This window comes from Providencia sp. PROV076, from assembly GCF_028483405.1.
GTDB classification, from domain to species: domain Bacteria; phylum Pseudomonadota; class Gammaproteobacteria; order Enterobacterales; family Enterobacteriaceae; genus Providencia; species Providencia huaxiensis.
Map to the genome: position 1 here is coordinate 1 of NZ_JAMPRR010000027.1, position 57,671 is coordinate 57,671.

General features: G+C 42.6%; 50 protein-coding genes and 6 tRNA genes (1 of these 56 running past the window's edge). 26 read left to right on the forward strand and 30 right to left on the reverse strand.

From position 1 onward, the window contains the following. Positions 1–188 precede the first annotated feature (188 nt). The 19 genes from cpoB to sdhC form a co-directional block, all read right to left on the reverse strand. The gene (cpoB, locus tag PSF67_RS16410) at positions 189–980 is read right to left on the reverse strand and encodes a cell division protein CpoB (RefSeq protein ID WP_102138338.1); all 792 of its coding nucleotides are present in this window, start codon (positions 978–980) and stop codon (positions 189–191) included. 22 nt (positions 981–1,002) lie between these two features. Next, positions 1,003–1,500 (reverse strand): peptidoglycan-associated lipoprotein Pal, encoded by a 498-nt coding sequence (gene pal, locus PSF67_RS16415; protein ID WP_004909091.1) that lies wholly within the window; start codon positions 1,498–1,500, stop codon positions 1,003–1,005. Positions 1,501–1,544: 44 nt separating this feature from the next. After that, a complete protein-coding gene (tolB, locus tag PSF67_RS16420) occupies positions 1,545–2,837 on the reverse strand; it encodes a Tol-Pal system beta propeller repeat protein TolB (RefSeq protein ID WP_206275910.1) in 1,293 nt (430 codons plus the stop codon). 146 nt (positions 2,838–2,983) lie between these two features. Continuing rightward, positions 2,984–4,078: a cell envelope integrity protein TolA gene (gene tolA / locus PSF67_RS16425; RefSeq protein WP_195698339.1), complete on the reverse strand. Its 1,095-nt coding sequence runs from the start codon at positions 4,076–4,078 to the stop codon at positions 2,984–2,986. 51 nt (positions 4,079–4,129) lie between these two features. Continuing rightward, positions 4,130–4,552 (reverse strand): colicin uptake protein TolR, encoded by a 423-nt coding sequence (gene tolR / locus PSF67_RS16430; protein ID WP_102138335.1) that lies wholly within the window; start codon positions 4,550–4,552, stop codon positions 4,130–4,132. A 17-nt stretch (positions 4,553–4,569) separates the two neighbouring features. Then, positions 4,570–5,253: a Tol-Pal system protein TolQ gene (gene tolQ, locus PSF67_RS16435; protein ID WP_004256787.1), complete on the reverse strand. Its 684-nt coding sequence runs from the start codon at positions 5,251–5,253 to the stop codon at positions 4,570–4,572. Continuing rightward, positions 5,250–5,645, reverse strand: a complete 396-nt coding sequence (gene ybgC, locus PSF67_RS16440) for a tol-pal system-associated acyl-CoA thioesterase (protein WP_004256789.1) — start codon at positions 5,643–5,645, stop codon at positions 5,250–5,252. The genes tolQ and ybgC overlap by 4 nt, the downstream gene beginning before the upstream one ends. Positions 5,646–5,779: 134 nt before the next feature. After that, positions 5,780–6,067, reverse strand: coding sequence for a cyd operon protein YbgE (gene ybgE, locus PSF67_RS16445; RefSeq protein ID WP_102138334.1), 288 nt, complete (start codon positions 6,065–6,067; stop codon positions 5,780–5,782). A 5-nt stretch (positions 6,068–6,072) separates the two neighbouring features. After that, the gene (gene cydX / locus PSF67_RS16450) at positions 6,073–6,186 is read right to left on the reverse strand and encodes a cytochrome bd-I oxidase subunit CydX (RefSeq protein ID WP_004909083.1); all 114 of its coding nucleotides are present in this window, start codon (positions 6,184–6,186) and stop codon (positions 6,073–6,075) included. Positions 6,187–6,197: 11 nt separating this feature from the next. Beyond that, positions 6,198–7,337, reverse strand: coding sequence for a cytochrome d ubiquinol oxidase subunit II (gene cydB, locus PSF67_RS16455; RefSeq protein ID WP_102138333.1), 1,140 nt, complete (start codon positions 7,335–7,337; stop codon positions 6,198–6,200). A gap of 13 nt (positions 7,338–7,350) precedes the next feature. Further along, the gene (cydA, locus tag PSF67_RS16460) at positions 7,351–8,919 is read right to left on the reverse strand and encodes a cytochrome ubiquinol oxidase subunit I (protein WP_102138332.1); all 1,569 of its coding nucleotides are present in this window, start codon (positions 8,917–8,919) and stop codon (positions 7,351–7,353) included. 829 nt (positions 8,920–9,748) lie between these two features. Further along, the gene (gene sucD / locus PSF67_RS16465) at positions 9,749–10,621 is read right to left on the reverse strand and encodes a succinate--CoA ligase subunit alpha (protein WP_102138331.1); all 873 of its coding nucleotides are present in this window, start codon (positions 10,619–10,621) and stop codon (positions 9,749–9,751) included. Beyond that, a complete protein-coding gene (sucC, locus tag PSF67_RS16470; protein ID WP_004909077.1) occupies positions 10,621–11,787 on the reverse strand; it encodes an ADP-forming succinate--CoA ligase subunit beta in 1,167 nt (388 codons plus the stop codon). Before sucC ends, sucD begins: the two co-directional genes overlap by 1 nt. Positions 11,788–11,919: 132 nt before the next feature. Further along, positions 11,920–13,131 carry a 2-oxoglutarate dehydrogenase complex dihydrolipoyllysine-residue succinyltransferase gene (odhB, locus tag PSF67_RS16475; protein ID WP_102138330.1) on the reverse strand — a complete coding sequence of 404 codons (1,212 nt, stop codon included), beginning with the start codon at positions 13,129–13,131 and terminating at the stop codon, positions 11,920–11,922. 14 nt (positions 13,132–13,145) lie between these two features. After that, positions 13,146–15,959: a 2-oxoglutarate dehydrogenase E1 component gene (gene sucA / locus PSF67_RS16480; protein ID WP_102138329.1), complete on the reverse strand. Its 2,814-nt coding sequence runs from the start codon at positions 15,957–15,959 to the stop codon at positions 13,146–13,148. Between the two features lie 496 nt (positions 15,960–16,455). After that, the gene (locus PSF67_RS16485) at positions 16,456–17,172 is read right to left on the reverse strand and encodes a succinate dehydrogenase iron-sulfur subunit (protein ID WP_004256824.1); all 717 of its coding nucleotides are present in this window, start codon (positions 17,170–17,172) and stop codon (positions 16,456–16,458) included. A 35-nt stretch (positions 17,173–17,207) separates the two neighbouring features. After that, positions 17,208–18,974, reverse strand: a complete 1,767-nt coding sequence (gene sdhA / locus PSF67_RS16490) for a succinate dehydrogenase flavoprotein subunit (RefSeq protein WP_102138328.1) — start codon at positions 18,972–18,974, stop codon at positions 17,208–17,210. Next, entirely contained in the window at positions 18,975–19,319 is a 345-nt protein-coding gene (gene sdhD / locus PSF67_RS16495) for a succinate dehydrogenase membrane anchor subunit (RefSeq protein WP_004256832.1), read from the reverse strand. Beyond that, positions 19,313–19,702 carry a succinate dehydrogenase cytochrome b556 subunit gene (gene sdhC / locus PSF67_RS16500; RefSeq protein WP_004909059.1) on the reverse strand — a complete coding sequence of 130 codons (390 nt, stop codon included), beginning with the start codon at positions 19,700–19,702 and terminating at the stop codon, positions 19,313–19,315. Before sdhC ends, sdhD begins: the two co-directional genes overlap by 7 nt. Positions 19,703–20,374: 672 nt before the next feature. Here sdhC and PSF67_RS16505 point away from each other — a divergent pair. After that, complete coding sequence (locus tag PSF67_RS16505) at positions 20,375–21,661, forward strand: citrate synthase (RefSeq protein WP_004909058.1); 1,287 nt, start codon at positions 20,375–20,377, stop codon at positions 21,659–21,661. An 81-nt stretch (positions 21,662–21,742) separates the two neighbouring features. On the opposite strand, the gene PSF67_RS16510 is transcribed toward PSF67_RS16505, so the two are convergent. Continuing rightward, positions 21,743–22,504: an AraC family transcriptional regulator gene (locus PSF67_RS16510; protein ID WP_102138327.1), complete on the reverse strand. Its 762-nt coding sequence runs from the start codon at positions 22,502–22,504 to the stop codon at positions 21,743–21,745. A 130-nt stretch (positions 22,505–22,634) separates the two neighbouring features. On the opposite strand from PSF67_RS16510, the gene PSF67_RS16515 reads away from it, so the two are divergent. Further along, a complete protein-coding gene (locus PSF67_RS16515) occupies positions 22,635–23,762 on the forward strand; it encodes a multidrug effflux MFS transporter (RefSeq protein ID WP_166266328.1) in 1,128 nt (375 codons plus the stop codon). 168 nt (positions 23,763–23,930) lie between these two features. On the opposite strand, the gene PSF67_RS16520 is transcribed toward PSF67_RS16515, so the two are convergent. Together PSF67_RS16520 and PSF67_RS16525 are read right to left on the reverse strand one after the other, a co-directional pair. Then, on the reverse strand, positions 23,931–24,674 hold the full coding sequence (locus tag PSF67_RS16520; protein WP_102138325.1) for a type 2 GTP cyclohydrolase I: 744 nt from the start codon (positions 24,672–24,674) through the stop codon (positions 23,931–23,933). A 232-nt stretch (positions 24,675–24,906) separates the two neighbouring features. Continuing rightward, a complete protein-coding gene (locus tag PSF67_RS16525) occupies positions 24,907–25,113 on the reverse strand; it encodes a YbfA family protein (RefSeq protein ID WP_036957942.1) in 207 nt (68 codons plus the stop codon). A gap of 440 nt (positions 25,114–25,553) precedes the next feature. On the opposite strand from PSF67_RS16525, the gene kdpF reads away from it, so the two are divergent. The 7 genes from kdpF to PSF67_RS16555 all read left to right on the forward strand — a co-directional run bounded on the left by kdpF (position 25,554) and on the right by PSF67_RS16555 (position 33,920). Then, positions 25,554–25,643, forward strand: a complete 90-nt coding sequence (gene kdpF / locus PSF67_RS22110; RefSeq protein WP_102138324.1) for a K(+)-transporting ATPase subunit F — start codon at positions 25,554–25,556, stop codon at positions 25,641–25,643. 1 nt (position 25,644) lies between these two features. Beyond that, complete coding sequence (kdpA, locus tag PSF67_RS16530; protein ID WP_210848884.1) at positions 25,645–27,348, forward strand: potassium-transporting ATPase subunit KdpA; 1,704 nt, start codon at positions 25,645–25,647, stop codon at positions 27,346–27,348. A gap of 13 nt (positions 27,349–27,361) precedes the next feature. Next, positions 27,362–29,425, forward strand: a complete 2,064-nt coding sequence (gene kdpB / locus PSF67_RS16535) for a potassium-transporting ATPase subunit KdpB (RefSeq protein ID WP_272677276.1) — start codon at positions 27,362–27,364, stop codon at positions 29,423–29,425. 10 nt (positions 29,426–29,435) lie between these two features. Then, on the forward strand, positions 29,436–30,029 hold the full coding sequence (gene kdpC / locus PSF67_RS16540) for a potassium-transporting ATPase subunit KdpC (protein ID WP_166266319.1): 594 nt from the start codon (positions 29,436–29,438) through the stop codon (positions 30,027–30,029). 8 nt (positions 30,030–30,037) lie between these two features. Then, entirely contained in the window at positions 30,038–32,725 is a 2,688-nt protein-coding gene (gene kdpD / locus PSF67_RS16545; RefSeq protein WP_272677295.1) for a two-component system sensor histidine kinase KdpD, read from the forward strand. Between the two features lie 15 nt (positions 32,726–32,740). Beyond that, positions 32,741–33,427 carry a two-component system response regulator KdpE gene (kdpE, locus tag PSF67_RS16550; RefSeq protein WP_272677278.1) on the forward strand — a complete coding sequence of 229 codons (687 nt, stop codon included), beginning with the start codon at positions 32,741–32,743 and terminating at the stop codon, positions 33,425–33,427. Between the two features lie 103 nt (positions 33,428–33,530). Next, positions 33,531–33,920, forward strand: a complete 390-nt coding sequence (locus PSF67_RS16555) for a DUF5329 family protein (protein ID WP_102138530.1) — start codon at positions 33,531–33,533, stop codon at positions 33,918–33,920. A 232-nt stretch (positions 33,921–34,152) separates the two neighbouring features. Here PSF67_RS16555 and glnS read toward each other — a convergent pair whose 3' ends face one another. Both glnS and PSF67_RS16565 read right to left on the reverse strand, forming a co-directional pair. Next, the gene (gene glnS, locus PSF67_RS16560; protein WP_148241592.1) at positions 34,153–35,820 is read right to left on the reverse strand and encodes a glutamine--tRNA ligase; all 1,668 of its coding nucleotides are present in this window, start codon (positions 35,818–35,820) and stop codon (positions 34,153–34,155) included. A 169-nt stretch (positions 35,821–35,989) separates the two neighbouring features. After that, complete coding sequence (locus PSF67_RS16565; RefSeq protein WP_102138317.1) at positions 35,990–36,805, reverse strand: sulfite exporter TauE/SafE family protein; 816 nt, start codon at positions 36,803–36,805, stop codon at positions 35,990–35,992. Between the two features lie 167 nt (positions 36,806–36,972). Here PSF67_RS16565 and PSF67_RS16570 point away from each other — a divergent pair, with 167 nt between their 5' ends. Then, on the forward strand, positions 36,973–37,467 hold the full coding sequence (locus PSF67_RS16570; RefSeq protein WP_102138316.1) for a DUF2569 domain-containing protein: 495 nt from the start codon (positions 36,973–36,975) through the stop codon (positions 37,465–37,467). A gap of 59 nt (positions 37,468–37,526) precedes the next feature. Here the strand turns inward: PSF67_RS16570 and nagE are convergent, their stop codons facing one another. After that, positions 37,527–39,554, reverse strand: coding sequence for an N-acetylglucosamine-specific PTS transporter subunit IIBC (gene nagE, locus PSF67_RS16575; RefSeq protein WP_102138315.1), 2,028 nt, complete (start codon positions 39,552–39,554; stop codon positions 37,527–37,529). A 417-nt stretch (positions 39,555–39,971) separates the two neighbouring features. Between nagE and nagB the strand changes: the two genes are divergently transcribed. The 10 genes from nagB to PSF67_RS16625 all read left to right on the forward strand — a co-directional run bounded on the left by nagB (position 39,972) and on the right by PSF67_RS16625 (position 46,141). Then, entirely contained in the window at positions 39,972–40,775 is an 804-nt protein-coding gene (gene nagB / locus PSF67_RS16580) for a glucosamine-6-phosphate deaminase (protein ID WP_102138314.1), read from the forward strand. Positions 40,776–40,849: 74 nt separating this feature from the next. Further along, positions 40,850–42,013, forward strand: coding sequence for an N-acetylglucosamine-6-phosphate deacetylase (gene nagA / locus PSF67_RS16585; RefSeq protein ID WP_206277019.1), 1,164 nt, complete (start codon positions 40,850–40,852; stop codon positions 42,011–42,013). Positions 42,014–42,024: 11 nt separating this feature from the next. After that, on the forward strand, positions 42,025–43,248 hold the full coding sequence (gene nagC, locus PSF67_RS16590; RefSeq protein ID WP_102138312.1) for a DNA-binding transcriptional regulator NagC: 1,224 nt from the start codon (positions 42,025–42,027) through the stop codon (positions 43,246–43,248). A 370-nt stretch (positions 43,249–43,618) separates the two neighbouring features. Beyond that, positions 43,619–43,695, forward strand: a tRNA-Met gene (locus tag PSF67_RS16595). Between the two features lie 7 nt (positions 43,696–43,702). After that, a tRNA-Leu gene (locus PSF67_RS16600) sits at positions 43,703–43,787 on the forward strand. A 30-nt stretch (positions 43,788–43,817) separates the two neighbouring features. After that, a tRNA-Gln gene (locus PSF67_RS16605) sits at positions 43,818–43,892 on the forward strand. A 32-nt stretch (positions 43,893–43,924) separates the two neighbouring features. Beyond that, positions 43,925–43,999, forward strand: a tRNA-Gln gene (locus PSF67_RS16610). 48 nt (positions 44,000–44,047) lie between these two features. After that, positions 44,048–44,124: transfer RNA gene (locus tag PSF67_RS16615), tRNA-Met, on the forward strand. A gap of 11 nt (positions 44,125–44,135) precedes the next feature. Continuing rightward, positions 44,136–44,210, forward strand: a tRNA-Gln gene (locus PSF67_RS16620). A 587-nt stretch (positions 44,211–44,797) separates the two neighbouring features. Next, positions 44,798–46,141 (forward strand): dicarboxylate/amino acid:cation symporter, encoded by a 1,344-nt coding sequence (locus PSF67_RS16625; RefSeq protein WP_242685803.1) that lies wholly within the window; start codon positions 44,798–44,800, stop codon positions 46,139–46,141. Positions 46,142–46,210: 69 nt separating this feature from the next. Here the strand turns inward: PSF67_RS16625 and ubiF are convergent, their stop codons facing one another. Continuing rightward, positions 46,211–47,398, reverse strand: coding sequence for a 3-demethoxyubiquinol 3-hydroxylase (gene ubiF, locus PSF67_RS16630; protein WP_102138310.1), 1,188 nt, complete (start codon positions 47,396–47,398; stop codon positions 46,211–46,213). 478 nt (positions 47,399–47,876) lie between these two features. On the opposite strand from ubiF, the gene miaB reads away from it, so the two are divergent. The 5 genes from miaB (at position 47,877) to lnt (ending at position 53,653) form a co-directional block, all read left to right on the forward strand. Continuing rightward, positions 47,877–49,307: a tRNA (N6-isopentenyl adenosine(37)-C2)-methylthiotransferase MiaB gene (gene miaB / locus PSF67_RS16635; RefSeq protein ID WP_094961811.1), complete on the forward strand. Its 1,431-nt coding sequence runs from the start codon at positions 47,877–47,879 to the stop codon at positions 49,305–49,307. A gap of 39 nt (positions 49,308–49,346) precedes the next feature. Continuing rightward, complete coding sequence (locus PSF67_RS16640; RefSeq protein ID WP_094961837.1) at positions 49,347–50,399, forward strand: PhoH family protein; 1,053 nt, start codon at positions 49,347–49,349, stop codon at positions 50,397–50,399. Further along, the gene (gene ybeY, locus PSF67_RS16645; RefSeq protein WP_094961810.1) at positions 50,400–50,873 is read left to right on the forward strand and encodes an rRNA maturation RNase YbeY; all 474 of its coding nucleotides are present in this window, start codon (positions 50,400–50,402) and stop codon (positions 50,871–50,873) included. Between the two features lie 366 nt (positions 50,874–51,239). After that, positions 51,240–52,124: a CNNM family magnesium/cobalt transport protein CorC gene (gene corC, locus PSF67_RS16650; protein ID WP_206276534.1), complete on the forward strand. Its 885-nt coding sequence runs from the start codon at positions 51,240–51,242 to the stop codon at positions 52,122–52,124. Next, on the forward strand, positions 52,124–53,653 hold the full coding sequence (lnt, locus tag PSF67_RS16655; protein WP_206276531.1) for an apolipoprotein N-acyltransferase: 1,530 nt from the start codon (positions 52,124–52,126) through the stop codon (positions 53,651–53,653). The genes corC and lnt overlap by 1 nt, the downstream gene beginning before the upstream one ends. Before the next feature lie 47 nt (positions 53,654–53,700). Here lnt and PSF67_RS16660 read toward each other — a convergent pair whose 3' ends face one another. Both PSF67_RS16660 and PSF67_RS16665 read right to left on the reverse strand, forming a co-directional pair. Next, a complete protein-coding gene (locus PSF67_RS16660) occupies positions 53,701–54,624 on the reverse strand; it encodes a sugar kinase (RefSeq protein ID WP_102138307.1) in 924 nt (307 codons plus the stop codon). Beyond that, positions 54,624–55,643: an SPFH domain-containing protein gene (locus tag PSF67_RS16665; protein ID WP_166266301.1), complete on the reverse strand. Its 1,020-nt coding sequence runs from the start codon at positions 55,641–55,643 to the stop codon at positions 54,624–54,626. Before PSF67_RS16665 ends, PSF67_RS16660 begins: the two co-directional genes overlap by 1 nt. A 150-nt stretch (positions 55,644–55,793) precedes the next feature. Between PSF67_RS16665 and PSF67_RS16670 the strand changes: the two genes are divergently transcribed. After that, positions 55,794–56,507 carry an NUDIX hydrolase gene (locus tag PSF67_RS16670; RefSeq protein ID WP_102138305.1) on the forward strand — a complete coding sequence of 238 codons (714 nt, stop codon included), beginning with the start codon at positions 55,794–55,796 and terminating at the stop codon, positions 56,505–56,507. Between the two features lie 48 nt (positions 56,508–56,555). Here PSF67_RS16670 and PSF67_RS16675 read toward each other — a convergent pair whose 3' ends face one another. Together PSF67_RS16675 and PSF67_RS16680 are read right to left on the reverse strand one after the other, a co-directional pair. Continuing rightward, positions 56,556–57,083 carry a protein K gene (locus tag PSF67_RS16675; protein WP_210844630.1) on the reverse strand — a complete coding sequence of 176 codons (528 nt, stop codon included), beginning with the start codon at positions 57,081–57,083 and terminating at the stop codon, positions 56,556–56,558. Positions 57,084–57,193: 110 nt separating this feature from the next. Beyond that, positions 57,194–57,671: the 3' portion of a protein disulfide oxidoreductase gene (locus tag PSF67_RS16680; RefSeq protein WP_166266292.1), read on the reverse strand. Its footprint extends 23 nt past the window's final position; only the last 478 of its 501 coding nucleotides appear in the window; its start codon lies beyond the right edge, outside the window — the gene reads right to left on this strand; the stop codon is at positions 57,194–57,196.

Sequence of the window (57,671 nt, forward strand, 5' to 3'; positions counted from 1 at the left end):
CAACATTTCTAACTAAATTTCTTTTTGTATCTCGAGATTTTTGGCTAACCACATTCTCGTCTCAACGGCGGCCTATATTACTGATTTCTGACGAGGGTGCAACGATTTTTTTTAAAAAAAAGTTTAAATGCACACTTATCATACTGATAACCCCGAAATATTCGGTAATATTGCTTCGGGGCTATAAATTAAAGTGTACTCAGCTTTTTTTCGGCTAATTTTGAACCAGCACTGTTTGGATATTGTTTCAATACCTGTTGGTAAACAGCTTTTGCTTTATCTTTTTGTCCCTTATCTTGCATGATCAGCCCAACTTTATATAAGGCTTCGCTGCTTTTTTGGGATTTAGGATACTGCTTAACTACAGTGGCAAAATAAAAAGCAGCATCGTCTTTGCTACCTTTGTTGTAGTTTAACTGCCCCAACCAATAGTTGGCATTAGATTGATACCCAGACTTAGGGTAGGCTTTAATAAAACCTTGTAATGCACCGATTGCTTGGTCAATTTGAGCTTTGGATTTGCTTTCCATTGCTAATTTGACTGCCGCATTGTAATCATCTTTCTCATTTCCACCCGTATTGGCCGCTGCCGTAGGTGTCGTAGAGGAAGATGTTCCATTTGATGCGCTAGTGTCAGGTGTTGCTGTATCGCCTGAGGTTGCTGAATTACCACCGCCTGCATTGTCTAATTGCATGTATAAATCTTTCTGACGCTCAATGACTTGATTCAATTTGTATTCACTTTCTTGAATCTGGCCACGTAACATATCGATGTCGCGTTGGTTGTCAGCGAGTTGCTGTTGGATTTGATACATAATTTGACCTTGAGAGCTAACTGCTGTCTCAAGTTGGGTGAGGCGGTCTGTTGTTGAACCAGATCCGACATTGTTGATTGGCGCTTGGGCAATAGCGGCCCAAGGGGCCGCTACGCCAACCAATAACGACAGACCGACTAGTAATTGTCTGAAGTTACTGTTCATAATAGATAATTTCGCTTATCTATTAGTATGCAATGACTGCACGACGGTTTTTCGCGTAGTCTGCTTCAGTGTGACCTAACACAGCTGGTTTTTCTTTACCGTAAGAAACCAGTGAAACTTGGTCACCAGAAACACCTTTGCTTTGCAGGTACATTTTAACTGCATTAGCACGACGCTCGCCCAGCGCGATGTTGTATTCTGGAGTACCACGCTCATCCGCATGACCTTCAACAACAACACGTACAGATGGGTTGCTACGCAGGAATGCTGCGTGTGCATCTAACATTTCAGCGTACTCTGGAGATACGTTGTATTTGTCAAAGCCAAAGTAAACAGTGTTGTTTTGTTGCAGCTGTTCCATTTGCTGACGTGCCAGCTCTTCCGCAGACAGACCAGTGTTAGTTTGGTTAGTAGAAGTATCTACGCCATCTTGGTCATTGTTTTTGTTAGAGCTACAAGCTGCGACTGCCATGATTGGTAACGCGATCATCAGCCCTTTAAGCACTTTATTCAGTTGCATCGTTTTGATCCTTAATATTTTTTGCCACACATTATTATTATGCATCACAGATACGGCGACCAGGCAGGGAATTTAACCTGTCCATCGGTAGCCGGAAGACGCGCTTTGAAACGCCCGTCGGTCGAAACTAGCTGCAATATAGTCCCCAAGCCTTGAGAGGAGCTATAAATTACCATAGTGCCGTTAGGTGCGATACTCGGCGTTTCATCTAGGAACGTTTTCGTTAAAAACTCAACGTTGTTCGTTGCCAGATCTTGTTTGGCGACATGTTGCTGACCGCCGCCGGAGCTGACCATCACTAAGAAAGTACCATCCGGGCTAACATCAGCGTCCTGATTTTGTGTTCCTTCCCAAGAAACACGTTCAGGACTGCCACCATTAATATTGATTTTATAAATCTGCGGACGTCCCGCCTGATCTGAAGTATAGACTAAAGTTTGGCTATCTGGCATCCAACTTGGCTCGGTATTGTTACTACGACCATCGGTTACCTGACGAATTTGCCCACTCGCTAAGTCCATTATATATAAGTTCAAGCTGCCTGTTTTAGACAATGCAAATGCCAGTTTAGTCCCGTCAGGAGAGAATGCAGGTGCCCCATTGTGACGTGGGAATGATGCTACCTGACGAACTGCTCCTGTCGATAAGGTTTGAATGACAAGTGCTGAACTACCGCTTTCAAATGTAACGTAAGCCAGTTTTTCACCATCTGGTGACCAAGCTGGCGACATCAAAGGTTCTGGTGAACGGTGAACCGTAAATTGGTTAAAACCGTCATAGTCAGAAACACGTAATTCATATGGATACTGAGCGCCTTTGTTGACAACAATATAAGCAATACGTGTACGGAATGCGCCACGAATACCCGTCAATTTTTCAAAGACTTCATCACTTGCAGTATGCGCTGCATAGCGTAACCATTCTTTTGTTACTTTATATTGGTTCTGAGATAAAACAGCACCTGGGTTAGCCGCGACATCAACTAACTGATAGCTAACGACAAAGCTGCCATCAGCAGCAGGCTGCACCTGGCCCACAACCACTGCGTTAATACCTAACGCTGTCCACGCTTCAGGGATCACTTCAGAAGCGGTACCCGGTTGTTGAGGCATACGGCTTGGCTCAATAGGGTTAAATTTTCCGCTATTGCGTAAATCAGCGCCTACTATTTGGCCAACTTCTTGTGGTGGAGCACCCGCACCTGACCATTTAAACGGCACAACACCAATAGGTTGAGCTGAGTTAACACCTTCAGTGATCTCAATACGTATTTCAGCCTGAGCCACTGTCGCCCATAGCATTAGGAACCCTAAAACTACTTTAAAAGCCTGCTTCATTCTTATCTCCCTTACTGCGGATTATTTACTACCGCAATAATTCGCTGAATTTTAACAAAGGTATAATAACAAAACTAGATACCACACAAACTATTTATTCTATTGCCTTAATAATATCAATACAGACTGGTCTGAGTTATTGAAAATTAAGGTTTAAACACAACTGTGCTACCTGCTTTATTAAACGTATCATAGACTTCTCTGCTAGGTGGTTTAGGCATCGTTGCAAGTTTTGCTGCTCGGATTGCTGCATCACAGAGTGCCGCGTCATTGGCCGGGCTATTTTTTGGTGTAATACTCACCAATAACCCATCTGGCGCGAGCTTCAATTGAAGTTCACAAGTACGCCCACGGAAAGTATCTGAATCATAAAACTTACTTTGGATAGCCGCTTTGACTTTACCAGCATAGCTGTCCACATCAGCATTCGATGCGCCCGATTTTTTACCGCCGCCTTTTCCAGCTGCAGCTTCGCCACCTTGCTTGCTAGGGCCTGATGCCGTTAAATCGCCGAGTAAATCGTCAACAGAAGCGGCATTTTTTGCTGCCTCAGCTTTGGCTTTTGCTGCTTTTGCTTTCGCTTCTTTGTCAGCCTTTTCTTTGGCTTCTTTATCGGCTTTAGCTTTAGCTTCTTTTTCAGCTTTTACTTTCGCGTCCTTTTCTGCTTTTTCTTTAGCTTCTTTTTCTGCTTTGGCTTTCGCTGCTTCCGCTTCTTTCTGAGCTTGCGCCTCAGCTTTCGCCTTTTCAGCAGCCTGCTCTTTAATTAATTTCTCTTTTTCTGCTTTCGCTTTCGCGGCAGCTTCTTCGGCTATTTTTTGCTCTTCCTTCGCTTTTTTAGCCGCTTCTAATGCTATTTTCTGTTGTTCTTCGGCTTGCTTTTGTTGTTCTGCCGTTGCACGTTCAGTCTTTATACGCTCTTCTTCAAGTTGCTGAAGACGCTTTTGTTCCTTTTCTTGCTGCTCTCTGAGCTCAGCCTCTTGCTTTTGTTCTTGCTCTTTGCGCTCTTTCGCCGCTTGTCTGACGTTATTTTGCTGCCTTTGCATTTCTTCATACTGCTCAACAACCACGCCCGGGTCAACCATCACCGCATCGATGACAGTTCCCTCTTCCCCGCCACCACCAAGTTTGACGACGGAAACTAAAGAGCCTATAACAATCAACCCAATCAATAGGATGTGCAATACGATTGACATCACTAACGAGCGATTTAAGTTATCTTTTTTCTCTTTTGTCTTTCCCACTCTGGTATCCAAAAAAAGAATTGTGACTTATTCAAACGACAATAACCCAGCCTATATAGGCTGAGTCATCAAGCCAACTGATTTTATCCCTGCGCTGTGTAATATGTTCAGCGCTTTAATCACTTCTTCATAAGGGACTTCTTTTGCTCCACCAATCAAGAAAACTGCTTTGGGGTTTTTCTCTAATTGAGATTTTGCCTCTGCAGCAATTTGCTCTGGTGGTAGCAATTCTAAAACCTCACCATCAAGGCGCATGTTATATTGGCCAACCCCCGACACTTCTAAAATAATCGGTGGGTTATCACTTGATGATACGGTTTGTGTATCTGTTGCATCCGGCAGCTCAACTTCCACACTTTGAGAAATAATCGGTGCTGTTGCCATAAATATCAGCAACAGTACCAACAATACGTCCAGTAATGGAACTATGTTGATTTCGGATTTCAGCTCACGTCTGCGACTTGTGCGCGCCATTCGCTTATCTCCCCGTCTTATTTCTTATCAGCAGAGAAGGCTTGACGATGCAAGATGGCCAAAAACTCTTCCATAAAGTTATCGTAATTTTGCTCTAATTTGCTAACACGTAAGTTCAAACGGTTGAATGCCATAACGGCAGGGATCGCTGCAAATAAGCCAATTGCGGTTGCAATAAGTGCTTCGGCAATACCCGGTGCAACCATTTGTAATGTTGCTTGTTTTACCGCTCCCAATGCAATAAACGCATGCATAATCCCCCAAACGGTACCAAATAAACCAATATATGGGCTAATTGAACCAACAGTACCTAAAAATGGGATATGCGCTTCAACTGATTCAAGCTCACGATTCATTGAAATACGCATTGCTCGAGAAGCACCTGTCACGACCGCATCTGGTGCATGAATATTCGCTTGGTGTAAACGAACAAACTCTTTAAAACCAGAATGGAAAATTTGTTCGGCACCACTCAATTCATCACGGCGAGCTTGGCTTTCTTTATATAAGCGCGATAGCTCGATACCTGACCAGAACTTATCTTCAAATGCTTCCGCCTCACGCGTTGCCGCATTTAAAATTTTCGTTCTTTGAATAATGATCGCCCATGATGCGATAGAAAAACCGATCAAAACGAACATAATGAGCTGAACCAAAAGGCTCGCTTTAAGGAATAAATCCAGGATATTCATGTCAGTCACTGTTTAAACTCCGCGACAATAGACTTAGGAAGCGCAATCGGCTTCATTTTTGATGTGTCCACACAAGCAATAAGGGCATTTGCCCCACAAAGCAGGTTACCTTGCGAATCAACTAACCTTTGCTGAAAAGTGAGTGAAGCACGTTTCATTTCAATAATTTGTGTTTCAACTTCCAGCAGGTCATCCAGCTTCGCCCCTTTGACAAAATCAATTGTCATGCTTCGCACAACGAAGCCAAGGTTCTCAGCAAGCATACTTTGTTGATTGATACCTTTATTTCGCAGCATTTCGGTTCTTGCTCGCTCAAAAAAGGCTAAATAGCGTGCATGATAAACAACACCGCCCGCATCTGTATCTTCATAATACACGCGAACAGGCCAGCGAAATAACATAACAATCACTCCGTCTTAGGTTAAATTAATTAACGGTGCCACTATACGCAAGACAGTGCCAGTTTGGAATCACTTTGAAAGTAAAGATATCAAAAATAATTATGGGTCCATTGACCCATAATTAGCAATTAGAATTATCTAAAGACCTGAAAAAGTCCCCAAATAAGAATGATGGCAGCAGGTAATGGGTGAAAAATTGCACGAAAGATAACTTTTTGGGGTTTAAAACCAACACCAAAAATCATCGCGGTACACGTTGCCCATATTAATAATAACCCTTGCCATATTTGAAATGAGCTGGTCTTCGCAGCAAATAGGGTTGGATCCCACATGACTGCACCTGCTGTGACTAAAGCTAAAATAAGGATAAGGGCCCTTATCGGCCCCTTATCCAATAGCTGATAGGTTTTATCCACCAGCATTTTTATTACTCACCATCTTTAGCGGCTTTAGAGTCTTCAGAGTGCTCTAACGCTAATGCTGCAATCACTGCAAAACTACAAGCTAACAGCGTGCCGAGGATCCAGGCGAAATACCACATAGTTATGCTCCTTAATACAGTGAGTGCTTGTTGCCTTCGATGAAGTTTTTGTCCAAACGACCGAACATTTTGTAGTAACACCATGCGGTGTATGCCAGTACGATTGGTACAAAGATAATAGCAACAACAGTCATCACTTGCAGAGTAAACAGGCTAGATGTTGCATCCCACATGGTCAAACTTGCGTTTGGCATGATGCTTGAAGGCATGATGAATGGGAACATTGCTACACCACAGGTTAAAATGATACAAGCGATAGTTAATGAAGAACTCACAAACGCCCAACCATTTTTGTCTGCTTTACTAAACAGCATTGTGATTAACGGCAATCCTACACCCAGAGCAGGCAATGCCCACAGGATTGGGTAAGTATTGAAATTAGTCAACCAAGCACCTGATTCAACTGCAACTGTTTTGTTCAGTGGGTTTGACACCGCCAGAGTATCAATAGTTGAAGTGATAACATAACCATCAATGCCCATGACTAACCAAACACCTGCACCCGCAAACGCTAACAATGTAACTAACGCACAGATATAGGTTGCTTTACGCACACGTAAGTACAGTTCGCCAGTGGTACGCATTTGCAGATAAGTTGCACCTTGGGTAACAATCATCATTAAGCCAACGACACCCGCCAACAGACCATATGGGTTTAGCAGACCAAACAGGTTACCCGTGTAGGTCAAATACTGTTGGTTATCAATTTGCAGTGGAACACCTAATAACAGGTTACCAAACGCAACACCGATAACTAATGGTGGAACGAAACCACCGATGAACAGACCCCAGTCCCACATATTGCGCCATTTTTGGTTCTCCAGTTTTGAACGGTAGTCGAAACCAACCGGACGGAAGAACAATGCTGCTAGCACTAAAATCATCGCGATATAGAAACCGGAGAATGATGCAGCATAGACCTGTGGCCAGGCAGCAAACATCGCACCACCAGCTGTGATTAACCAAACTTGGTTACCATCCCAGTGAGGTGCAACAGCGTTAATCATGATACGGCGTTCAGTATCCGTTTTACCTAAAATAGGTAATAAGAAGCCAACGCCCATGTCAAAGCCATCTGTGACAGCAAATCCAATCAGTAATACACCGATAAGGATCCACCACACAAACCGAAGAACTTCATAATCAAACATAAGTGGCTCCTATTTACTGAACGTCGTGTGCAGAAGGGTTTTTCTGTTCAAAGTGATAGCGGCCAGTTTTCAGGCTGCTTGGCCCTTTACGAGCGAATTTGAACATTAAGAACATTTCAGCAATTAAGAACAGTGTATACAGACCACAGATCAATACCATAGAGAAGATCAGGTCATGAGTCGTCAAGTTGGAGTGTGCAACCGAAACAGGTAACACTTCACCGATTGCCCATGGCTGACGACCATACTCCGCAACGAACCAACCTGATTCAATTGCAATCCATGGTAGTGGAATACCGAATAGTGCAATACGCAGCAATAGTTTATTTTGACCAATACGGTTACGAACTACTGACAGGAATGCCCAGCCAATAATCAACAGTAATAGGAAGCCAACACCAACCATGATACGGAATGCCCAGAACAGCGGCCCAACGTTAGGAATACTATCTTTCACTGCTTTTTGGATTTGAGCTTCAGTTGCATCAACAACATTTGGTGCATATTGTTTTAACAGAAGGCCATATCCGAGATCTTTTTTGTTTACTTCAAATGCCGAACGCAGTTCAGGATCTTTATTACCTGCAAGAAGCTCTTGTAACTGACCGTATGCAATCATACCGTTACGAATACGAACTTCGTGCTGTTTCATTAAGTCTTTCAGACCTAATACAGGCGTATCGATTGAACGGGTTGCAATAATACCCATCGCCCAAGGAATCGAGATAGCAAATTTATTTTCTTGCTTTTCAGTATCCGGCCAAGCGATTAAGTTAAACGCAGCTGGTGGAGCATGGGTTTCCCACTCTGCTTCAACAGCAGCCAGTTTGGTTTTCTGAACGTCACCCATTTCGTAACCTGATTCATCACCAAGAACGATAACAGACAGAACAGCAGCAATACCAAAGCTTGCAGCAATAGCAAAAGAACGTTTAGCAAAAGCAACATCACGACCTTTAAGCAGGTAGTAAGAGCTAATACCAAGGACAAACATTGCACCGGTACAATAACCCGCAGCAACTGTGTGGACGAACTTAACCTGCGCAACTGGGTTTAAGACTAGCTCAGAGAAGCTAACCATTTCCATACGCATTGTTTCGAAGTTGAAATCAGCAGCGATTGGGTTTTGCATCCAACCGTTCGCAACCAAGATCCACAAAGCAGAGAAGTTAGAACCTAAAGCAACTAACCATGTTACAGCTAGGTGTTGTTTTTTGCTTAAACGATCCCAACCAAAGAAGAATAAACCGACAAACGTTGATTCTAAGAAGAACGCCATCAGACCCTCGATTGCAAGAGGTGCACCGAAGATATCTCCAACATAGTGCGCGTAGTAAGACCAGTTAGTACCGAATTGGAACTCCATGGTCAGACCCGTTGCAACACCCAGAGCAAAGTTAATACCAAATAACTTACCCCAGAACTTAGTCATATCTTTATAAATTTGCTTGCCTGACAGTACATATACCGTTTCCATGATCGCAAGCAAAAACGCCATACCTAGCGTTAATGGTACGAACAGGAAGTGATACATCGCAGTTAAGGCAAACTGTAATCGTGACAGTTCGACAATATCAAACATCTTGACTCCTTGCTCCTAGCAGGAAGACACCGACTTGCGGCAACCCAGCTTCCAGTTTTAAATACTTAGAAAGCCTCTTAACTACCAGCAAAAAATGCCTCAAAACAACAAAAAATTAACAAAATTAAAAGAACAAACGTTACCATAATAATAGTACGCTTATCTTCACACACAATAAACTTCTTTTACGTGACTCAGATTTGAATTCTGAATTTACATCAATAATTATACCCTTTAATAGAAAATCGAGTATTTGATCGAGCACCAATTTAAGCAATTTGAACAAATAAAGCCAGAGGCAATGAATTGATTTGCGTCAATTTTTTTCCTGTTGTTAATTGCTATACCTGTCAGTCAATTAATGGTTATTTACTTGTTAAATTGCTGTTATTGATAATGATATAAATGTTCTTAATTTTTCCAAAGATTAACAAAAAATATAATCATTGAATTAACGACTCGAAAAAAGAATATTTAATTTGTAATAGTATCTTATTTTAAACTTATTATGAATTTTATTAATATAGCCGTTTTCTCAACTAAACTGTTATATTGGCTTAATTGAATTACCGTCAATATTATAAAATTGATATGCCGCAATTTCGCTTTTTTTTGCATAAAGTGCTATTAGCACTACCCTGCTCACCTAAATTGCCTTTTTATTATCAATTTTCCTTCATATAAGCCTATAGAACGCACTTTTAAGTATAGACACACATTTCAAAAAACCGCATAACCCTATAAAAATATTTAAAAGGCATAAAAAAACCCGTGCTCACATGAGCACGGGCTTTCGTCTCTTACTCTTGCTAGTTGCCTAGCGAATTACTTATTTATTCAGCAGAGATTTGACTGCATCACCGATGTCTGCAAGGCTACGAACGGTTTTCACGCCAGCAGCTTCTAGTGCAGCAAATTTCTCATCAGCAGTCCCTTTACCGCCTGCGATGATTGCACCTGCGTGGCCCATACGTTTGCCTTTTGGTGCAGTTACACCTGCGATATAGCCTACAACAGGCTTAGTAACATGCTTTTTAATATATTCAGCTGCTTCTTCTTCTGCGTTACCACCGATTTCACCGATCATCACGATAGCTTCAGTTTGTGGATCTGCTTGGAATAACTTCAGGATATCAATGAAGTTTGAACCTGGAATTGGGTCACCACCGATACCTACACAAGTCGATTGGCCTAAGCCTGCATCTGTTGTTTGTTTAACTGCTTCATAAGTCAACGTACCTGAACGTGAAACGATACCGACTTTACCTGGCATATGGATATGGCCAGGTTGGATACCAATCTTACATTCACCCGGCGTGATAACACCAGGGCAGTTAGGGCCAATCATACGAACGCCTGCTTCGTCTAATTTCACTTTAACTGTCAGCATATCCAGAGTTGGAATACCTTCAGTGATAGTGATGATCAGCTTAATGCCAGCATCGATAGCTTCTAAAATAGAATCTTTACAAAATGGTGCTGGAACATAGATAACAGAGGCTGTTGCGCCCGTTGCTTCTACAGCTTCACGAACAGTGTTAAATACAGGCAGACCTAAGTGAACAGTGCCACCTTTACCTGGCGTCACACCACCGACCATTTGCGTGCCATAAGCAATCGCTTGTTCTGAGTGGAATGTACCTTGGCCACCAGTGAAACCTTGGCAAATTACTTTGGTGTTTTTATCGATTAAAATAGACATTATTTAGCCTCCGCTGCTGCTACTGCTTTCTTAGCTGCATCAGTCAGGCTGTTTGCAGCGATAATATTCAAGCCGCTATCTGCCAGTTTTTTAGCACCTAACTCTGCATTGTTACCTTCTAAACGCACAACGACTGGTACATTTACGCCAACTTCTTCTACTGCACCAATGATGCCGTCTGCAATCAGGTCGCAGCGAACGATACCACCAAAGATGTTAACAAAAACGGCTTTCACGTTTTCATCAGAAAGAATGATTTTAAATGCTTCAGTTACACGCTCTTTTGTCGCGCCGCCGCCAACATCTAAGAAGTTAGCCGGTGCACCACCGTGCAGTTTAACGATATCCATAGTACCCATTGCAAGGCCCGCACCGTTAACCATACAGCCGATGTTGCCGTCTAACGCAACGTAGTTCAGTTCCCACTGAGCGGCTTGTGCTTCACGTGCATCTTCTTGTGATTCATCACGTAGTTCACGGATCTCTGGTTGACGATATAACGCGTTGCTATCGATACCTAATTTACCATCTAAGCAAACTAAATCACCCGCAGTGCTGATAACCAGTGGGTTGATTTCCGCTAATGCTAAATCGCGTTCTAGGAATAATGTAGCCAGCCCCATGAAAATTTTCGCGAATTGACTAACTTGTTTGCCAGTTAAGCCTAATTTAAATGCTAACTCACGGCCTTGGAAAGGCATTGGGCCAGTCAGTGGGTCGATAATCGCTTTGTGAATTAACTCTGGAGTCTCTTCTGCGACTTTCTCGATTTCCACGCCACCTTCGGTAGATGCCATGAATACAACGCGGCGAGTACTACGGTCTACAACCGCACCTAAATAGAGTTCTTTAGCAATATCAGTTGCCGTTTCAACCAGAATTTGGTTAACAGGCTGGCCGTTTGCATCTGTTTGATAGGTAACTAAGTTTTTACCTAACCAGTGTTCTGCAAATGCTTTCACTTCGTTGATATCACTAGTGACTTTTACGCCGCCAGCTTTACCACGTCCACCTGCGTGAACTTGGCATTTAATTACCCAAGGGCCGTCACCAATTTTTTTAGCAGCATCGACGGTTTCAGCGACTGATGAACAGGCATAACCTGTCGGTGCAGGCATCCCATAACGTGCAAACAACTGTTTTGCCTGGTACTCGTGTAAATTCATGATGTTCTATCCATAATTGAGTCTGAAGAGGCGTTTATTCGCCTCCTGCAATTGTTACTGATTTAGCAACCCGCGAACGGGTTGCATCGGTTACTTCAGACCGGGCAAGTTGTACCCTGCCCTGTTATGTTGCTATACGTCCAGCAGTAAACGAGTTGGATCTTCCAGCATATCTTTGATAGCGACTAAGAAGCCAACTGACTCACTACCATCGATTAAACGGTGGTCGTAAGACAGTGCTAAATACATCATAGGAAGAATCTCTACCTTACCATTTACAGCCATAGGGCGGTCTTTAATGGCATGCATGCCTAAAATCGCGCTCTGTGGTGGGTTAATGATAGGTGTAGACATCAGAGAACCAAATACGCCACCGTTAGTGATAGTGAAGTTACCACCACTTAAGTCTTCGACAGTTAATTTACCGTCACGACCTTTAACAGCCAGTTCTTTAATTTTCTTCTCGATATCTGCCATGCTCATTGCATCGACATCACGCAGAACTGGTGTTACCAAACCACGTGGTGTTGAAACCGCAATACTGATATCGAAATAGTTATGGTAAACCACATCATCGCCATCAATAGAAGCATTCACTTCTGGGTAGCGCTTCAGTGCTTCAACCGCAGCTTTCACATAGAAAGACATAAAACCTAAACGAACACCATGACGTTTTTCGAATACTTCGCCATATTGTTTACGTAAGTCTTTGATTGGTTGCATATTGACTTCGTTAAAGGTCGTCAACATGGCGGTCGTGTTTTTCGCTTCTAACAGGCGCTCAGCAATACGTTTACGTAAACGCGTCATTGGAACACGTTTTTCGCTACGGTGTGCTAAAGGCGCTTGTGGAGCCGCTGGGGCTTTCGCCGCAGGTGCCGCAGATTTATTTGCAGCTAAATGTTTTTCAACATCTTCACGCGTTAAACGACCACCAACACCCGTACCTTTGATGTCAGCTGGATTTAAGTCGTGCTCTGCAATCAAACGACGGATCGCAGGGGTCAGAGCATCATTGCTTTCAGTTTCTAAACTTGCCGTTTGACGCTGTGCAGGTGTTGACTCTTGTGCTTCTTTCACTTCAGCAGGAATACCTGTGCTATCGCCTAAACGAATGCGACCCAGTAATTGCTTAGACAATACCGTTGCACCTTCATCTTCAACGATAGCTTCTAATACACCAGCTTCACTTGCAGGAACTTCTAATACGACTTTATCTGTTTCGATCTCAACCAGTACTTCGTCACGCTGAACACTGTCACCTGGTTTTTTATGCCATGTGGCAACCGTAGCATCTGCAACGGACTCAGGAAGATCGGGAACAAGAATTTCTACGCTACTCATTTTCTATCCTTTAATTATTCAATGTTCAAAGCGTCATTAACCAGGGCTTTCTGTTGTTCCTGGTGTACGGACGTATAGCCAACTGCTGGAGATGAAGAAGCAGCTCGACCTGCATAACGTAAAGTTGCCCCTGTTGGGATAGCTTCACGGAAGTTATGTTGACTGCAATACCAAGCACCTTGGTTTAATGGCTCTTCTTGACACCATACAAAGTCTTTTACATCAGTAAATTGCGCCAACGCTTTTTGGATATCTTCGTGTGGGAACGGATATAACTGTTCGATACGCACGATAGCCACGTCAGTTTGTTCATTTTTACGACGTTGTTCTAACAGATCGTAATAGACTTTACCTGAACACATAACGACGCGTTTCACATTTTTCGGATTGATATCATCTATTTCACCGATAACTGGCTCGAATGTACCGTTTGCCAATTCTTCCATGCTAGAGACCGCTAATGGGTGACGTAGCAGAGATTTTGGTGACATCACAATCAGAGGACGGCGCATGCCACGTAAGGCTTGGCGACGCAACATGTGATAAACCTGAGCAGGTGTTGACGGCACACACACTTGCATGTTTTGGTCAGCACACAGTTGCAGGTAACGTTCTAAACGTGCAGATGAGTGCTCTGGCCCCTGACCTTCATAACCATGAGGCAGTAGCATTACCAGACCACACATACGACCCCATTTTTGCTCACCAGAGCTAATAAATTGGTCGATAACCACTTGAGCACAGTTAGCGAAGTCACCAAATTGGGCTTCCCAAATAGTCAGTGCACGAGGCTCAGTAGTGGCATAGCCATATTCGAATGCTAATACCGCGTTTTCAGTCAGAACAGAGTCCCAAACATTAAAGACGCCTTGGCCGTTATGGATATTTTGCAGTGGAACGTAAACTGAACCATTTGTTTGGTTGTGAATAACTGCATGACGGTGGAAGAATGTACCACGGCCTGCGTCTTCACCGGACAAACGCACAGGAATACCTTCATCAACTAACGTTGCGTACGCTAAAGTTTCAGCCGCGCCCCAGTCGAGTAATTTCTCACCTTTTGCCATTTCGGCACGGTCGGTATAAATTTTCTCAACACGAGATTGCGCAACCACGCCTTCTGGGATAGTGCTGACTTTAACAGCCAGATCCGTTAAGCGTTTAATATCAACTGTTGATTTATAGGATGCATCCCATTCATGGTTTAAATATGGAGCCCATGTGTATGAGTTCAGCCCCATTTCACGGTACTCTTCAACCACACAGTTACCCGCATCTAACGCATCGCGATACAGATTAACCATTTCAGTGACATCATTAGCACTTAATACGTTTTCTGCAATTAAACGATCTGCATAAATTTTACGTGGTGTTGGGTGCTGTTTGATTTTTTGATACATCACAGGCTGAGTTGCACTTGGCTCATCCGCTTCGTTATGGCCATGGCGGCGATAACAGACTAAATCAATCATAACATCGCGTTTGAACGTGTTACGGAAATCAAGCGCTAAACGAGTCACGAAAGACACTGCTTCTGGGTCATCCGCATTCACGTGGAAAATTGGTGCCTGCACCATCTTCACGATATCTGTGCAGTATTCTGTTGAACGTGTATCTTTTGGATTTGAAGTCGTGAAACCAATTTGGTTGTTAATCACGATACGCATCGTACCGCCAACTTCATAACCACGAGCTTGAGACATGTTCAGTGTTTCTTGTACAACACCTTGGCCAGTTACTGCTGAGTCACCATGAATGGTAATTGGCAGAACCATGTTGCTGCGGCCTTCATCCAGACGGTCACGACGTGCGCGCACTGAGCCGATAACCACTGGACTAACAATCTCAAGGTGAGACGGGTTAAATGCTAACGCTAAGTGAACACGAGAGCCTGCGGTTTCAAAGTCAGAGGAGAAACCTTGGTGATATTTAACATCACCCGCGCTTGAGTGGTCTTTATGTTTACCCGCAAACTCATCAAATAATTCGCCCGGTTTTTTACCTAAGATATTAACTAGAACGTTTAAACGACCACGGTGAGCCATACCCAAAACAACTTCACGGGTATCTTGCTTGCCTGCGTGGTGGATTAAATCTTTCAGCATTGGGATCAGTGAATCACCACCTTCCAATGAGAAACGTTTTGCACCTGGGAATTTAGCCCCGATGTAACGCTCAAGCCCTTCAGCTGCCGTTAATTCAGCTAAGAAGCGTTTTTTCTCTTCTACTGAGAAAATTTTAGAAACATCAACAGACTCAAGACGCTGTTGGATCCAACGTTTTTCTTCTGTATTCGTGATATGCATATATTCTGCACCAATAGAACCGCAATAAATACGTTTCAGGTGGTCATATAGCTCACTCAGCTTCATGGTTTCTTTGCCAATCGCAAATGAACCCACGTTGAAGGTTTCGTTGAAGTCTTCTTTCGTCAGGTTGTGGAATGCTGGGTCTAAATCTGGAACAGATTCACGTTTCCAAAGACCTAACGGATCAAGATTCGCATTTTGGTGCCCGCGGAAGCGGAACGCATTGATTAATTGCAAAACTTTAACTTGTTTTGCGTCGATAGCTGGATCGCTAACAGAGGTGTGATAACGTGTAGAGTCTTTTGCTAAGCGGCGGAAGTAATCGCGCGCTTGGGAGTGGAATTGTTCACCGCTAGTGCCTAGTGCTGCACCAGGAAGTTGCTCAAAAATTGCTTTCCACTCGGCATCGACAGAGTTAGGGTCAGTCAGATAATCTTCATAGAGCTGTTCTATATAAGTCTGGTTCGCGCCTGCCAGAAAGCTTGAATCCAGCCAGTCCTTCATTACGCCGTTCTGCATTGTGATCCCTTAAGCTTTTAAAGCTTTAGTTTTCGCCGTGGTTAACTAATTGCCGCATTTAAGCGACCTCGATAAAGGTTCTCTTGGACGTGCTTTATGCATGTTCTCTCTTTGGGAGGCCCTTTATCAGTAAGGGTTTCCCTTTTAAGGAACCTTTAAAAACTGGCTGCGGTTTTTAAAGGCCCCTATGCTTGGGCTGTCGTCTTCATCTTTTGCAGTTGGCTATTTTTTCTACTTTTTACTGTTACTTTCTTTGCTTTCACTTTTTTACGCTTTTGTAATGACAACGTTTTAATAAGTACTACTTTTTATGGGTGACAATGTTACTTTCTGACGCCCTTTGTTGGTATTTCGTTTTCGTGCTTTTGTGAGCTTCCGCGCATTAAAAACCTATTATTGCTTTTACTTTACGCGTTTCTTTTTACTTATGTTTTTATTTTGTGCTATTTCTCTTTTAACCCACAGCACCTGAGCACTGTGGGTTAAATATGCATAATTAAGCGCTATGTTTTAGTAACATAGATTTAATATGACCGATAGCTTTCGTTGGATTTAGCCCTTTAGGGCATACATTGACACAATTCATGATGCTATGACAGCGGAAGACACTAAAAGCGTCGTTCAGATCATCTAATCGTGAATCGGTTTCAGTATCACGGCTATCAATTAAGAAGCGATACGCTGCCAACAAGCCTGCAGGCCCGATAAACTTGTCTGGATTCCACCAAAACGATGGGCAAGAAGTCGAACAACAAGCACACAAAATACACTCATATAAACCATCGAGTTTTTCACGTTGTGCAGGAGTTTGTAAATTCTCACGCGCTGGTGGGTTCTTGTTATCATTAATCAGATATGGACGAATTTTTTCGTATTGGGTATAGAACTGAGTCATATCGATAATCAGGTCACGCACAACAGGCAGACCCGGTAATGGACGAATGACAATTTTCTTCCCACCACGGATTAAAGCAGATAATGGCGTAATACACGCCAACCCGTTTTTACCGTTCATGTTCAGGCCATCGGAACCACATACCCCTTCACGACAAGAACGACGGAAAGAGAGTGTTGGGTCTTGCTCTTTGATTTGGATTAACGCATCCAGCAACATCATGTCACGCCCTTCAGGAACTTCTAGCGTGTAATCTTGCATACGTGGTGCGTTGTCCACATCAGGATTGTAGCGATAAATCGAAAATTGTAATTTCATAGTTTATTTCTCCGCAACTGGATTAACACCACGCATTAGTAGGTACGAATTTTCGGTGGGAAGGCTTCACGCAGTTTTGGCTGCATGTTGACTTCACGACGCGTCATCGTTTCAGATTGCGGTAAATATAATGAGTGACATAACCAATTCGCATCATCTCGTTCTGGGTAGTCAAAGCGGCTATGCGCACCACGACTTTCTGTACGGAAGTTTGCAGCTTGTGCCGTTGCATAAGCCGTTTCCATCAGGTTATCCAGTTCTAAACATTCGATACGCTGAGTATTAAATTCAGTCGAAGTATCATCAAGGCGTGCATTTTGCAGACGCTCACGGATCACTTTCAGCTCTTCTAAACCTTTCGCCATTGCATCACCCTCACGGAATACCGAGAAGTTATGCTGCATACAGGTTTGCAGTGCTTTACGGATTTCAGTTGGGTCTTCACCCGTACGCGCACCTTCCCAACGGTTAAAACGTGTCATCGCTGCATCAATATCAGATTCAGATGCATCACGCATTGAACCTTGCTCCATGATGGATTCTTTCAAGTGCAGACCCGCTGAGCGACCAAATACCACTAAGTCGAGAAGTGAGTTACCCCCTAAGCGGTTAGCACCATGTACTGATACACAGGCAATTTCACCGACCGCAAACAGACCAGGAATGACTTCATCTTCGCCTTTTTCGTTATAACGCAGAGCTTGACCCGTCACTTTCGTTGGAATACCGCCCATCATGTAATGACAGGTAGGAATAACAGGGATTGGCTCTTTGATTGGGTCAACGTGAGCAAAGGTACGAGATAATTCAAGGATACCCGGTAAACGAGATTCCAGAACGTCTTTTCCTAAGTGATCCAGTTTCAGCTTGGCGTGTGGACCCCATGGGCCATCACAACCACGACCTTCACGAATTTCAATCATGATTGAGCGCGCAACAACGTCACGACCCGCAAGGTCTTTCGCGTTCGGCGCATAACGCTCCATGAAACGCTCGCCGTCTTTATTCAACAGGTAACCACCTTCACCACGACAACCTTCTGTCACGAGAACACCCGCGCCAGCGATCCCCGTAGGGTGGAATTGCCACATTTCCATATCTTGCAGTGGAACACCTGCACGAGCAGCCATTCCCACGCCATCACCCGTATTGATGTGTGCGTTAGTGGTTGATTGGTAAATACGACCCGCACCACCCGTTGCTAAAATAGTTGCTTTCGCTTTGAAATAAACCAGTTCGCCTGTTTCCATACAAATTGCAGTACAACCTACAACATCGCCGTCTTGGTTTTTAACTAAATCAAGGGCATACCATTCAGAAAAAATGGTTGTGTGGTTTTTTAAGTTCTGCTGATACAAGGTATGTAACAGTGCATGGCCAGTACGGTCAGCTGCAGCTGCAGTACGCGCAGCTTGCTCACCACCGAAGTTTTTAGACTGACCACCAAATGGACGTTGATAAATACTTCCATCATCAAGGCGCGAGAACGGTAACCCCATATGTTCTAATTCGAGGATAGCTTCTGGCCCTGTTTTACACATGTATTCGATAGCGTCTTGGTCACCGATGTAGTCGGAACCTTTAACGGTGTCATACATGTGCCATTCCCAGTTATCAGGATGCGTGTTACCTAAAGCAACCGTGATACCACCTTGCGCTGATACAGTATGAGAACGAGTTGGAAAAACTTTTGACAGAAGCGCACAAGATAGGCCCATCTGTGAAATTTGAAGTGCTGCGCGCATACCTGCGCCACCCGCACCGATAACGATAGCGTCAAACTCTCTGATTGGCAGATTCATTTATGCACCCCACACAACAATTGTTCCGTAAATTAAATAAGCCAACAGACCTACAACGATAGCCAGTTGCAATACTAAACGAATTGCTAAAGGTTTAACGTAGTCAGTCAGCACTTGCCACATGCCAATCCACGCATGAACAAGAATCGAGAACAACGTGAGGATAGTGAATACTTTCGTCACAGAAGAGGCAAAAAAGCCACGCCAGACGTCATAGGTAATGTCATTAATAGCAACAAAACCAACAATGTAGAGTACGTAGAGCGCGATGACAATCGCAGAACCACGGATTAATAGCCAGTCCTGGATACCAGTACGGCCTAAAGCTGAAGCATTACTTACCATACTAAAATCCCCGCCAGAATTGCTAAAATCACGGTAATGACAAATGTAATTTTTGCAGATGAGTTACCAGCAGCAAGCGTTTCATCAACACAACCGAAATCCATTAGCATATGACGAATACCACCACAGATGTGGTAAGCCAAAGCTGTCAAGATGCCCCAAAGAATGAACTTAGCAAAAAAGCCAGTCATTATTTCAGACGCGTATTGAAAACCTTCTGGAGAGGAGAGAGATGTCCCTAACAACCAAAGCAGAATACCAACTGCGATGAGAGTAATGACGCCAGAGACACGGTGCAAGATCGAAGATATTGCAGTGATCGGGAAGTGAATCGTCTGCAAATCAAGGTTGACAGGTCTTTGTTTTTTCACAATTTTGCCCACACAGCTCTTTATTATTTTCCATCCTCCGGACCTGGGGTGGAAATCAGACAGCGACAGGGGTACAAAATGCAACTTAACACAAACTCTAATCCATCATGTTTAAATAAAGTTGCATACTGATCACGCTGGGAACTCCTACTACAGGGTAATCCGGAGACCTGCCGCTAGTATAAAGTCTTCACAATGCCATTACAATTCCCACACAAAATGTTTGGAGACATTTAGCCCGAACAGTGAGAGGGATCACGATTTAAACATTTTGTATAAATGTGCTTATCTTATTTGACAATGATTCAACATTTATCTTACATATAGGTCTGGCAGAATTATCTTAACGGTGCTGTTGACACTTCATCGTAAAAAGAAAAAAACGTGAATGTTGCAATGTTAAGTACTCTTCAATTTGAACTATGATGGGTATTAATAACAAAAGTTATGAAAGTTGTTCCCCTTACCACAAATAATGATATTGTAGGGAAAACAACAAAAAGAACATAACATCTACACACTCATAAACAACCTAATTACATTGTCGTCGGTCTCAGATTTCAGGTTTTATGTGATAGCGAGCTGATTTCCAAAGCATACCGGTAGAACAATGCATGAAGACACAGTATAACGCTGAGCTTCTGGGTTGTTGGGTGTCGATTATCAAGCGCTAAGGAGACCGTAATGGCTGATAACAAAGCTAAGCTAACGACTGGTAGTAAGGGTGATATTGACCTAGATATTTTAAGCCCAACGATTGGTCAAGACGTTATCGATGTCCGAACTTTAGGTTCTAAAGGGTTTTTTACCTACGACCCTGGTTTTACTTCTACTGCATCCTGTGAATCAAAAATCACCTATATCGATGGTGATCAAGGCATCCTGTTGCACCGTGGTTTCCCTATCGATCAACTCGCCACTGAAGCCTCTTATCTCGAAGTTTGTTATATCCTGCTATACGGTGAAGCACCAACTCAAGAACAATATGACGTATTTAAAAATACGGTGACTCGCCATACCATGATCCATGAGCAAATTACTCGCATGCTTAATGGTTTCCGCCGTGACTCACACCCAATGGCTGTATTATGCGGTGTTACTGGCGCACTAGCAGCTTTCTATCACGATGCATTAGATGTTAACAACCCACGCCACCGTGAAATTACGGCTTATCGTCTGCTGTCGAAAATGCCAACAGTCGCAGCGATGTGTTACAAATATTCAATTGGCCAACCTTTTGTTTATCCACGTAATGACCTGTCATACGCGGGTAATTTCTTGCATATGATGTTCTCGACACCATGTGAAGAATACACAGTTAATCCTGTTTTAGAACGCGCAATGGATCGTATCTTAATCCTACACGCTGACCACGAACAAAACGCTTCAACCTCGACTGTACGTACTGCGGGTTCATCCGGTGCAAACCCATTTGCTTGTATCGCGGCAGGTATCGCTTCACTGTGGGGGCCTGCTCACGGCGGTGCTAACGAAGCTTGCTTACGTATGTTGGAAGAGATCCAAACTGTTGAGCACATTCCTGCATTTATCGAGCGCGCTAAAGACAAAAATGACTCTTTCCGCTTGATGGGCTTCGGTCACCGTGTTTATAAAAACCATGACCCACGTGCAACGGTAATGCGTGAAACTTGCCATGAAGTTCTAAATGAACTTGGCTTGAATGACAGCTTGCTGGAAGTCGCTATGGAGCTGGAACGTATCGCATTGAACGACCCGTATTTCATTGAGAAAAAACTGTACCCGAACGTTGACTTCTACTCAGGTATCATCTTGAAAGCAATGGGTATTCCATCTTCAATGTTTACTGTTATTTTTGCCATTGCACGTACCATTGGCTGGATTGCACATTGGAATGAAATGCACGATGACGGCCTGAAAATTGCTCGTCCTCGCCAGCTATATACCGGCTATGACAAACGTGAATTCAACTCTGAATTAGCAAAAAAATAATATTTAATTAAATCTGAACCCTACATATGCTAAGGCCTCGAATTTTCGGGGCTTTTTTCTTTTTTACTGATGTCATTTAGCTTACTGCTGTTGATATTCCCTTGGTGTCATTCCGCTCATTTTGCGGAAAAAACTGATAAACGCGCTATCACTTGTTAGACCAAGCTCTTGAATAATATAGTGATAAGGTTTTTCTTGTGCAAGCAACTCAATCGCTTTAATAAACCGCCATTGTTGTCGCCATGTTTGAAATGTCATGCCTGTTTCTTTCAAGAAAATACGCGTGATTGTTTTCTCACTCGCACCGATAGTCTGCGCTAACTGGTTTAAATTCGGTGGTAATTGCTCGATATCAATCCCTTTAAAGCGTCTATCTTGCGGTAATGGCAACAGTGTTGGCTCTAAAGCTGCACTTTGTAGCTCATCGATAAATACCGGTAATAAGTTGGCCAAACGCCCCTGCTGCCAATCACTCTCAAACGGCGCAATAGCAATACGTTCTAGCACTTCCCTTAGTAATGGGGAAATATTCAAAATAACCACATCATTCCCGATTTTTTTGGCATATTCTTCTGATAAATAAACCGATCGATACCCCACGGATGCCTGCATTTGTGCCCGATGAAGAACAAATGGAGGGATCCAAGCCACTCTACCAGGGGGAAGCAAAGACAGGCGATTTTCCAGTGAAATTCGTATACACCCTTGTTGTGTAAACAAAAGCTGCCCCATTTCATGTTTATGAAAACCAGAGTCATGCTGCCCCATTTTTGCCGCGATCCCCAATACTGGCGCACGATACCAATGAGTTTGAAATTTATCTGTTTGATTTAGCCAAGCCATAATGTCTCTTTTTTGATATTTATAGTCTTTATTATTGTAATAAGACAATGAAAATAACACTAAACTACCTGCTATTAAATCGTTGTATCTAATTAGACCCTTTATTTTTAGTCGATTGGTAGGAAAAAGTATGAAACACCCTCTTTCATTATGGCTTGCTGTTGCCTTAATGATGTTTCCTCAAATTGTGGAAACCATATACAGCCCCGCTCTCACTGATATTGCCAGCGCTTTCTCAGTAAATGCGGAACAAGCTTCACAAACACTGTCGCTTTATTTCTTTGCTTTTGCATTAGGCGTGGTGTTTTGGGGACGTATGTGTGACACCTTAGGGCGTCGCCCGACTATTTTGGCGGGTTTATTGATTTACGGTATTGCGTCTGTTGGTGCGTTATTTGTCACACATTTTTATTTATTATTATTAATGAGAATGTTGTCTGCATTTGGCGCTGCCGTCGGTTCAATCGGTACACAAACCGCTATGCGTGATAGCTACCAAGGCCATGAATTAGCGAAAGTTTTTTCTATCATGGGTGTTGCTTTAGCAATCAGCCCCGCGTTGGGAATGTTATCTGGTGCTGGACTCGTCAGTTTTGGCGGTTATCGAACCGTTTTTATCGGCTTAGCTATTTTAGCTGTGGTGCTTTTTCTCTGGTCAGCCTGTCGTTTACCTGAGACCAAGCCTGAAAACGTGACGCAAGTCTCATTTATTGAGACATTTTTACGCATGATCGCTGATAAAGAAATTGCTAGAAATGTGATCTTGATAGCATTTTTCAATATTAATTTATTTAGCTATTATCAGCTGGCTCCATTCAGTTTTGAACAATTAATGCTCACTCAACAACAGTTTGGATTAACAGGGATATTATTAGCGCTTGGGGTTGGTTTAGGTTCGATATCAAATCGCTATTTATTGGCTAAAAAACACACATCTGAGCAGCTTGTAAAACTGTCTAGCGTGATTTCCTTGGTGAGTGGCTGTTTGGTTTTTGTGCTAATGGATTCAATTTGGTTCGTTTTACCCGTTATCGGAGTCGTTATTGGTTACGGAATTGCGATCCCGAACATACTTGCCCATGCATTAAACCGTTATGGTGACAGAAAAGGCACCGCTGGCGCAATTTTAGGTTTATTTTACTACATCGGACTCGCCATCGGTCTAATGGTCGCTGGCTGGAGCCAACACTTAGGTTTAGTGTTAACTATTTCAAGTGCAGTATTAGTTTTCGCATCGTTAAAATACCGAACCCAATAGCTATTTTTATTTTTATTTTTATTTTTATTTTCAATAGATTATCAATCTTCTAAGTATTTCGAATCACAGCTAGGCGGCAAAAGAGTGAAGCCCTAGTCACATACACAAGTATGTGACTAGGGTTCACGAATGCAGCCAACAACGCTGTGGTTTGAAAGACGAAGAAGATTAGGCAGGGTTATCGATATCGATAAATTCGGCATCTAACCCATGTTCATCTACGAGCCACTTAGTCAACGCCTTGATCCCATAACGCTCCGTTGCGTGATGCCCTGCGCTGTAGAAATGGATCCCCATTTCCCTTGCTATATGAATGGTTTGCTCAGAAACTTCCCCTGTTACAAAGGCATCTACACCAAATTCAGCTGCTTGTAGAATGAAGCCTTGCCCTCCCCCTGTACACCATGCGATTTGGCGAATTTCTTCTTTTGCATTATCACCACAATGCAGGACTTTACGGCCAAGACGAGTTTCTAAACGAGACGTTAACTCTGAAGGCGTAATGGGTTGGTCAAAAAAACCAAATGGCATTAATGGGTCGATTTGGCCATTCACCTGCACCCCCATAATATAAGCAAGCTGGGTATTATTACCTAATTTGTGGTGCGCATCTAATGGGAGGTGATAACCATATAGGTTGATATCATTCGCTAATAATGTTTTTAAGCGATTTTTTTTCATTCCTTTGATAATGGCTGGCTCATTTTTCCAAAAATAGCCATGGTGAACAATGATGGCATCGGCTTTCTTTTCAACAGCGGCATCTAGCAATGCTTGGCAAGCTGTCACACCAGTGATGATTTTATGTACATGTGGCCGCCCTTCAACTTGCAATCCATTCGGTGCAAAATCTTGGAACTCACTAACTTTCAATTCATCATTAATGATTTCTTCTAATCTTAAGTTATGCATTATATTGTCCTTTTTACTGCACAGCTAAACTGTTTACCCACCAGTTTGAACGTAATTAACTGATAATCAATAAGCATAAACGGAAACATGATTTTTTTCTGTGTTATTTAGAGCAAATCGCGGGTATTGCCCCATGGAAAATAACTGATCATAAAATAAAGAATGGAAGATAAAAAACAAAACCCCCACAATTCAACATTGTAGGGGTTATTACTAGGCACTCAACTCTAAATTAGCGATGACTTTCCAGTGTTGTCTCTGAGCGTTCTAACCAAACGGGTTTATCGCTAGTCTTAGCCCAAACCTTATGTAAATGGCTATAAAATTTTGCTCTTTTTGGATAAAAAACCATAACCGGAAACGCAATAATGCCAGCTGTTACAGCAGCAGTGCGGCGTGCAAGTACCTGATTACGGGAATATTCGCGATATGTGGACATCGATATCCTCCTTCAGTTGCCACTTTATTTGTCGATCCCAGCGTTGCTCTATCATTCCCCATTAACACACATTTCCCATTAACACAGTAGTAAAGAGCGACTAAAACCGAGCAGATAATATGAAAAATATTGACTGTGAATAGAATATCGCAAATTGTGTAATAAAACCACTCATCTGACCACTTTAAATGTAAATATGACTAAAAAAACTGACCATTCCGTATTTTTACTACATAATTTAACCGAATTATGTTTTATATAAACATAAAAATCACAATCACATAACAATTGGCAATTCCCTTCAGAGATAACCACGTACTCTTTCAAGCAAATAAATCGTCATTTTTATACTTTTTTTACACCCAGCCCGTGCTTTTTATCAGCTTCTTTACAGTGAACCCTTTAGCCTTATCACATGGAAATAATAAGGAGAAAACACTGTGTCATTACTTTCCATTACTGGGGCAGTTCTCGTCGTTTTACTGCTAGCGTATCTGATTTATGCCCTGCTTAACGCGGAGGATTTCTGATATGGCGACTACCACATTGCTATTTTTAGGTAGCTTTTTACTGATCCTATTCATCTTAGCAAAACCTTTAGGTAATGGTATTGCTCGGTTAATCGACAATGACATTCCCCGTCGATTAGAAGCCAGTGAATCCCTACTTTGGCGTTTAACAGGTGTCAAACAGCCGGGAAGGCACATGGCTGAGATGAATTGGCAACAATATGCCTTAGCGATTGTATTATTTAATTTTTTAGGTTTTATTCTATTATTCGCTATTTTGATGAATCAAGGCTATTTACCGCTTAATCCACAACATTTTGGGGGAATGAGCTGGGACTTAGCCTTCAATACCGCGGTTAGTTTTATTACTAATACAAACTGGCAAGCCTATAGTGGCGAAAATACATTAAGCTATTTAAGCCAAATGGCAGGGCTGACAGTCCAAAACTTCCTGTCTGCTGCCACAGGGCTTGCCGTTGCCTTCGCAATTATTCGTGCTTTTTCACGCCATGGCAGTAAAACTGTCGGCAATGCGTGGTTAGATATTTACCGAATTACGGTGTATTTACTCTTCCCTTTAGCGGTTATTTTTGCGCTCTTTTTTGTCAGCCAAGGTGTTATTCAAAATTTTTCCAGTTATTTACTTATTCATCCTTTAGATAGCAGTGAACAGCTACTCCCTATGGGGCCCGTTGCATCACAGGAAGCGATAAAATTGCTCGGCACAAATGGCGGTGGATTTTTTGGCTCTAACTCATCACATCCTTTTGAAAACCCAACGGCACTCAGTAATTTTGTACAGATGTTAGCGATTTTCCTCATTCCTACCGCGCTTTGCTTTGCTTTTGGCCGTGTTGTTGGTAACAACAAACAAGGCCACACTTTACTCTGGGTTATGGGGATCATTTTTGTGGTTGCTGCCATCGCCGTGGTTAAAGCGGAATATGTGGGAAACCCATTTTTAACCGAACTACACGCAACGAGCTCCGCCAATATGGAAGGAAAAGAGAGTCGCTTCGGTATTGTTGGCTCCGCTTTATTTGCCGTCGTTACCACCGCGGCATCTTGTGGTGCAGTAAACGCAATGCATGACTCCTTTACCGCGATGGGCGGGATGGTACCAATGTGGTTAATGCAAATTGGTGAAGTCGTATTTGGTGGTGTCGGTTCAGGTTTATACGGTATGTTGCTATTTGTGCTACTTGCTGTATTCCTTGCTGGCCTGATGATTGGCCGGACCCCTGAATACCTCGGTAAAAAAATCGAAGTGCGTGAAATGAAAATGGTTGCACTGGCAATTTTGGTCACCCCAACCTTAGTGCTGCTAGGTACAACGATTTCATTAATGAGCGAAGCTGGGCGTGCAGGAATTTTAAATCCAGGTGCTCATGGGTTTAGTGAAGTGTTATACGCTTTTTCTTCTGCTGCCAATAATAATGGTAGCGCTTTTGCAGGTCTCAGCACAAATACCCCGTACTACAATGTGCTACTTGCGATAGCTATGTTTATCGGTCGCTTTGGTGTCATTCTTCCTGTTTTAGCAATCGCGGGTTCTATGGCCAATAAAAAACCACAAGCCCAAAGCCACGCCACTTTACCAACAACAGGCCCTTTATTCATTGGGTTACTGATTTTCACTGTGCTTCTCATTGGTGCCCTAACCTTTGTACCAGCCCTTGCTTTAGGTCCAATTGCTGAACAATTACACATTGGTTTTGCGGGTTGATGAGGAGGAAAATATGAACAATAAAAATATTAAATTATTCGATAATAAGCTAATCAAGCAGTCTATTTTTGAGTCTATCAAAAAATGTACACCACAAGCACAATGGCGTAACCCAGTGATGTTTGTAGTTTTTATTGGCAGTATTATCACTACGTTTCTCTGGTTAGCCATGGTAATGGATTACACACAAGGCAGTGCTTGGTTCAGTGGAATGATCACCCTTTGGCTATGGTTTACAGTTATTTTTGCCAACTTTGCAGAAGCACTTGCTGAAGGGCGAAGTAAAGCACAAGCCCAAAGCTTAAAAGGCGTTAAACAACAAAGTAGCGCAACGCGTTTAGCTTTGCCCTCACTGGATGCGAGCCAAGAAATAGTGAGTTCAGAGCAGTTACGTAAAGGCGATATAGTGTTGATCCGTGCAGGAGAAACCATTCCATGTGACGGTGAAGTCATCGAAGGCGGTGCTTCGGTGGACGAAAGCGCAATCACTGGGGAGTCCGCCCCTGTGATCCGTGAATCCGGTGGAGATTTTTCCTCTGTAACAGGGGGAACTCGCGTACTTTCCGATTGGCTGATCGTGGAATGTACCGTTAACCCCGGTGAAACCTTCTTAGATAGAATGATTTCCATGGTTGAAGGTGCGCAACGCCGTAAAACACCCAATGAAATCGCACTCACTATTTTGTTAACTGCACTCACGATAATTTTCGTCCTCGTTTGTGCAACTTTGTACCCTTTTACCCTTTTTGCCGCAGATTATGCAGGTGCTGGCGATGCGGTTTCTATTTTAGTATTGATTGCCCTATTAGTCTGTTTAATTCCAACCACCATTGGCGGCTTGCTTTCATCTATCGGCGTGGCAGGGATGAGCCGCATGTTAGGGGCAAATGTGATTGCCACCAGCGGTCGCACAGTGGAAGCAGCAGGAGACGTTGACGTTCTATTACTCGATAAAACGGGGACAATTACACTGGGAAACCGCCAAGCCTCCGAATTTTTACCGCTAACGGGTATCACTGAACAGCAACTGGCTGATGCCGCACAATTGTCTTCTTTAGCCGATGAGACACCTGAAGGGCGCAGCATTGTGGTGCTAGCGAAACAAAAGTTCAATTTACGCGAAAGAGACATTCATGCCCTGAATGCAACCTTTGTTCCTTTCTCCGCGATGACACGTATGAGTGGAGTCAATATTGGCGAACGGATGATCCGCAAAGGTTCTGCTGATGCGATCCGCCGTTATATTGAAGCTAACCAAGGTAAATTCCCTGTTGAAGCGGATCAACTGGTCGAAAAAGTAGCCCATTTAGGTGGAACTCCACTTGTGGTGGTTGATAATAAGACGGTTTTAGGTGTTGTTGCATTAAAAGATATCGTCAAAGGGGGTATGAAAGAACGCTTTGCCCAAATGCGCAGTATGGGTATCAAAACTGTGATGATCACAGGGGATAACCATTTAACAGCCGCGGCAATTGCAGCAGAAGCAGGAGTGGATGATTTCCTTGCAGAGGCTACACCGGAAGCCAAACTCGCGTTGATCCGCCAATATCAAACTGAAGGCCGCTTGGTTGCCATGACAGGTGACGGCACCAACGATGCGCCAGCACTGGCGCAAGCGGATGTCGCAGTGGCAATGAACTCTGGCACCCAAGCAGCAAAAGAAGCCGGTAATATGGTGGATTTAGATTCTAACCCAACCAAGCTGATTGAAGTGGTGCATATTGGTAAACAAATGCTGATGACCCGTGGTTCATTAACGACGTTCAGTATTGCCAATGATATTGCTAAATACTTTGCGATTATTCCTGCGGCCTTCGCCGTAACATGGCCACAACTTAACGCATTAAATGTAATGCATTTGCACTCACCTGCCTCTGCAATTCTTTCCGCAGTGATCTTTAATGCATTAATTATTATTTTCCTGATCCCTCTAGCAATTAAAGGGGTTAATTATCGCCCAATGAGCTCACAATCATTATTGCAACGTAACCTAGGTATTTATGGTTTAGGCGGGCTGATTGTGCCATTTATTGGGATCAAGCTCATTGATCTATTTATTAGTCTCTTTGGGATTTAAGGTATTGATTATGAATATGATCCGTTCATCGATTATTATGCTATTAATACTCACTCTTTTTACCGGTATAGCCTACCCATTAATGGTAACGGGCCTCGCTCATGTTTTCTTTCCATGGCAGGCTAATGGCTCTTTGCTCACTCAAGATGAGCGTATTGTTGGCTCAGCTTTGGTCGGGCAAAATGTGAGTAACGTCCGCTACTTTCACGGTCGCCCCTCCTCAACTATTGATAGCCCCTACAATGCATTAGCTTCTGGTGGAAGTAATTTAGCGGTCAGCAATCCATTATTACAACAAGTTATGACTGAACGCAGTGAACAACTGCGCGCAGAAAATCCCGATGCCAGTCGTGCAATTCCCGTGGATTTACTCACAACGTCTGCCAGTGGCTTAGACCCCAATATTGCTATTGATGCAGCGTTATACCAAGCGCCACGCATTGCAAAAAGCAGGCAAATTCCATTGAATGCGGTAAAATCATTGATAGAAACACATACTGAACAGGCACTGTTACCCTTTTTAGGCGAACCAGTCATTAATGTGCTAAAACTGAACTTAGCACTTGATGAATATCAACAACAAATAAATAGTCAAACTCACTAGGGGCTATGATGAACAATCAGGAACCTCTCCGCCCTAACCCCGATGAACTCTTGGCCAAAGCCAATGAAATTGGACGAGGCAAATTAAAGATTTTTTTCGGGGCCTGTGCAGGCGTTGGAAAAACGTATGCCATGCTCCAAGAAGCACAAAGACTCAGAGCACAAGGGCTAGATGTGCTGATTGGCGTAGTAGAAACCCATGAAAGAGAAGAAACGGCCGCGCTACTTGACGGCCTTTCTCTATTGCCACCCAGACGCATTATTCATCACGGTCGTCGCCTAAATGGCTTCGATATTGATGCTGCAATTGCTAGACATCCAGCCATAATTTTAATGGATGAGTTAGCATTTAGTAACCCCAATGGCAGCCGCCATCCTAAACGCTGGCAAGATGTCGAAGAATTGCTTGATGCCGGAATTGATGTGTTGACAACCATTAACGTTCAACACATTGAAAGTCTGAATGATATTGTTGGAAGCATTACAGGTATTCGTGTACGTGAAACGGTTCCAGATCATATTTTTGATGCTGCTGACGAGGTGGTATTAGTTGACCTTCCTCCTGACGATCTACGACAGCGCCTTAAAGAAGGCAAAGTGTACATATCAGGGCAAGCCGAACGCGCCATTGAACATTTTTTCCGCAAAGGAAATTTAATTGCACTTCGTGAGCTCGCACTTCGCCGTACAGCTGACCGAGTTGATGACCAAATGCGTGAATTTCGCGGCGGTAAAGGCCAAGCACCTGTTTGGCATACCCGCGATGGGCTATTGCTATGCATCGGCCATAATAGGGGAAATGAAAAGTTAGTTCGTACAGCTGCTCGGCTTGCTGCAAAATTCGGTAGTGTCTGGCATGCTGTTTATGTTGAAACCCCTGCACTTCATCAGCTACCTGAAACCCAGCGCAGAGCTATCTTAAAAGCGTTACGCCTTGCTCAAGACTTAGGGGCAGAGACGGCAACGTTATCCGACCCTTCAGAAGAAAAAGCGATATTACGTTATGCACGAGAACATAATTTAGGAAAGATATTAATTGGCCGACGTGATAAATCAAACAAATGGTTTAAGCTCAATTGGCGCCCCGGCTTTGCCGATCGCCTTGGTAAGCTCGGCCCTGATCTGGATTTAGTGATCGTCGCACTTGAAGAGAAAAGTGAGTGGGATAAAGAACCGGAAAGAAAGCCGTTCTCTGAAAAATGGCGATCAGATATGAATGGCTATTTAATGGCTATTGTAATGTGCGCCACTATCACTTTATTTTCTCGCACTTTTTTATTGGCTCTCGACAAAGCCAACCTCGTGACACTCTATCTATTAGGTGTCGTGTTAATCGCATTATTTTATGGCCGACGCCCCTCTGTCTTTGCCGCGCTGGTCAACGTGATCAGTTTTGACCTGTTCTTTGTTCAACCCCATTTTTCCCTTGCTATCATGGACATGCAATATTTAGTCACTTTTACGGTGATGCTAATTGTTGGGGTTGTTGTGGGAAATCTAACTGCGGGTATGCGATACCAAGCACGTATCGCTCGGTATCGCGAACAACGGACACGTCATCTATATGAAATGACAAAAGAATTAGGACAAGCTATCACCACAGATGATATCGGTAAAACAGGGTATCATTTCCTTAATAATGCCTTCCAAGCCAAAAGTTGCTTATTATTACCTGATGAGGATGGCCAATTAACACCGTTACAATGTGATGGCTACACTGCAATGCAAATTGATAAAGCCATTGCTAAGTGGAGTTTTGATAAACGCCAGCCCGCCGGTGCTGGTACGGATACTTTGCCAAGTGTTCCTTATCAATTACAACCGATCACTACAGCAGATCAAACTCTTGCCGTTCTTGCCATTGAGCCAAGAAATATGCGCCAGTTATTGATCCCAGAGCAGCAACGCATGCTGCAAACCTTCACGGGGTTAATTGCTAGTGCTCTTGCTCGTCTACAACTGACCAAACAAGCTGAGTCTGCCAAATTAGATATTGAACGTGAACAACTGAGAAACTCGTTACTTGCTGCACTTTCTCATGACCTAAAAACACCGCTTACCGTTTTATTCGGTCAAACTGAAATTTTAATGTTGAATTTATCTGCGGAAAACTCACCACTTACAGAGCAAGTTAACCAAATGCGCCAGCAAGTGCTTAGCACCTCGCGTTTAGTGAATAATTTATTGGATATGGCTCGCTTGCAATCTGGTAGTATTCAGCCCAATTTAGCGTGGGAATCGCTGCAAGAAATTACCAGTAGTGCCGTTAGGACTTTGGATTACACCTTACACAGTCACCCTTTAGAAATTGATATTCCAGCCGATTTATTACTTTATTGTGATGCTAATTTGATTGAACGGGTTCTAATCAATCTATTAGAAAATGCTGTAAAATACAGCCATAACGATACCCCGATTGGTATTCGAGCTGCCGTTGAAGGTCAAAAAATTCACATTGAAATATGGGATGCCAGCAATGGGATCCCAAACGGGCAAGAAAAAAATATTTTCGACAAATTTTCTCGGGCGCAAAAAGAGTCAGCGATCCCAGGGGTTGGCTTAGGGCTCGCTATTTGCCGTGCTATAATTCAATTACATGAAGGGGAAATTTGGGCGCAGAATAATAATAAAGGTGGAGCCAGCTTCCACTTTGTCTTACCCCTAAAGCAACTACCTGATATCGAAGTAGAAACATAAAGGATTAGCAATATTGTGAGCACTAGCCATCAAATTCTAGTTGTTGAAGATGAAAAAGAAATCCGTCGCTTTGTTCGCTTGGCGCTGGAAGGTGAAGGCTGGAAGGTCTTTGAGGCGGAAAATTACCAACGCGGCCTCATTGAGTCCGGTACGCGGCAACCTGATTTATTGATTTTAGACCTTGGCTTACCTGATGGCGATGGACTCAATTTGATTCGTGAACTACGCCAGTGGAGTAGTATCCCTATCATTGTTTTATCCGCTCGTGAAGAGGAGTCACAAAAGGTGGCTGCATTGGATGCAGGCGCTGATGATTACCTGACAAAACCCTTTGGTATTAGTGAATTACTGGCTCGTGTTAGGGTCGCTTTACGGCGTTTTGGTAAAGTTACTCAAGAAAACTCAAAATGCCAGTTTGGGGATATCACTATCGATTTTATTAATCGAGTTGTTACCAAACAAGGTGAAGAGCTCCACCTTACCCCAATTGAGTTTCGTTTACTCAGTGAACTGGTGGCTAACAGTGGCAAAGTATTGACTCAACGGCATTTGTTACTACAAGTGTGGGGGCCTAATTATGTGGAACATAATCATTACCTACGCATCTATATGGGTCATCTACGGCAAAAGCTGGAGAATGACCCTGCTCGCCCTATTCACTTATTAACCGAAACAGGGATTGGTTATCGCTTTATGCCTTAATCAACTATCAATAATTGAATTCTAAGAATCTTACCGATAGTTTAAATTAAAAGTCTGCTTATAATTTTCTCACCTTTATTTCTATGGAGAGAAATTCGTGCAAATGCTTACTACCCAGCTATCAAACCGTTTTTCATCTGCATTAGTACTTTTTTTAAGTGTTTTTGTTACCACTCAAGCCCTTGCATTAAGCCCTGAAGAAAAAATGCGTACTGAATCATTATTAGCAGCACTTGGTAAACAGCAAAATCTTACATTTACCCGTAATGGTACTGAACATTCCGCTGTCGATGCAGAGTCTCACTTGAGATTAAAATTACGCAAAACAGAGAAACGCCTCAATACTGCAGAACAATTTATTGATAACGTTGCTTCAAAGTCATCAGTTACGGGTGAAGAGTATCAAGTCAAAGATGCACAAGGAAATGTGACTTCCGCGAATGAATATCTGCATGAATTATTAAAAGAAAAAGTGGATAACAAACCTCAGTAAGTCGTATTATCCATAGAAAAAGCCGTGATATTAACTAGAAATATCACGGCTTTTTTTGTTCTAATGCTCTCGAACAGCCCTCTAAATAATTTATTTGTCAGGGGCAATCCTCTAAATCATTCGTGTTGTAGGAAGGCAGCAAGACCGCTAGACCCTAGGAGCATACATAAGTATGTGACTAGGGCTAGTGGGTGAAGCTAACACACCTACAGCGCGAAGGATAACGAGGATTTTAGTTAGACTCGAGCTTCGCCCAAGTATCACGCAACCCCACAGTCCGATTAAACACTAAATGATCTGCACTGCTTAAACGGTTGTCAGCACAGAAATAGCCTTCACGCTCAAATTGGTACGCCTTTTCTGCCACAGCACCTTTCAGGCTCGGCTCAACAAAGCCTTGGCGAATAACCAGCGACTCAGGGTTGATAACCGATAAGAAATCGTCTTCTGCACCTGGGTTTGGTACTGTAAATAAACGGTCATACAGACGAATTTCTGCCGGTAATGCATGAGCGACGCTAACCCAATGAATAACGCCTTTGACTTTACGGCCATCTGCTGGGTCTTTATTCAATGTGCCTGCATCATAAGTACAGTAAATAGTTGTGATATTACCATCAGCGTCTTTTTCAACACGCTCTGCCTTAATGATGTATGCATTACGCAAACGAACTTCTTTACCTAAGACTAAACGTTTATATTGACGATTCGCTTCTTCACGGAAGTCCGCGCGGTCAATATAGATTTCATTGCTAAATGGTACTTGGCGCGTACCCATCTCCGGTTTATTTGGATGGTTTGGCGCTGTTAAAATCTCTTCACCAGCAGGCATGTTTTCAATCACCACACGAACTGGGTCGATAACCGCCATTGCACGCGGTGCTGACTCATTCAGGTCATCACGGATACAAGACTCTAAAGAGGCCATTTCAACGTTGTTGTCTTGTTTAGTAACACCAATACGTTGGCAAAATTCACGAATAGAGGCTGCGGTATAGCCACGACGACGTAAACCTGAAATGGTTAACATACGTGGGTCATCCCAACCATTTACATGTTTTTCAGTGACTAATTGGTTCAGTTTACGCTTAGACATCACCGTGTATTCCAAATTCAGACGAGAAAACTCGTACTGACGTGGATGGCAATCAATCGTGATATTGTCTAGAACCCAATCATATAAACGACGGTTATCTTGGAACTCTAGCGTACATAAAGAATGCGTAATGCCTTCTAATGCATCAGAAATACAATGCGTGAAGTCATACATTGGATAAATACACCATTTGTTGCCAGATTGGTGATGTTCCGCAAACTTAATACGATATAAAACTGGGTCACGCATCACCATAAATGGGGATGCCATATCGATTTTCGCGCGCAAACACGCTTTTCCTTCTTCGAAACCACCTTCACGCATTTTTTCGAATAATGCTAAGTTGTCTTCAATTAGGCGCTCACGGTATGGGCTATTTTTACCCGGCTCTTTGAGTGTCCCACGGTATTCGCGAATTTCGTCTGGGCTGAGTTCGTCAACATAAGCTAAGCCTTTTTTGATCAGCTCGATCGCGTACTGATACAAGGTATCAAAGTAATCAGAGGAATAACGGACATCACCGCTCCACTCAAAACCAAGCCATTTAACGTCTTCTTGAATGGAGTTAACGTATTCGACATCTTCTTTTACCGGGTTAGTGTCATCAAAACGTAAGTTACATTGGCCCTGATAATCCTTGGCAATGCCAAAATTCAAGCAGATTGATTTCGCATGACCAATATGTAAATAGCCATTCGGTTCAGGTGGAAAACGCGTATGCACTGACGTGTGTTTTCCGGTCGCCAGATCTTCATCTATGATCTGACGGATAAAATTTGTTGGGCGAGCATCTGCCTCATTCATTGTCATCATTCCTCAATGCCAAAAGCGCGCTAAAAGCGTGTGGTAATTAAATATATTCTACCATAATCAATCAGGAAACAACCGTTTGATTGCGCCAAGTGCAGCAAAAGCGATGATCAGTAGGAATTTAGGACAAAAACCTCATCTTTACTCACCAATATACGCGATCCTAAGCCAGTATCATGACAGCTAAAACCACGAGTAACAGTAGCGGATAGCTTTGGGCATGGCGTTTATCGCTCAGGTAAGGCATTAATAAAGAAGCAAAACGGATCCCTAACCACGATGTCGCAATTAAAATTAACGCCCCTTTAATATAGATCATCCCCAGAAAACCCGCTCCAAGGTCAATATGTTTATCAATGGCGAAATAAAAATAAGTTAATGTACCCGTGATTGCCATTGGTAATGTTAATGGGTTCGCAAATGCAGCAGCTTGGATCATACTCGCGCCTCTACGTCGCATTAAAGGGACTGTCATCACACTGCCACCAACCCCAAGAAATGCCGCGACAGCACCAATCACCACACCAATAGGCGTATCGGCAAAAATACCGCCACGGGAGTCTTGTATACCTGTAGATCCTGTATTCATAAAGCCGGGACGAATAAAACAATCTAAAATAGTGATGACGAGATAACCAATAAATATCCAACGAATTAATGCACTATCTACGGATAACGCCACTATTGCCCCTAGAATTCCGCCAATTGAAATAGGGATAATAAAAGGGCGAATAATTGGCCAACTCAGGTTGCCTTTAAGGTAATGAGCACGACTCGAAAGCGTCGATGAAAAGATCATCACACAGGTTGATGTTGCCACCGCAATTTGCATTGCCACACTGCCTGCATCGCTTTGCGGCCCCCACACTAAGGTAATCAAGGCATATAACAGTGGAACCGTAATAAAACCGCCACCGAAGCCGAATAGTGCGGTGGTGATCCCCGAAATAAAGCCAAATAAACACAAAAGCAGTTCCACAGATAAACCCTCTCAAGTTATTGAGAAAATATTTTATCGATGAAAAAAGCCCCTTGCTTATGCAAACTTGACAACTTAGTTTGAGATTTCGCCAAATAACCGATTTATTTTATGGATAAATCCCTCGATAATGGCTTTATATAACGGCTAAATACTGGATAAAACCAATGAAATGTATTAACTGCAATGAACATGAAGCCAATAAAGCGTCAGGATGGTGTAATGCATGTGAAGAACTAAAAGTGCATAGAATTAATGGTGTGCTTTACCTACCTGCTTTAGGCTTAATTATAACCGCTTTTTTATCTATCTTCGGCGAATACCAACTTATTCAAGTTGCCGTCTATTATGCAGAAAATACACGGAGCATCCCTCTTTTTTACCTTGGAGCGTTAGGGTTACAACTTGCTTATATCATCATGACATTAATAGCATGCTGGTTTTTCTTTAATAAGAAAAAAGCCACTAAAGTGGTGATGATTACATATTATATTCTTGCACTGATAGTTACCCTCTACTTTACTGTTTTTCTAGCGGTACTCTATGGCGCAAAATTGACGAATACGGATTATAAGCAAATTATTACCAGTGCCTTTAGCGCCGCAATATGGATTGGTTATTTTTTAAAATCGGAGCGTATTGCTCAAGTTTTTACCCGATAATATTTATAAAAAAGGGTGGCCTAAGCCACCCTCTTACTAACTTATAATATTAAGCTGAATTATTTCAGAACATTATAAATAACCGTTTCGCCTGCTTTCACGTCGCCTTCAACTAAAATCTCGACACCAGCGAAGTCATCGATATTGCTGATGATAACTGGGCTAATCATTGATTTAGCATTCGCTTCAAGGAACGCGAGGTCGAGGTTCAGAATTGGTGTTCCGGCAGTCACTTCCGCACCTTCTTCCACTAAACGTGCACAACCTTCGCCTTTCAGTGCAACGGTATCAATACCCATATGGACAATGAGTTCGACGCCATTTTCTGTTTCAAGGCAGAATGCATGGTTAGTTTCGAAAATTTTCACTACCGTACCTGATGCAGGGGCTAACACTTCACTACTTGTTGGTTTGATGGCAATCCCATCACCCACAATACGGCTAGAGAACGCTTCATCTGGCACATCATCAAGTGAGAAAACTTGACCACTCACTGGCGCAACCAGAGATAAAATCACATTACCTTTTGCTTTTGCAGGCTCTGCGGCTTTTTTCTCTTCAGCTACTGCAACTGGAGCAGAGCCTGCAATTGGGCCTTTTGCAATCACTTCAGTCATTGCTTTTGCCACCAATTCAGCACGTGTACCGACAATCACTTGAACATTTTGTTTGCTTAAGCGGATAACACCTGAAGCCCCTAAACGTTTTGTCATGGCGTCGTTAACAACCGCTGAATCTTTAACACCTAAACGTAAACGAGTGATACAGGCATCAATACTGACGATGTTGTCGCTACCACCCACCGCTGCAACATATTGGCGAGCTTCTTTTTGAATATCGCTGTCACTGCTATCAGCAGGGCTAATGCTTTCGTCATAACCATCAATCGTTTCATCACCTGCGCTCTCTTCACGGCCTGGTGTTAACAGGTTGAATTTGCGGATCATGAAGCGGAAAATGACATAGTAGATGCAGAAGAAGACTAAGCCTTGGACAATCAACATATACCACTGAACAGCTAGTGGGTTACGTGATTGCAATAGCATATCGACTAAACCAGCACTGAAACCAAATCCTGAGATCCATTCCATTGTTGCTGCGATATAAACCGAAATACCGGTTAACAATGCGTGGACTACATACAGAATCGGTGCCACGAACATGAAAGAGAATTCGAGCGGTTCAGTGATCCCTGTGAAGAATGCAGCAAACGCACCAGCAATCATAATACCAGCAACTTTTGCCTTATTTTCTGGACGTGCGCAGTGGTAAATCGCTAATGCCGCACCAGGTAGACCAAACATCATAATTGGGAAGAAACCAGCTTGATAACGACCCGTGATCCCCACCGTTGCCAGGCCTGCATCAATTGACTTAGCACCGCCTAAGAAGTTTGGAATATCATTGATCCCTGCAACGTCAAACCAGAACACTGAGTTAAGTGCATGGTGAAGACCAACAGGAATTAATAAACGGTTGAAGAATGCGTAAATCCCCGCACCCACTGAGCCTAAGTCTTTAATGCTTTCACCGAAAGACACTAAACCGTTATAGACCACTGGCCACACATACATCAGTATGAAGGCTAAGATGATCATTAAGAATGATGTCAGAATTGGTACAAGGCGACGGCCGCTAAAGAAAGACAACGCTTTTGGTAGCTCTACGCCACTATAACGGTTGTACAATTCCGCAGACAGAACCCCAACTAAAATACCCACGAACTGGTTATTTATTTTACCGAATGCCGCAGGAACGCTTTCCAACGGAACATTCATGATCATGGAATAAGATGCAGGAGAACACAGTGTTGTCACCACTAAAAAGCCGACAAAACCGGTCAGTGCAGCCGCACCGTCCTTATCTTTTGACATCCCATAAGCAACACCAATAGCAAATAGCACGGACATATTATCAATAATAGCCGCGCCCGATTTAATCAGTAACGCCGCGATTGCACTATTGGCTCCCCAACCATCTGGGTCAATCCAATAGCCAATCCCCATCAGGATTGCTGCGGCTGGTAGTACTGCAACTGGCACCATAAGTGCCCTACCAATCCGCTGTAAGTAGCTAAGAATATTCACAAACTCCCCCTTTATAGCCCTATTTTTGCCCCATTTACGGGATCTTATTGTTCACACACCTAAATCATAATTTAGGTTATTGAGAGTATCAATTTTATAGTCTAAATTAATTGTTTCGCGATGCAAAATAAATAGGTTCGATTTGTGATAAATGTCAACGAAAGAGTTACCGATATGACTAAATTACTAGCTATTATTGAAAACTTATTTTATGATTAAAAATAACTTTTTTATACTATTAACCTGTATATTCTCAGCGCGTTTAAAATGCAGGTGTCGCCGTTAAAACGGCACTGTATACCAACACCAGCGCGTAATAAATTTGTAGTATAACGAGTATTCCTATATCTAATGAATAACATCAGGGATACATATATATATGAAAGATTTCACAGACTTATTAGAGGTAATTGAGACATGAGGCTAATTCCACTTAACAATGCGCATGATGTCGGCATTTGGTCCGCACAGTATATCGCTGATAAAATCAACGCATTCAACCCTACTGCTGAGCGCCCTTTCGTTCTTGGGTTACCAACAGGCGGTACCCCTCTTGCTACTTATAAAGCTCTGATTGCTTTATATAACGCAGGAAAAGTCAGTTTTAAGCATGTGGTCACATTTAATATGGATGAATATATTGGTATTCCAGCTAATCATCCTCAAAGCTATCACACATTTATGCATGAGAATTTCTTTAACCACATCGATATTCAAGCGCAAAATATCAATTTACTGAATGGCAATGCCCCTGATGTTGATGCAGAGTGCCAACGCTATGAAGATAAAATTAAATCTTACGGCAAAATTAATTTATTTATGGGCGGCGTAGGTAACGACGGCCATATTGCTTTTAATGAACCCGGTTCTTCACTGAACTCTCGTACCCGTATTAAGACATTAACACCCGAAACACGCCAAGCGAACTCACGCTTCTTTGATAATGATATCAACCAAGTACCAAAATTCGCTTTAACTGTGGGGGTTGCCACATTAATGGACGCTGAAGAGTTAATGGTACTCGCGACTGGTGCGAATAAAGCGAATGCAGTTCATGCTGCGGTAGAAGGTTCAATCAACCATATGTGGACAGTAAGCTGCGTGCAAATGCACCCAAAAGCACTGATCGTCTGTGATGAACCCGCAACACTCGAATTAAAAGTCAAAACGCTTAAATATTTCAAACAGCTAGAATCTGAAATTATTGAAAAGTTTAACTAATATTATGTTTATCAATCACCCGATCAGCGAAGGCTGATCGGTGACCCACCTTACAGAGGTCAGGAGTTTAAGCCATGTATGCATTAACAAATTGCATTATTTATACAGGTCATGAAAGACTGGATAACCATGCGGTCATCATCGATGGTGAAATCATCAAAGATGTTTGTCCTGTCTCTGAAGTACCTTCCGATATTCCACAACATGACCTACAAGGTGCAACCCTATCTGCTGGTTTTATTGACTTGCAAGTCAATGGCTGTGGTGGTGTCCAATTCAATGATAATAAAGAAAATGTCACATTAAAGAATTTGGATATCATGCAAAAAGCCAATGAGCGTACGGGATGTACCAGTTACCTGCCAACGTTAATTACGTGCTCTGACGAATTAATGAAGCATGGTATTGAGGTCATGACCGAGTACTTAAAAGACCATAAGAACCAAGCTCTCGGGCTTCATTTAGAAGGCCCATATATTAATGTTATTAAAAAAGGCACACATAACCCTGAATTTATCCGTCAACCATCCGGGCAGATGATTGATTATTTAGCTGCTCATGCAGATGCGATAACGAAGATCACATTAGCGCCTGAAATGGTTGAGCTTGATTACATTCATCAACTGAAAGATTCCGGCATTGTTATTTCAGCTGGACATTCAAATGCGACATATGAAGAAGCCAAACTGGGTTTTAAAGCCGGAATTCGCTTTTCAACGCACCTTTTCAATGCCATGCCATATATTTCAGGCCGTGGTCCGGGTTTAGTCGGGGCTATTTATGACACCCCTGAAGTGTATGCAGGAATTATCGCTGATGGCTTACATGTCCAATGGGCAAATATCCGTAATAGCAAACACTTAAAAGGTGATAAATTAATTTTAGTGACTGATGCCACCGCGCCCGCAGGAATAGATCCTCAAACTGGTGAAATGGATCATTTTATCTTCGCAGGTAAAACCATATACTACCGCGATGGATTATGTGTAGATGAAAATGGCACACTCAGCGGCTCATCACTCACCATGATAGAAGCAGTGAGAAACAGTGTAGAGTACGTGGGTATTCCATTAGATGAAACACTGAGAATGGCAACGCTCTACCCCGCAAGAGCCATAGGAGTTGATGAGACTTTAGGGTCTATCGCTCCGGGTAAAATTGCGAATTTAACCGCGTTTAACCACGACTTCGACGTCCTCGCAACCTATGTTAACGGAGCAGAAGTCTACAAAAAATGAGTAACTAGCTAATGAATCAAAGCCACTCGCTGAAGCAAATTGGTAATATTGATCTCGTCAAACAACTAAATAGCGCTGTTGTCTATAGTTTAATTGACCAACATGGCCCGATATCAAGAATTCAAATCGCGGAGCAAAGCCAACTTGCCCCAGCCAGTGTAACTAAAATCACTCGCCAGCTACTCGAACGTGGTTTAATTAAAGAAGTTGACCAACAGGCCTCCACTGGGGGCCGTCGTGCCATATCTATTGTTTCTGAGCACAAAAATTTTCATACGATTGGCGTCCGCTTAGGCCGCTATGATGCCACCATCGCCTTGTACGACTTAGGTGGCAAAATGATTATCGATGCTCATTACCCTATCACTGAACCCTCTCAGCAAGCGGTGGAACAAAAGCTGATTGCCGCCCTTGAAGATTTTATCGAACACAACCAAAAACGCTTAAAAGAGTTGATCGCAATTTCAATTATTCTCCCTGGGTTAGTTAACCCAAATAGTGGAATTGTCTACTACATGCCGCATATTAAAGTCGACAATTGGCATCTCATCGACAATTTACAAGCACACTTTAGAATAACGTGTTATGCAGGGCATGATATTCGCAGCCTAGCGCTCGCTGAGAGCTATTTTGGGGCAACCCGTGATTGCGAAGACTCACTTCTCGTACGTATCCACAGAGGCGCAGGAGCTGGTTTAGTCATCAATAAAGAGATATTGCTCAACCATAGAGGTAATCTCGGAGAAATCGGCCATATCCAAGTTGACCCACTTGGTGAGCTTTGCCACTGTGGCAATTTTGGTTGTTTAGAAACCATTGCCTCAAACCAAGCAATTGAAGCTCGCGTAAAACAACGTTTAGAACAAGGCTATTCAAGCGCCCTTACACTAGAAACTTGCACGATCTCCCATATTTGCCAAGCCGCCAATAAAGGAGACCCGCTTGCCACGGAAGTTATTCAACACGTTGGTCGTCAAATTGGTAAAGCGATTGCTATCACAATCAACTTATTTAACCCTGAAAAAGTTGTTATTGCGGGGGATATCACGGAAGCGGAACAAATTCTATTACCCGCGATTCAAAGCTGCATTGACACACAAGCCTTAAAAGGGTTTCGGGAAAATCTCCCTATCGTGACATCACAGTTGGTTCACAACTCGGCAATAGGCGCTTTCGCTCTCACAAAACGCGCGATGCTCAATGGTGAATTATTACAAAAACTGTTTGAAAGCTAATTTTTACCGTTGTTTTCTTTAAAGCAGGTCGAGATACCTGCTTTTTTATTAGCAATAATTTGAACGTTTCGTTTCATAGGCTATTTTTCAATCGCTTCGTATTCTTCCTGCTTTGTTCCTGTTACAAATTTTTGCGCCCTTTCACTGTATTACTTCACGCGTCACCAAATTACATTTATCTAACAGGTAAGATAAAAAGTGATTTTTTTCAAATATGGGCTTGTTTTTTGCTGGCTTTATCGACAAAATGATTATTCATCAAACAAACAGACGCATTTTCTGAAAAATAGTGCAAAAAGCTGTTGACTGTCGTGTCTGTAATTAGCATAATGCGCCCCGCAACGCCGACGAAGGTTATGCAAAAAAAGATGGCTATGTAGCTCAGCTGGTTAGAGCACAACACTCATAATGTTGGGGTCACAGGTTCGAATCCCGTCATAGCCACCATTATTTTGCGGGAGTGGCGAAATTGGTAGACGCACCAGATTTAGGTTCTGGCGCCGCAAGGTGTGCAAGTTCAAGTCTTGTCTCCCGCACCATTTCCTTCTCGGTAGTATTGAATTTAAGATTGGGGTATCGCCAAGCGGTAAGGCACCAGGTTTTGATCCTGGCATTCCCAGGTTCGAATCCTGGTACCCCAGCCATCTTAATACAATCAATAGTAGAATTTCCCGGATGGGGTATCGCCAAGCGGTAAGGCACCAGGTTTTGATCCTGGCATTCCCAGGTTCGAATCCTGGTACCCCAGCCATCTACTTTCCCTTCTTGTTGCAAACAATCATTTCAAAGAAATTATAATGGCTATGTAGCTCAGCTGGTTAGAGCACAACACTCATAATGTTGGGGTCACAGGTTCGAATCCCGTCGTAGCTACCATTTCTTTTTGTTGGGGTATCGCCAAGCGGTAAGGCACCAGGTTTTGATCCTGGCATCCCCAGGTTCGAATCCTGGTACCCCAGCCATTCTCTCTTTAATCCCCCATAATTTAGATTTCCCTTAATACCCCGCAGTGCATTTAGGCATAACGTATTTATGTACAAAACCCTACCTCTAATTTCTCTTATCACTTTTATTGATAAATGAAATAAAAAATAAAAAAACAGCAGACACGTTCGTTTTTTAATAAACAGGGGATTCATTTCCACTGTTTTCTATATTTTCACCTCTGTTTTTTAGCTTAACTGATTATTTTTTGGCGATATCTTTATTTATTTAATCCCAACACCACTAAATAAGTAGCAACTTAATCGCCGAAAGTGATCTTAGGGCAACATTTATCCTATAAAATTTACGTTTGGGTAACTTTTCTATCAAATATGTGACTTCAATCATTTCTATGTAACCATTTAAAGTGGTAACCTTCCCTAGAATTGTAGTTAGGTATGATTATTACCAGTCAAATTATTATCACCCCCTGGTACTAATGAATTCAGCCCCTTCCTCCATTCCAACTAAATTAGCTCTCAAAAACTCTAATAAAAGTTTTAAACCTAATAATTATAAATTGCCAAACGCAACATTTTTACAGAGAAAATTTATGCGAAACATGATAAAGCAACCAATATATAAAATATTATATGTTCAAGTGATAGTAGCCATCGTTCTGGGTATAGCACTTGGTCACTTTTTTCCAGACATTGGAGAGTCATTAAAACCGCTTGGTGATGCATTCATCAAAATCGTTAAAATGATTATCGCGCCAGTTATCTTCTTAACTGTTGTCACTGGTATATCAGGGATGTCAAACATGAAGGCCGTGGGAAGTGTCGCAGGTAAAGCAATGCTCTACTTCATCACTTTCTCGACAATTGCTCTCATCATCGGTCTTATCGTCGCGAATATCATTCGTCCAGGCTCGGGGCTTAATATTGACCCTGCGACTTTGGATAGCAGCAAAGTTGCCACCTACGTTGAAAAAGCACACGAATCCTCGATTGTCAGCTTTTTGATGAATATCATCCCTGATACCGTCATTAGTCCATTGGTCAACGGTAACATCCTACAAGTTCTGTTTATTTCTATCATTTTCGGATTAGCACTCGCAGCAACAGGTAAACACGGTGAGCCAATAGTAAAACTGCTACAAAACTTCTCAGAACCTGTATTCAAGATGGTGGCGATGCTAATGAAACTCGCCCCTATCGGGGCATTCGGTGCAATGGCATTTACCATTGGTAAATATGGAATATCCTCTATCGGCAACTTAATGATGCTGATTATGACTTTCTATATAACATCACTGCTATTTGTCTTACTGGTGTTGGGGGCGGTAGCCAAATATAACGGTTTCTCAATCATTGAACTGATTAAGTACATCAAAGATGAACTCTGGTTAGTATTAGGAACTTCTTCTTCTGAGGCCGCATTACCAAGTTTAATGCGAAAAATGGAGCATGCGGGGTGTGAAAAATCTGTTGTAGGCTTAGTGATCCCTACTGGTTATTCATTCAACCTTGATGGCACCAACATCTACATGACGATGGCCGCATTATTTATTGCCCAAGCCACCAATATTGAACTGACTATTTGGGAACAAATTTCATTGCTGCTAGTTGCCATGATAAGCTCGAAGGGGGCAGCTGGTGTAACGGGTGCAGGTTTTATTACCTTAGCAGCCACTTTGATGGTGGTACCAAGCGTTCCTGTTGCAGGTATGGCGCTTATTTTAGGTATCGACCGATTTATGTCTGAGTGCCGCGCTTTAACTAACTTAGTCGGCAACGCATGTGCGTGTATCGTTGTTGCACGTTGGGAAAAAGAACTCGACACAGAAAAGCTGGCTCATGCATTTTCAGCAAAAAATGAAACTTTAGATTCAGTGATTACTGAAGATGACAACATCAATACAGATACAAGCAACATTCAGCCGATTGATTTAGCCAATAATAAATAGCACTAACTTCTCCATTTAATAATAAATAGGCCGCTAATTTGCGGCCTATTTATATATCTAAGATAAGTTCTATAACCCTAACGCATACTTCAGCGCCAGTTTTTTTGCTTCTCCGGCGCGCTGTGCCGCCATCAACCCAAGATTCCTAACTATTTTCAATCCCGGTAACTTTTCACTAAATGCCATATAAAACACATCCATTCCAGCTTGCATGATTAAATTATCAGGCAAACGACGGCGTTGATAACGTTTTAATACATCAAGGGAATGCCAAGGCTGTATGTATTCACGCGCGTAAACCACTTCTTTCAGCAGAGCATCAACATCTCGGTAGCCTAAATTCACCCCCTGCCCCGCTAATGGGTTGATGGTATGGGCTGCATCGCCAATCAGTGCTAATCCGTCCATCACATATCGACTTGCATGGTGGCGGGTCAGTGGAAATGCCCCGGAAGCTATCGCCGTAATCGGCCCTAAACGTTCAGGAAAGGCTTCAGAAACCGCTCCAGTTAACTGTTCCATTGACATACCTTGTAAACGCCTAATCTTTGCGGGACTGTCATACCAGACTAATGAAGCCCAATTATCATACAGAGGTAAAAATGCCCTAGGCCCTGAAGGGAAAAACTGCTGCCATGTTTTATCTTGCTGAGGCTGCTGTGTTTGAATGCTAATTAACATGCATGATTGGCGATACTGCCAGCCTCGGCTGCCAATCCCTGCCATTTTGCGGACTTGCGAGTTCGCACCATCGGCGCCAACGACAAGCTTAGCCTGCAAAGTTCGGCCATCATCTAATGCTAACATCCACTCTTTTTGCTGCTTAGATTGATATAAATTGATAAGTCTCGCAGGACAGACGAGGTCTAGATTGCTGTATTTTTCACATTCTTGCCACAATGCAAGTTGTAACACTCGGTTTTCTACCATAAAACCGAGTTCAGGCAACCCAAGGCTTTGAGCATCGAAAACCACATTGCTATCGGGCTCTTCCCATGTTTCTAACTGGCGATATGGCGCACTCCGCATTGCTTTCACATGTTGCCAAGCACCTAATTGTTCCAACAATTCAACAGAAGCGCGGCTAATCGCAGAAATACGAACATCAGGAGCACTTTGTGAGTCAAAGGCCGCAGGTTGTGCTTTTTCAAGCAAAGCGACTCGCATGCCTTCTTGAGCAAAGCCCAATGCTGCTGCCGCGCCAGTCATACCTGCGCCAACGACGACAACATCATAAGATTCGATTAATTTATTCATACGTTCGCTACTATTTACTGTTTAATAAAGGTCTCTGTTTAATAAAGGTTATTATTTGATAACAGTGACCACGTTGATAAAGGTATTGTACCGAAAAATGATGATTCTCACAGGAAATATAGGCATTGAAGACTTAGAGGTCATTGGTTTCCCTCTTCTTTATAACCTTACAAATAGTGTATTTTACTGAAAACACTTTAATTTGCACAAAAAACAACCACAATTTTGCAACATCCTCTGGTCACTGATGCCGCAAATGAATACAATACGTGCTAATTTTAAAACAATAGGCAAATTGCCTGCCCTTAGATTTCGTGTAGTGATATTATTTTAAATATCTTTGCATTTATCCCATCATACAATGATGTCCTTAATCAAAATGCATGCGACTTCCCAAATATAAAGGGTAGGACTTTGGATTTACAACGCGTTTCGGAGTCCATTACACTAGCCGCTTCGAAAACACCGGATATACGACATGTCGACGAATAAAAAGCTATACATTAAAACTTGGGGTTGCCAGATGAATGAGTATGACTCATCCAAAATGGTTTCTTTATTAGAAAATACCCATGGTTATCAACTCACTGAAGTTGCAGAAGAAGCAGATTTATTACTGCTTAATACCTGTTCAATTCGTGAAAAAGCACAAGAAAAAGTCTTCCATCAACTTGGTCGTTGGAAATTCTTTAAAGACAAAAACCCTGACATTATTATTGGTGTAGGCGGCTGTGTCGCGTCACAAGAAGGGGATTTTATTCGCCAACGTGCGCCAAGCGTTGACATCGTTTTCGGCCCGCAAACGTTGCACCGTTTGCCTGAGATGATAAACCAAGTTCAAGGTACGCGCAGCCCAGTTATCGATATCAGCTTCCCTGAAATTGAAAAATTTGATCGGTTGCCAGAACCTCGTGCTGAAGGCCCAACCGCATTCGTTTCGATTATGGAAGGCTGTAACAAGTATTGTACTTTCTGCGTAGTGCCTTACACCCGTGGTGAAGAAGTTAGCCGCCCTTGTGATGATATTCTATTTGAAATCGCGCAGTTAGCTGCACAAGGTGTACGTGAAGTTAACTTGCTAGGTCAAAACGTGAATGCCTACCGCGGTGAAACCTTTGATGGTGAAATTTGCTCATTTGCAGAATTACTGCGTTTAGTCGCGGCTATCGATGGTATCGACCGTGTGCGCTTTACCACTAGCCACCCAATTGAATTTACTGACGATATCATCGAAGTCTACCGCGATACCCCTGAATTAGTCAGCTTCTTGCACCTCCCAGTGCAAAGTGGCTCAGACCGCGTCCTGACCATGATGAAACGTGCACACACCGCACTCGAATATAAAGCCATTATTCGCAAACTGCGTGAAGCACGCCCTGGTATTCTAATCAGCTCAGACTTTATCGTGGGCTTCCCCGGTGAAACAACCGATGACTTCGAAAAAACCATGAAACTGATTGCAGACGTGAATTTTGATATGAGCTACAGCTTTGTCTATTCCGCACGTCCTGGCACGCCAGCAGCAGATTTACCTGACGATGTAACTGAAGATGAGAAAAAACAGCGTCTATACTTACTGCAACAGCGTATTAATCAGCAGGCGTTAAGCTTCAGCCGACAAATGGTGGGAACCGTTCAACGTATCTTAGTTGAAGGAACATCACGTAAAAACGTCATGGAGCTGTCTGGACGTACTGAAAATAACCGTGTGGTAAACTTTGAAGGCACACCGGATATGATCGGTAAATTTGTGGATGTCGAAATTGTGGATGTCTATACCAACTCATTACGCGGTAAAGTCATTCGTACAGAAGACCAAATGGGTCTTCGCGTTCATGAATCGCCAGAGTCTGTTATTGCACGTACCCGTAAAGAAGATGAGCTAGGTGTTGGTAGCTTTCAACCCTAAGCCGCAACCATAGGATATTCAGTGACCGAGACAAAAAATTTGCAAATCGCAACACAAGAGATCTTTCTAGAACCCGCAGATAACCAGCGTTTAATGAGCCTCTGCGGGCCATTTGACGATAATATCAAGCAGCTAGAACGCCGTCTTGCTATCGAAATTAATCGCCGTGATAACCGTTTTAAGTTATCGGGTAAGCCACTGAATGTTCAAGCGGCGAGCAAAATTTTGCGTCAACTGTATGTCGACACCGCACCCGTGCGCGGAGTGATCCCTGATATCGACCCTGAAAACATTCACTTAGCCATTATGGATAGCCGCGTTTTAGAGCAATCTGCCGATAGCATTCCTGACTACGGTAAAGCGGTGAATATTAAAACTAAACGTGGTGTGATCAAACCACGCACCCCAAATCAAGCGCAATATATCGCCAATATTTTAGACCATGATATAACGTTTGGCATTGGCCCTGCGGGTACAGGGAAAACCTACTTAGCGGTCGCAGCGGCTGTAGATGCGTTAGAGCGCCAAGAGGTTCGTCGTATTTTGCTCACCCGTCCAGCGGTTGAAGCAGGCGAGAAACTGGGTTTTTTACCGGGAGATCTCAGCCAAAAAGTCGACCCTTACCTACGTCCACTTTATGATGCGCTATTTGAAATGTTAGGCTTTGAAAAAGTTGAAAAACTGATTGAGCGTAATGTTATTGAAGTCGCGCCGCTGGCCTATATGCGTGGTCGTACGTTGAATGATGCTTTTATTATTTTAGATGAGAGCCAAAACACCACCATCGAACAGATGAAAATGTTTTTAACACGTATTGGCTTTAATTCCAAAGCGGTTGTGACGGGTGATATTACTCAGGTTGACTTACCTCGCGGTAGTAAATCAGGGTTACGTCATGCCATTGAAGTGCTTTCTGAAGTGGATGATTTAAGCTTTAATTTCTTCCACAGCGAAGACGTGGTTCGCCATCCCGTCGTTGCAAAAGTCGTCATGGCTTATGAAGCATGGGAAGAACAAGACAATAAACGTCGCCAACAATTACGTGAAGAAAAAGAACAACAGAAGCAATTTGAAAAGCAGGAAAACCTATAAATGAGTGGCATTGACATCATTCTCGATTTACAAATTGCGTGTGAAAACCCTGATGGTTTACCTTCGGAAGCCGAGTTTCAGCGTTGGTTAACCGCTGTTTTACCTAAATTCCAAGCGCAAAGTGAAGTCACTATTCGGGTAGTTGATGAGCCTGAAAGCCATCACTTGAACTTAACCTATCGTGGCAAAGACAAACCGACTAACGTGTTGTCATTCCCCTTTGAAGCTCCGCCAGAAATTGAGCTGCCTTTGCTCGGTGATTTAATTATTTGTCGCCAAGTCGTTGAACAAGAAGCTATTGAGCAACAAAAAACGGCAGAAGAACACTGGGCGCACATGGTTGTTCATGGTTGCCTTCATCTTTTAGGCTATGATCATATTGAAGATGATGAAGCTGAAGAAATGGAAGGTTTAGAAACCGAAATTCTCGCTGAATTGGGCTATGAAGACCCATACCTTGCAGAAAAAGAGTGACCTAACTATAATTTTTTGAGATGTCTTTCTTATAGAAAGCATTACTTTACAAAAAATTGACGGTTATTTTGCAGATAAACCGTCAATTTTATGCTAAAAAAGAATCCAGTAAGCTGTTTTTATTAACTAACCTAAGCTCCAAATACTTTAACTTGGGCTACTTTTGCGCCAAGTGCAGCCAACAACGCTGCGGTTCGAAATACGACGAGTGAATACTCTAAATAATTCGAATTGCAGCTAGGCGGCCAGCGAGGCTTATCCCTAGGAGCATACACAAGTATGTGACTAGGGTAAGTGAGTGCAGCCAACAACGCTGCGGTTCGAAGTATGACGAGTATTTTTTTGAGGAATATTAAATTAACCGCCATGAGCGACGATAACTCTTCGAGTAGCGATAACCCTGGTCCTAAGAAAGGGTTCTTTGCACTGTTAAATCACCTATTCCATGGTGAACCTAAAAATCGTGATGATTTAGTCGAATTAATCCGCGACTCTGAACAGAACGATTTGATCGATCCTGATACCCGCGAAATGCTTGAAGGGGTAATGGATATCGCGGATCAGCGCGTACGCGACATTATGATCCCGCGTTCCCAAATTGTTACCTTAAAACGTAATCAAACGCTTGATGAGTGCCTTGATGTCATTATTGACTCTGCTCACTCACGCTTCCCTGTTATTAGTGAAGACAAAGACCATATCGAAGGGTTATTGATGGCAAAAGATTTACTGCCATTTATGCGTACCGACGCAGAGCCTTTTAGCATCGATAAGGTATTACGCCAAGCGGTTGTTGTCCCTGAAAGTAAGCGAGTAGACAGACTACTCAAAGAATTCCGCTCTCAACGCTATCATATGGCTATCGTGATCGATGAGTTTGGTGGCGTTTCTGGTCTAGTGACCATTGAAGATATTTTAGAGCTCATCGTAGGCGAAATTGAAGACGAATATGACGACCAAGACGATGTTGATATTCGTCAACTCAGCCGTCATTCATATTCTGTCCGAGCCCTTACACAGATTGAAGATTTCAATGAAGCCTTTGGGACTCATTTTAGTGACGATGAAGTCGATACCGTCGGTGGCCTCGTTATGCAAGCCTTTGGACACCTGCCTTCCCGTGGTGAAGTCATCACGATAGATAACTACCAATTTAAAGTTGCTATGGCTGACAGCCGCAGGATCCTTCTGCTTCACGTAAAAATCCCAGACGACGCGCCAGTTCCAACTTTGGAAGAAGAAAAGACTTAATGAACTCAACGTCTATTTATCAAAGTCAGCGGTTGCGGTTACTGCTGGCTTTAATTTTCGGAGCCAGTGGAACGCTGGCTTTTTCGCCTTTCGACATCTGGCCTGCCGCACTGCTTTCTATCCTTTTCCTCCAACTACTGACCTTGCAGCGTACAGCCAAACAATCTTTTGCTATTGGCTTCGCTTGGGGATTTGGCTTATTCGGTAGTGGTGTTAACTGGGTTTACGTAAGTATTGCCGATTTTGGTGGCATGCCGGGCCCTGTAAACGTATTTATTGTTATTTTATTAGCCGCTTACCTTGCGCTTTATACTGGCCTATTTGGTGGTTTACTGGCTAAGCTTGCTCCTAAAGCCAATATTTGGCGTTTCGTTTTTATGGCGCCAGCTCTCTGGCAAGTCACTGAATTTCTGCGTGGTTGGGTTCTCACTGGTTTTCCATGGCTACAATTTGGTTATAGCCAGATTGATGGGCCGATGAAAGCACTCGCCCCTATATTTGGGGTAGAAATGATCACATTGCTTTTATTTAGCATTAGTGGTCTGTTAGTACTCGCTATCCTACGTCGCAGCTTTATCTCGCTCGCCGTTGCAGCTGCCTTAATTTTTGCCCCATTAATCGCCAAAAATGTACAGTGGTTTACCCCCCTTGAAGGCAAGAAAATGGAAGTGGCATTGGTTCAAGGCAACATTCCCCAATCAATGAAATGGGAAGCTAGCTTCTTACAAAAAACCAAAGACACCTATATGGAGCTCTCTCGCCCTTATATCGGCAAAGCGTCTTTGATTATTTGGCCTGAATCAGCGGTGCCTTCTGTTGAGCTCGATAACCAAACGTGGCTTAAATCTCTCGACCAATTATTGGCAGAGTCAAACACCCAGTTAATTACGGGTATTGTGGATGCACGCCCGATAGACGGTGAATATACTTTTTATAATACAATCATTGTATTAGGAGATAAAAACCCGTATTTATATCCATCTAAAAACCGCTATAACAAACACCATTTAGTGCCATTTGGTGAATATGTACCTTTAGAAGATTTGCTGCGCCCTATCGCACCATTCTTTAATTTGCCGATGTCAGGTTTTAGCCGTGGCGATTATGAGCAAGCGCAATTAGCGGTTGGTAATATTCATCTAACTGCCGCTATTTGCTATGAAATTATTTTAGGTACACAAGTCAGGGATAACTTTAAACCTGATAGCGATTACTTACTTACCGTCTCCAATGATGCATGGTTTGGTCAGTCTATCGGCCCATGGCAGCATTTCCAAATGGCGCGCATGCGTTCATTAGAATTGGGACGCCCATTATTACGTTCCACCAATAACGGGATAACTGCGGTGATCAGTGCAGATGGCTCAATACAAGATATGCTACCTCAATTTAAAACAGCGGCGCTTGCCACTGAAGTCACACCAACAACTGGACTAACACCTTACGCACGTTGGAGTCATTATCCGATGTGGGGAGTGGTCGTTATATTTGGTATTCTCGGTTTTGCTATGAATAGGCGCCAAAAATAACGATATTGGCCCCACCTCAGTACCTATCAATGAGGTGGGGTAATTGACTATGCAACCAGTAACCCTTGTAGATCCGCAATTTTCACTGTCACAATACAACCTGAATTGAATTGTAAGAAATCATCTTCAATGCCATCGGAAAAAATAACACCGTTATGGGGCATTAATGATTCAACAGCTAACGGGCTACCCGGCTCAATCGTACCAAATACCCATCTCGTTCCTGTTGTTTTACTTAAAAATGGCTCCCTAACACTAAACTGTAATTTACTTTCTCCCCAGCCAAATCCTTTTGCCAACGGATGATTATTTCCCCCCATAATTGCCTGCGCACCCGCTAAAATAGATTGAAACCAACCTGTTGACCCAAGTCCTGTCGATATAATAATGCCAGAGGATGATTGAAACTCTTGCTCCCCATTCCAATTTAATAAATAACGTGCCGATGTGTGGCTTTTCGGACCAATAAATAAATCGTTCACCGCGAGTAGCGATTGCCCGTCATTGGTCGTTGCCTGGGCGAAAGTCACCATTTTTTGCTCTATTTTTCCTTTTAAGGTATTCATCACCACTTCCTGCAATTGGCCTATTTCAAAAGGAAGCAACTGACCATCCCACCGTTCAGGATCTGGATTAATAGCGATAACGGGTTGTCCGTTTAAGTACTTCAAGGTGTTCGCCACTAAACCATCTTGGCCAATCACGATAACAATATCGTGTTTAGAAAATTGGTAACTAGGTAATAATTTTCGTTCCAATAATTGAAATCTACCTAATGATTTCAATATCGATTCGGCTTGTATTAATTGGCGTTGATATAAGTCATGTTCATTTAAGTAGTCACTCACCTCAACATGGTTGTGTTCCAAGTAAAATTTAGCTTGAGGCCAAGTATTAAAGCGCTCAATCAATTCCTGCAAACGTGTTTTACGCATCACTAAGACAAAACGTACGTCATTATTCCTTTGCATTATTTACCCCCTTTCTTCATTAGCTGGCCAAATAAATCAGGCGATATATTGAGCTCACCAATCTTACCGGCATTTTGTGCTAATGATTCGAATGCCATCGCCATCAATTGTTCTGGTCCCATTTTTGCTAACGCTAATGCTTTTAAGTTTTCCACCGGTAATTGGCTATAGGCTTTCATTTTAGATTCAATAGAGTAAGCATCTGCATCCGACTGTATGCGTTGGTTTTCAACACTAAGCGCAACCAATTCATTGCGTTTTGCTTCTGCATTCACTTGTGCGATTAACTCCTCTTGCTCGATTTCTGCTCGCTCTCGCAATATTTTCCGCTCATTATCAAGGCGTGCCTCTTCAATTTGTTGTTCTTTGGCTTGAACAGATAAGTCGGTTTCTAATTCCGCTTCTTTGATTGTGCGTTCTTGTTCGACAGAAAATTTGCGTCTTGCATAAATGGCATCATCAGCCTCTTTCAGTATGGATTCTCTCGCTTGTGCTTCTAATGCTTTAAGCGTTTCAGGTAATGGTGCAATGGCTGAGATAGAAACATCCAAAATTTCAATACCTAGAGACTCAATGACCGCCTGCACAGCGAGTTGCTGGCTCACCAAAACAACTAATGATTGGCTAATTAATAATGCGTCCCGCAGTGAAGTGGTTTGTATTTTGGCTTGGATCACGGTTTGAGCCGCTCGCACGACTCGATCATTTAATTTAAGGGGGTCTTCTGAAGCGTAACTTTTCCCGTCCTTAGATAAGTTAAAATTTAAGACATCCGCTGTTTTTTCGGGCTGTTTTACCTGAAAAGAAATTTGCCCTTGAATACGTAAACTTTGGAAATCAGCTGTTTGTAAATTAAAAATAAATGGGGCTTCTTGTGCATTCAATGGAAGCGCCGCAATGGACGTTTTATCGGAGTTATACCAAAAACTGAGCCCCTTACCTTGCTTACGCACTTTCCCATTCACTGATTGAATAACAAAAGTCGATGAGTCTGCTTTGAAATATTTAAAGTTAATCATAGTGGATCCCTCATTATTGTCTTTATGACCTTAATTAATTATTGTCCTATAGACATTAATTAGTCAAGCAATAATTGTCTTAATGACATTAACTATTTTTTAGCGTATAGTTTGTTCATCAATGCCAATCAGACTTTGAGTGATAACCAAATGAATGAAAAAGAATTTTTAGCTCACTACGATAGAAAAAAATTTCTATCACCGCTTATCACTGTCGACGCTGTAGTATTTACCTATCATGAAAACACGCTGAAAGTATTACTTGTCGAGCGCGCTAATTTTCCTGAAAAAGGAAAGTGGGGGCTGCCGGGTGGTTTTATTGATGAAACAAATGATAAAAATTTAGAAGAGACTGTTTTACGTAAGCTGAAAGAAAAAACGGGGGTTATTCCTCCCTATGTTGAACAACTTTGTACAGAAGGAAACCACCAACGAGATCCTAGAGGCTGGTCTGTCACTGTTTGCTATACTGCTCTAATTGCTTACCAAGCCTGCGAAGCGCATATTGATACGGTAGATTCTGTAAAATGGGTCTCTATTGATGAAATTGATCAACTTTCTCTTGCATTTGACCACTTCAAACTCTATCAACAAGCAAGAGAACGTCTAAAGCAAAAATCACTCTACTCAATCGTTCCAGGTTTCGCACTCCCTGACGTTTTTACCTTAGCTGAGCTACAACATGTCCATGAAGTTTTGATTGGTAAGCCTTTGCAAAATAAATCGTTTAGGCGCCGACTCGAACAAGCGAATTTGTTGATTGATACCGGAGAAAAACGCCACGAGCGCGGCCGACCCGCTAATTTGTATCGTTTAAAACCACAATCCGCGGATTACCGTTTTATTCGTAATTTAGAATTTTAGTAATTGATATGCCTGATAAATAAATATTATCAGGCGCTCTAATGAATGCTATTGGCAAATCGCAGGGGTCACAATATAGGTAAAAATGAGTTTGTTAGACTTATGATAATTATGCGTAATACCTTCGGGGAACATTTCATGCAATATATCCATGCCTGCATTTTTATCACAGTAGTTGCGGTTTAAAATCTCACGCATATTTTGCTGCCAGTTATCACCTTCCAATATATTGTCAGGGATCCCTTTGATAGTATATTGGTAAAATAACATGCCATTTTTAGCAGTCACTTCCGTCAATAGTGTTACATCGTCGATTAACATAGGTAAGGATTTAGCCATATCAGACAAAAAAATGCCCCGTAACATCGTTGGGTCATCATCCCCTTTTGCATTAAATGCATTGATTTTATCTTCTGTCGAATTGGCTTTTATTTCATCATAACGCTGTTCTATTTTTGAATTTTTTATCGTTTCTGACGGCTGTTTTGTTGTTGTTTTTTCTTCCACCTCAGGGGAGCATCCCGTAATTAATACCGCACCTAGAAATAATCCAACCACTTTTTTAAACATAACCATCCCATTCACCTATTTTATTATTTATATAGCCGAATGAGTTTACCATAATGATAAATTAAACTTATAGGCAGAAAAATCCCCTTTTTCAGGTCAAAGGGGATGGTAGAAAGTTAAAAGGATGCCAACCACATACGCATTTTTAGACCATAAGAGCTAGTCCAACCCGATGTAAAGCTAACTAATTCACCGTTATCAATCACCATAAATGTGGGAGTTGCGCTGACCCCAACCGCATTGGAAAGCTGACCGCTGGTATCGTTAATCACAGGAAACGTTAATTCCTTGTTTTCCATTCCCTTGATTAAGCGAGATGTTTCACCTGAGCGTATCGCTACTGAAATAATTGGCATACCTGATTGGCTTAATTCTGATACCGTTGGCGAAGTCAAATTACATACCCCACACCACGTCGCCCAGAAATAAACCAGTATTGGTTTTTCTTTGCTTAACTCAGCTAGAGAAACGCTCTCACCATTCACTAGCGTGTGCTGTTCCAATAATACGGGCGCAAGGGTTTGTGGCTTGCGCCATAAATCCATCACTGTAAAGGCAATAAATAAAATAATTGCCAAAACAATAATTTCTTTA

Excerpts from the sequence above, each read along its gene's own strand:
- cpoB (WP_102138338.1), bottom strand. The coding sequence starts at position 980 with ATGAACAGTAACTTCAGACAATTACTAGTCGGTCTGTCGTTATTGGTT.
- pal (WP_004909091.1), bottom strand. The coding sequence starts at position 1,500 with ATGCAACTGAATAAAGTGCTTAAAGGGCTGATGATCGCGTTACCAATC.
- tolB (WP_206275910.1), bottom strand. The coding sequence starts at position 2,837 with ATGAAGCAGGCTTTTAAAGTAGTTTTAGGGTTCCTAATGCTATGGGCG.
- tolR (WP_102138335.1), bottom strand. The coding sequence starts at position 4,552 with ATGGCGCGCACAAGTCGCAGACGTGAGCTGAAATCCGAAATCAACATA.
- ybgC (WP_004256789.1), bottom strand. The coding sequence starts at position 5,645 with ATGTTATTTCGCTGGCCTGTTCGCGTGTATTATGAAGATACAGATGCG.
- ybgE (WP_102138334.1), bottom strand. The coding sequence starts at position 6,067 with ATGCTGGTGGATAAAACCTATCAGCTATTGGATAAGGGGCCGATAAGG.
- cydX (WP_004909083.1), bottom strand. The coding sequence starts at position 6,186 with ATGTGGTATTTCGCCTGGATCCTCGGCACGCTGTTAGCTTGTAGTTTT.
- cydB (WP_102138333.1), bottom strand. The coding sequence starts at position 7,337 with ATGTTTGATTATGAAGTTCTTCGGTTTGTGTGGTGGATCCTTATCGGT.
- cydA (WP_102138332.1), bottom strand. The coding sequence starts at position 8,919 with ATGTTTGATATTGTCGAACTGTCACGATTACAGTTTGCCTTAACTGCG.
- sucD (WP_102138331.1), bottom strand. The coding sequence starts at position 10,621 with ATGTCTATTTTAATCGATAAAAACACCAAAGTAATTTGCCAAGGTTTC.
- sucC (WP_004909077.1), bottom strand. The coding sequence starts at position 11,787 with ATGAATTTACACGAGTACCAGGCAAAACAGTTGTTTGCACGTTATGGG.
- odhB (WP_102138330.1), bottom strand. The coding sequence starts at position 13,131 with ATGAGTAGCGTAGAAATTCTTGTTCCCGATCTTCCTGAGTCCGTTGCA.
- sucA (WP_102138329.1), bottom strand. The coding sequence starts at position 15,959 with ATGCAGAACGGCGTAATGAAGGACTGGCTGGATTCAAGCTTTCTGGCA.
- PSF67_RS16485 (WP_004256824.1), bottom strand. The coding sequence starts at position 17,172 with ATGAAATTACAATTTTCGATTTATCGCTACAATCCTGATGTGGACAAC.
- sdhA (WP_102138328.1), bottom strand. The coding sequence starts at position 18,974 with ATGAATCTGCCAATCAGAGAGTTTGACGCTATCGTTATCGGTGCGGGT.
- sdhD (WP_004256832.1), bottom strand. The coding sequence starts at position 19,319 with ATGGTAAGTAATGCTTCAGCTTTAGGCCGTACTGGTATCCAGGACTGG.
- PSF67_RS16505 (WP_004909058.1), top strand. The coding sequence starts at position 20,375 with ATGGCTGATAACAAAGCTAAGCTAACGACTGGTAGTAAGGGTGATATT.
- PSF67_RS16510 (WP_102138327.1), bottom strand. The coding sequence starts at position 22,504 with ATGGCTTGGCTAAATCAAACAGATAAATTTCAAACTCATTGGTATCGT.
- PSF67_RS16515 (WP_166266328.1), top strand. The coding sequence starts at position 22,635 with ATGAAACACCCTCTTTCATTATGGCTTGCTGTTGCCTTAATGATGTTT.
- PSF67_RS16520 (WP_102138325.1), bottom strand. The coding sequence starts at position 24,674 with ATGCATAACTTAAGATTAGAAGAAATCATTAATGATGAATTGAAAGTT.
- PSF67_RS16525 (WP_036957942.1), bottom strand. The coding sequence starts at position 25,113 with ATGTCCACATATCGCGAATATTCCCGTAATCAGGTACTTGCACGCCGC.
- kdpA (WP_210848884.1), top strand. The coding sequence starts at position 25,645 with ATGGCGACTACCACATTGCTATTTTTAGGTAGCTTTTTACTGATCCTA.
- kdpB (WP_272677276.1), top strand. The coding sequence starts at position 27,362 with ATGAACAATAAAAATATTAAATTATTCGATAATAAGCTAATCAAGCAG.
- kdpC (WP_166266319.1), top strand. The coding sequence starts at position 29,436 with ATGAATATGATCCGTTCATCGATTATTATGCTATTAATACTCACTCTT.
- kdpD (WP_272677295.1), top strand. The coding sequence starts at position 30,038 with ATGAACAATCAGGAACCTCTCCGCCCTAACCCCGATGAACTCTTGGCC.
- PSF67_RS16555 (WP_102138530.1), top strand. The coding sequence starts at position 33,531 with ATGCTTACTACCCAGCTATCAAACCGTTTTTCATCTGCATTAGTACTT.
- glnS (WP_148241592.1), bottom strand. The coding sequence starts at position 35,820 with ATGAATGAGGCAGATGCTCGCCCAACAAATTTTATCCGTCAGATCATA.
- PSF67_RS16570 (WP_102138316.1), top strand. The coding sequence starts at position 36,973 with ATGAAATGTATTAACTGCAATGAACATGAAGCCAATAAAGCGTCAGGA.
- nagB (WP_102138314.1), top strand. The coding sequence starts at position 39,972 with ATGAGGCTAATTCCACTTAACAATGCGCATGATGTCGGCATTTGGTCC.
- nagA (WP_206277019.1), top strand. The coding sequence starts at position 40,850 with ATGTATGCATTAACAAATTGCATTATTTATACAGGTCATGAAAGACTG.
- nagC (WP_102138312.1), top strand. The coding sequence starts at position 42,025 with ATGAATCAAAGCCACTCGCTGAAGCAAATTGGTAATATTGATCTCGTC.
- ubiF (WP_102138310.1), bottom strand. The coding sequence starts at position 47,398 with ATGAATAAATTAATCGAATCTTATGATGTTGTCGTCGTTGGCGCAGGT.
- miaB (WP_094961811.1), top strand. The coding sequence starts at position 47,877 with ATGTCGACGAATAAAAAGCTATACATTAAAACTTGGGGTTGCCAGATG.
- ybeY (WP_094961810.1), top strand. The coding sequence starts at position 50,400 with ATGAGTGGCATTGACATCATTCTCGATTTACAAATTGCGTGTGAAAAC.
- corC (WP_206276534.1), top strand. The coding sequence starts at position 51,240 with ATGAGCGACGATAACTCTTCGAGTAGCGATAACCCTGGTCCTAAGAAA.
- lnt (WP_206276531.1), top strand. The coding sequence starts at position 52,124 with ATGAACTCAACGTCTATTTATCAAAGTCAGCGGTTGCGGTTACTGCTG.
- PSF67_RS16660 (WP_102138307.1), bottom strand. The coding sequence starts at position 54,624 with ATGCAAAGGAATAATGACGTACGTTTTGTCTTAGTGATGCGTAAAACA.
- PSF67_RS16665 (WP_166266301.1), bottom strand. The coding sequence starts at position 55,643 with ATGATTAACTTTAAATATTTCAAAGCAGACTCATCGACTTTTGTTATT.
- PSF67_RS16670 (WP_102138305.1), top strand. The coding sequence starts at position 55,794 with ATGAATGAAAAAGAATTTTTAGCTCACTACGATAGAAAAAAATTTCTA.
- PSF67_RS16675 (WP_210844630.1), bottom strand. The coding sequence starts at position 57,083 with ATGGTTATGTTTAAAAAAGTGGTTGGATTATTTCTAGGTGCGGTATTA.